Origin of the sequence: Halonotius sp. F2-221B (assembly GCF_046719765.1) — an archaeon.
Taxonomy (GTDB): Archaea; Halobacteriota; Halobacteria; order Halobacteriales; family Haloferacaceae; genus Halonotius.
In genome coordinates, this window is sequence record NZ_JABEBY010000016.1 from 1 (window position 1) to 57,671 (window position 57,671).

The 57,671-nt window shown below is 55.0% G+C and carries 46 protein-coding genes and 1 pseudogene (1 of these 47 running past the window's edge); 26 read left to right on the top strand and 21 right to left on the bottom strand.

Translation table 11 applies throughout. The annotated features are described in order from the left end of the window. Positions 1-610 (bottom strand): annotated as a pseudogene (locus HKK80_RS11915) (ISH6 family transposase); the annotation flags it as partial. Positions 611-686: 76 nt separating this feature from the next. On the opposite strand from HKK80_RS11915, the gene HKK80_RS11920 reads away from it, so the two are divergent. The 5 genes from HKK80_RS11920 to HKK80_RS11940 all read left to right on the top strand — a co-directional run bounded on the left by HKK80_RS11920 (position 687) and on the right by HKK80_RS11940 (position 11,185). Continuing rightward, positions 687-1,922 carry a PD-(D/E)XK nuclease family protein gene (locus HKK80_RS11920; RefSeq protein ID WP_411799821.1) on the top strand — a complete coding sequence of 412 codons (1,236 nt, stop codon included), beginning with the start codon at positions 687-689 and terminating at the stop codon, positions 1,920-1,922. A 120-nt stretch (positions 1,923-2,042) separates the two neighbouring features. Further along, a complete protein-coding gene (locus tag HKK80_RS11925; protein ID WP_411799822.1) occupies positions 2,043-5,237 on the top strand; it encodes an AAA family ATPase in 3,195 nt (1,064 codons plus the stop codon). Positions 5,238-5,243: 6 nt separating this feature from the next. Further along, positions 5,244-6,638 carry a hypothetical protein gene (locus HKK80_RS11930; RefSeq protein ID WP_411799823.1) on the top strand — a complete coding sequence of 465 codons (1,395 nt, stop codon included), beginning with the start codon at positions 5,244-5,246 and terminating at the stop codon, positions 6,636-6,638. Positions 6,639-7,028: 390 nt separating this feature from the next. Beyond that, entirely contained in the window at positions 7,029-8,642 is a 1,614-nt protein-coding gene (locus HKK80_RS11935; protein WP_411799824.1) for a ribonuclease H-like domain-containing protein, read from the top strand. Between the two features lie 50 nt (positions 8,643-8,692). After that, complete coding sequence (locus HKK80_RS11940; RefSeq protein ID WP_411799825.1) at positions 8,693-11,185, top strand: DEAD/DEAH box helicase; 2,493 nt, start codon at positions 8,693-8,695, stop codon at positions 11,183-11,185. Positions 11,186-11,229: 44 nt separating this feature from the next. On the opposite strand, the gene HKK80_RS11945 is transcribed toward HKK80_RS11940, so the two are convergent. Further along, positions 11,230-11,583 carry a hypothetical protein gene (locus HKK80_RS11945; RefSeq protein ID WP_411799826.1) on the bottom strand — a complete coding sequence of 118 codons (354 nt, stop codon included), beginning with the start codon at positions 11,581-11,583 and terminating at the stop codon, positions 11,230-11,232. Positions 11,584-11,644: 61 nt separating this feature from the next. Between HKK80_RS11945 and HKK80_RS11950 the strand changes: the two genes are divergently transcribed. The 3 genes from HKK80_RS11950 to HKK80_RS11960 all read left to right on the top strand — a co-directional run bounded on the left by HKK80_RS11950 (position 11,645) and on the right by HKK80_RS11960 (position 14,157). Then, positions 11,645-12,505: a hypothetical protein gene (locus tag HKK80_RS11950; protein ID WP_411799827.1), complete on the top strand. Its 861-nt coding sequence runs from the start codon at positions 11,645-11,647 to the stop codon at positions 12,503-12,505. Positions 12,506-12,630: 125 nt separating this feature from the next. Then, positions 12,631-13,611, top strand: coding sequence for an HNH endonuclease (locus tag HKK80_RS11955; RefSeq protein ID WP_411799828.1), 981 nt, complete (start codon positions 12,631-12,633; stop codon positions 13,609-13,611). Between the two features lie 135 nt (positions 13,612-13,746). Further along, positions 13,747-14,157, top strand: coding sequence for an iron-sulfur cluster assembly scaffold protein (locus tag HKK80_RS11960; protein ID WP_411799829.1), 411 nt, complete (start codon positions 13,747-13,749; stop codon positions 14,155-14,157). Positions 14,158-14,271: 114 nt separating this feature from the next. Here the strand turns inward: HKK80_RS11960 and HKK80_RS11965 are convergent, their stop codons facing one another. From HKK80_RS11965 to tnpA (HKK80_RS11980), 4 genes are all read right to left on the bottom strand, one after another. Then, the gene (locus tag HKK80_RS11965) at positions 14,272-14,880 is read right to left on the bottom strand and encodes a dual specificity protein phosphatase family protein (RefSeq protein WP_411799830.1); all 609 of its coding nucleotides are present in this window, start codon (positions 14,878-14,880) and stop codon (positions 14,272-14,274) included. Between the two features lie 36 nt (positions 14,881-14,916). Beyond that, positions 14,917-15,825 carry a UV DNA damage repair endonuclease UvsE gene (uvsE, locus tag HKK80_RS11970; protein ID WP_411799831.1) on the bottom strand — a complete coding sequence of 303 codons (909 nt, stop codon included), beginning with the start codon at positions 15,823-15,825 and terminating at the stop codon, positions 14,917-14,919. Between the two features lie 231 nt (positions 15,826-16,056). Further along, positions 16,057-17,214 carry an RNA-guided endonuclease InsQ/TnpB family protein gene (locus HKK80_RS11975; RefSeq protein ID WP_411799832.1) on the bottom strand — a complete coding sequence of 386 codons (1,158 nt, stop codon included), beginning with the start codon at positions 17,212-17,214 and terminating at the stop codon, positions 16,057-16,059. Then, positions 17,211-17,627, bottom strand: coding sequence for an IS200/IS605 family transposase (gene tnpA / locus HKK80_RS11980; RefSeq protein WP_411799883.1), 417 nt, complete (start codon positions 17,625-17,627; stop codon positions 17,211-17,213). The genes HKK80_RS11975 and tnpA (HKK80_RS11980) overlap by 4 nt, the downstream gene beginning before the upstream one ends. 344 nt (positions 17,628-17,971) lie before the next feature. On the opposite strand from tnpA (HKK80_RS11980), the gene HKK80_RS11985 reads away from it, so the two are divergent. Next, the gene (locus HKK80_RS11985; RefSeq protein ID WP_411799833.1) at positions 17,972-18,160 is read left to right on the top strand and encodes a hypothetical protein; all 189 of its coding nucleotides are present in this window, start codon (positions 17,972-17,974) and stop codon (positions 18,158-18,160) included. Between the two features lie 186 nt (positions 18,161-18,346). Here HKK80_RS11985 and HKK80_RS11990 read toward each other — a convergent pair whose 3' ends face one another. Next, the gene (locus HKK80_RS11990) at positions 18,347-19,816 is read right to left on the bottom strand and encodes a lipopolysaccharide biosynthesis protein (RefSeq protein WP_411799834.1); all 1,470 of its coding nucleotides are present in this window, start codon (positions 19,814-19,816) and stop codon (positions 18,347-18,349) included. Positions 19,817-19,900: 84 nt separating this feature from the next. Further along, entirely contained in the window at positions 19,901-20,239 is a 339-nt protein-coding gene (locus HKK80_RS11995) for a hypothetical protein (RefSeq protein ID WP_411799835.1), read from the bottom strand. Between the two features lie 379 nt (positions 20,240-20,618). Between HKK80_RS11995 and HKK80_RS12000 the strand changes: the two genes are divergently transcribed. Then, on the top strand, positions 20,619-21,209 hold the full coding sequence (locus tag HKK80_RS12000; protein WP_411799836.1) for a hypothetical protein: 591 nt from the start codon (positions 20,619-20,621) through the stop codon (positions 21,207-21,209). 100 nt (positions 21,210-21,309) lie between these two features. On the opposite strand, the gene HKK80_RS12005 is transcribed toward HKK80_RS12000, so the two are convergent. After that, positions 21,310-22,614, bottom strand: coding sequence for an RNA-guided endonuclease TnpB family protein (locus HKK80_RS12005; RefSeq protein WP_411799837.1), 1,305 nt, complete (start codon positions 22,612-22,614; stop codon positions 21,310-21,312). A 44-nt stretch (positions 22,615-22,658) separates the two neighbouring features. Between HKK80_RS12005 and tnpA (HKK80_RS12010) the strand changes: the two genes are divergently transcribed. Both tnpA (HKK80_RS12010) and trpB read left to right on the top strand, forming a co-directional pair. Further along, entirely contained in the window at positions 22,659-23,066 is a 408-nt protein-coding gene (gene tnpA / locus HKK80_RS12010) for an IS200/IS605 family transposase (RefSeq protein WP_411799838.1), read from the top strand. Between the two features lie 285 nt (positions 23,067-23,351). Then, a complete protein-coding gene (trpB, locus tag HKK80_RS12015; protein ID WP_411799839.1) occupies positions 23,352-24,503 on the top strand; it encodes a tryptophan synthase subunit beta in 1,152 nt (383 codons plus the stop codon). On the opposite strand, the gene HKK80_RS12020 is transcribed toward trpB, so the two are convergent. Continuing rightward, a complete protein-coding gene (locus tag HKK80_RS12020) occupies positions 24,500-24,820 on the bottom strand; it encodes a protein adenylyltransferase SelO family protein (protein WP_411799840.1) in 321 nt (106 codons plus the stop codon). The genes trpB and HKK80_RS12020 overlap by 4 nt on opposite strands. A 404-nt stretch (positions 24,821-25,224) precedes the next feature. Here HKK80_RS12020 and HKK80_RS12025 point away from each other — a divergent pair, with 404 nt between their 5' ends. The 3 genes from HKK80_RS12025 to HKK80_RS12035 all read left to right on the top strand — a co-directional run bounded on the left by HKK80_RS12025 (position 25,225) and on the right by HKK80_RS12035 (position 29,563). Continuing rightward, a complete protein-coding gene (locus HKK80_RS12025) occupies positions 25,225-26,331 on the top strand; it encodes a tetratricopeptide repeat protein (RefSeq protein WP_411799841.1) in 1,107 nt (368 codons plus the stop codon). After that, positions 26,328-27,221: a hypothetical protein gene (locus HKK80_RS12030; protein ID WP_411799842.1), complete on the top strand. Its 894-nt coding sequence runs from the start codon at positions 26,328-26,330 to the stop codon at positions 27,219-27,221. Before HKK80_RS12025 ends, HKK80_RS12030 begins: the two co-directional genes overlap by 4 nt. Positions 27,222-27,337: 116 nt before the next feature. Beyond that, positions 27,338-29,563: an AAA domain-containing protein gene (locus tag HKK80_RS12035; RefSeq protein ID WP_411799843.1), complete on the top strand. Its 2,226-nt coding sequence runs from the start codon at positions 27,338-27,340 to the stop codon at positions 29,561-29,563. Between the two features lie 158 nt (positions 29,564-29,721). On the opposite strand, the gene HKK80_RS12040 is transcribed toward HKK80_RS12035, so the two are convergent. Beyond that, positions 29,722-31,152: a DUF6498-containing protein gene (locus tag HKK80_RS12040; protein WP_411799844.1), complete on the bottom strand. Its 1,431-nt coding sequence runs from the start codon at positions 31,150-31,152 to the stop codon at positions 29,722-29,724. A 414-nt stretch (positions 31,153-31,566) separates the two neighbouring features. On the opposite strand from HKK80_RS12040, the gene HKK80_RS12045 reads away from it, so the two are divergent. The 4 genes from HKK80_RS12045 to HKK80_RS12060 all read left to right on the top strand — a co-directional run bounded on the left by HKK80_RS12045 (position 31,567) and on the right by HKK80_RS12060 (position 38,379). After that, positions 31,567-31,923: a type IV toxin-antitoxin system AbiEi family antitoxin domain-containing protein gene (locus HKK80_RS12045; protein ID WP_411799845.1), complete on the top strand. Its 357-nt coding sequence runs from the start codon at positions 31,567-31,569 to the stop codon at positions 31,921-31,923. 365 nt (positions 31,924-32,288) lie between these two features. Next, positions 32,289-36,005: a PAS domain S-box protein gene (locus tag HKK80_RS12050; RefSeq protein WP_411799846.1), complete on the top strand. Its 3,717-nt coding sequence runs from the start codon at positions 32,289-32,291 to the stop codon at positions 36,003-36,005. Beyond that, positions 36,002-36,547, top strand: a complete 546-nt coding sequence (locus HKK80_RS12055) for a response regulator (protein WP_411799847.1) — start codon at positions 36,002-36,004, stop codon at positions 36,545-36,547. Before HKK80_RS12050 ends, HKK80_RS12055 begins: the two co-directional genes overlap by 4 nt. 143 nt (positions 36,548-36,690) lie before the next feature. Continuing rightward, on the top strand, positions 36,691-38,379 hold the full coding sequence (locus HKK80_RS12060) for a histidine kinase N-terminal 7TM domain-containing protein (RefSeq protein ID WP_411799848.1): 1,689 nt from the start codon (positions 36,691-36,693) through the stop codon (positions 38,377-38,379). A 353-nt stretch (positions 38,380-38,732) separates the two neighbouring features. On the opposite strand, the gene HKK80_RS12065 is transcribed toward HKK80_RS12060, so the two are convergent. Both HKK80_RS12065 and HKK80_RS12070 read right to left on the bottom strand, forming a co-directional pair. Continuing rightward, complete coding sequence (locus tag HKK80_RS12065; RefSeq protein ID WP_411799849.1) at positions 38,733-39,785, bottom strand: hybrid sensor histidine kinase/response regulator; 1,053 nt, start codon at positions 39,783-39,785, stop codon at positions 38,733-38,735. A 1-nt stretch (position 39,786) separates the two neighbouring features. After that, positions 39,787-40,224: a response regulator gene (locus HKK80_RS12070; protein WP_411799850.1), complete on the bottom strand. Its 438-nt coding sequence runs from the start codon at positions 40,222-40,224 to the stop codon at positions 39,787-39,789. Between the two features lie 174 nt (positions 40,225-40,398). Between HKK80_RS12070 and HKK80_RS12075 the strand changes: the two genes are divergently transcribed. The 6 genes from HKK80_RS12075 (at position 40,399) to HKK80_RS12100 (ending at position 46,702) form a co-directional block, all read left to right on the top strand. Next, positions 40,399-41,166 (top strand): PAS domain S-box protein, encoded by a 768-nt coding sequence (locus HKK80_RS12075; protein ID WP_411799851.1) that lies wholly within the window; start codon positions 40,399-40,401, stop codon positions 41,164-41,166. Further along, positions 41,163-41,609, top strand: a complete 447-nt coding sequence (locus HKK80_RS12080) for an STAS domain-containing protein (RefSeq protein ID WP_411799852.1) — start codon at positions 41,163-41,165, stop codon at positions 41,607-41,609. The genes HKK80_RS12075 and HKK80_RS12080 overlap by 4 nt, the downstream gene beginning before the upstream one ends. Further along, complete coding sequence (locus HKK80_RS12085; protein ID WP_411799853.1) at positions 41,606-42,049, top strand: ATP-binding protein; 444 nt, start codon at positions 41,606-41,608, stop codon at positions 42,047-42,049. The genes HKK80_RS12080 and HKK80_RS12085 overlap by 4 nt, the downstream gene beginning before the upstream one ends. Next, the gene (locus tag HKK80_RS12090) at positions 42,049-43,089 is read left to right on the top strand and encodes a SpoIIE family protein phosphatase (RefSeq protein ID WP_411799854.1); all 1,041 of its coding nucleotides are present in this window, start codon (positions 42,049-42,051) and stop codon (positions 43,087-43,089) included. Before HKK80_RS12085 ends, HKK80_RS12090 begins: the two co-directional genes overlap by 1 nt. A 72-nt stretch (positions 43,090-43,161) precedes the next feature. Continuing rightward, the gene (locus HKK80_RS12095) at positions 43,162-45,453 is read left to right on the top strand and encodes a PAS domain S-box protein (protein ID WP_411799855.1); all 2,292 of its coding nucleotides are present in this window, start codon (positions 43,162-43,164) and stop codon (positions 45,451-45,453) included. 1,081 nt (positions 45,454-46,534) lie between these two features. Continuing rightward, positions 46,535-46,702 carry a hypothetical protein gene (locus HKK80_RS12100; RefSeq protein WP_411799856.1) on the top strand — a complete coding sequence of 56 codons (168 nt, stop codon included), beginning with the start codon at positions 46,535-46,537 and terminating at the stop codon, positions 46,700-46,702. A 636-nt stretch (positions 46,703-47,338) separates the two neighbouring features. On the opposite strand, the gene HKK80_RS12105 is transcribed toward HKK80_RS12100, so the two are convergent. From HKK80_RS12105 to HKK80_RS12140, 8 genes are all read right to left on the bottom strand, one after another. Further along, positions 47,339-47,599: a hypothetical protein gene (locus tag HKK80_RS12105; protein WP_120085914.1), complete on the bottom strand. Its 261-nt coding sequence runs from the start codon at positions 47,597-47,599 to the stop codon at positions 47,339-47,341. Between the two features lie 366 nt (positions 47,600-47,965). Beyond that, positions 47,966-49,342: a hypothetical protein gene (locus HKK80_RS12110; RefSeq protein WP_411799857.1), complete on the bottom strand. Its 1,377-nt coding sequence runs from the start codon at positions 49,340-49,342 to the stop codon at positions 47,966-47,968. Beyond that, positions 49,335-50,312, bottom strand: coding sequence for a signal peptidase I (locus tag HKK80_RS12115; RefSeq protein WP_411799858.1), 978 nt, complete (start codon positions 50,310-50,312; stop codon positions 49,335-49,337). Before HKK80_RS12115 ends, HKK80_RS12110 begins: the two co-directional genes overlap by 8 nt. Next, on the bottom strand, positions 50,309-51,511 hold the full coding sequence (locus tag HKK80_RS12120; RefSeq protein WP_411799859.1) for a hypothetical protein: 1,203 nt from the start codon (positions 51,509-51,511) through the stop codon (positions 50,309-50,311). Before HKK80_RS12120 ends, HKK80_RS12115 begins: the two co-directional genes overlap by 4 nt. Further along, the gene (locus tag HKK80_RS12125) at positions 51,508-52,326 is read right to left on the bottom strand and encodes a hypothetical protein (protein WP_411799860.1); all 819 of its coding nucleotides are present in this window, start codon (positions 52,324-52,326) and stop codon (positions 51,508-51,510) included. Before HKK80_RS12125 ends, HKK80_RS12120 begins: the two co-directional genes overlap by 4 nt. Before the next feature lie 192 nt (positions 52,327-52,518). Further along, positions 52,519-54,000, bottom strand: a complete 1,482-nt coding sequence (locus HKK80_RS12130; RefSeq protein WP_411799861.1) for a VWA domain-containing protein — start codon at positions 53,998-54,000, stop codon at positions 52,519-52,521. 149 nt (positions 54,001-54,149) lie between these two features. Then, complete coding sequence (locus HKK80_RS12135) at positions 54,150-55,862, bottom strand: SipW-dependent-type signal peptide-containing protein (RefSeq protein WP_411799862.1); 1,713 nt, start codon at positions 55,860-55,862, stop codon at positions 54,150-54,152. Positions 55,863-56,054: 192 nt separating this feature from the next. Further along, positions 56,055-56,942 carry a SipW-dependent-type signal peptide-containing protein gene (locus HKK80_RS12140; RefSeq protein WP_411799863.1) on the bottom strand — a complete coding sequence of 296 codons (888 nt, stop codon included), beginning with the start codon at positions 56,940-56,942 and terminating at the stop codon, positions 56,055-56,057. Positions 56,943-57,333: 391 nt separating this feature from the next. Here HKK80_RS12140 and HKK80_RS12145 point away from each other — a divergent pair, with 391 nt between their 5' ends. Then, a protein-coding gene (locus HKK80_RS12145) for a hypothetical protein (RefSeq protein ID WP_411799864.1) crosses the window boundary here: on the top strand, positions 57,334-57,671 show its 5' portion. Its footprint extends 205 nt past the window's final position; the window shows 338 of its 543 coding nt (coding positions 1-338); the start codon lies at positions 57,334-57,336; its stop codon lies off the right edge, out of view.

Consider the following 57,671-nt stretch of genomic DNA (forward strand, 5'->3'; position numbering starts at 1 on the left):
CTTGAATCGAGTGGTACGACCGGTCGTCGTCTTGGCTGTAGCACTTTGTGCCGTCAGGAATGACAGCATCAGCCTCTGTATCAGCGACACAGTCTGGAAGAAACTGCTTGAGCTTACCGCCGTATTTTCTGACACGGCGGTTGATGGTGGTTGGCGACGGCATCCGTTCGAAGATGCCGTCGCCGTGATCAGCAGTATCACGGTAGCTGAGCGAGGTGGCAAGATCGACACTAGTGGCTGCGATGTCCTGTTGATAGCGGTTCTGCCCGTCGAAGCTGAGAACATCTTCGACGGGCCGGAAGTAACTGGATTCATCGTGGTCAGCAGCAGTATCCTCAACGTAGTGGAGGCTGAACTCGTGATCACCGGCGGTTGTGACAGCTGTGCGGGGATCGGTGCCACGGCGTTGGAAGCGTTGTTCACCGTTGCCGTGTGCGTGTTTCTCGCCACAGAGTGCCTCGACGCTGGCGGCGTCGAGGCTCTCGACAATGCCTTCCAGAAGAACCGATTCGATGTTCTGGTCAGTGATGAACTCGGCAAGTGTGGCCAGCGGTATCGTTTTGCCGTCGTCGATGCTTACGGTCAACCGCACGTCGATTGTGGCGTGCATGGGACACCTCTTGGGGTGGACACCAGAGGCGTCCCTTTCCTCAAGGGAGACAGTTGCTACTGAACTCTAGAGGACTTTGCAACACGACCAATATTTCCTGAATCCACGGAAACCCCACGGGTTCGGATACACACTCATCGAACCATTTCTCACTGAAGTTGGGATGTATGAATTCAACCTGAGCAGCCAGCACATCGAGATTAGCGAAGAAGTCACGATTGCGGATGACGGTACACAACGACGAATCGATCTCATACTCGCTGGCGGGAGCGCATTATCTGAACACCCACGCTGGGCAGTATTCATGGAACTGAAAGTTGGAGCTGAGGAAGGCAATGATCAAACAACGACGTATGCCAACGCGGATGAGTGGAACTTCAGCTGGTTTGAATCGAGTGAGCTGAATGTAGATCGGTTAGAAGAAAAGCACTATGAGTATCTCAAACGAGAGGATGCTGAGGGCCCTGGATCCAATAGGTTTGAGAGTCTCAACTGGCGGGATCTTGTTGAGCGGTTTGAGTCTGAGGTTCAGGATTCGCTGTATGATTACCCCAACCGGAGCGTTATTCAGTTCACGGACTTCATTCAGTCGCTAAAGGAGACAGAGGGCATGGACTCAGATATCGATACGGACGAACTCAACGAACGGTTGAACCTGTATTTTGAACACGACAGGCTGATTCGGCAAATCGAGAAGGCGAATAGTCAATTCGAGAGTGACTTTGAGACCGTAAGTACGTATCTGATAAGTAACTGGGAGAGCGAACTCCGAGAGAAATTCGACTTCGAGGATTCAGACTGGAAGACCTCACCATCTAGCACCGCGAAGTGGCAATCGGTTTTCCCGACGTATTGGGATCAAGACCCACTCAATCAGTCAAGTACGATCAAACTCTTTTTTCGCCATTCACCAACAACAGAGTCGCTCCGAAATCAGCAACTGACATTCAGGCTTCGGCTCCCCCCAGCGAGAAACGTCCATACGGAGCCTCACAACGACGGCCAATCGTTCAACGATATGTTCGCCGAGAAGTGCACGGGTAAGTACAACGATGAGATTCACGAAGCAGTCAATCCTATCGGTGTTGATGAGATCAAACTCGGAGCTGCTTCTGCCCTTGTTAAGAAGACCTACCCACTTGATCCGCACAATTTGACCGGGTCGTATTTTGAACAACTTGAGCGGGCAGTTGAGGAATTCTGCTGCTCCAGTGATCTAGTTGTAGTTTTCAATAATGTATTTGAAGAAGCCTACGAGCAAGTATTTGATAAAGAGCCAAATGGTGAACACGTCAGCCCATTAGCCGATTGAATCTAAAATATAGGTGTAGAATCGACAATAATTATGGGGATCTAGGGAATTACTGGCTCAAACGTCATATTTCTCTTGTCACCACCTCAATTTTTACTATAGGCCTTACTGGCCTGCTATATGGCCCCCGACGACTCATTGCCTCCATCACAACGTGATATTATAGAAGCTTGGAAGACTGCGGTGTCAAAGCATGCTGGTGGTGATACATTTTCGATCGGTGCGGTAGACAGGCGTGAGAATATTAAAAACCGAACAGAAGAATTCCTTAGCAACCCAGATCCTGGGAAGTTCACCGAGATGTGGAAAACGGGATACAGCGCAGGTCAGGCAGTGGCACCAACCCCTATCCCAGAAAAATGGGCTGAGAAGGGCCGTTCAATAGAATCTCTAGCAGAACTAATTGATAGTATTGTAACAAGTGACACATACCAACAGGAGTGGGAAGACGAACTCTCAGCCCCTGGGTCAACGCGTGAGTTTTTCGGGTGGCACCACGCTGACACCCAGCCTATTGTCACTGCAGATACGCGGAGTGCGCTGAGTTTCTTCGGTGTTCCACAGAAGGAGATATCGAGGGATGATACGTTTGCAGATCAGCAAGAGGCATACGGGGATTTTCGATCACTATACGAAGAAACAGTTGGACATCCAACTGCAGGAACGTCTTGGGAAGTGCCGATCAACGTAGAAATATATGCCCTGTGTATCTGTGTCAATAATGCCGAAGACAGGCTTGAGAATGAAACGCAGGAGGATTTCAAGCGATTATACCAGCGCATTGTTGAAGCCAAGGAGGCATCCGAGAGTGAAGACAGTGACACCAACGCAGAAGCCACCGGTGAGACAAGTGAATTTTGGCACGATATAAGATCAGAACAAGAATCGGCTGAGGCGTTTCTCAATAATCCTTCTCAAGAACAATTTAACGATTGGCTCGAAACATTCCCGTGGTTTGTCAGCCGGTGGGCCGATGAAAAAACAGAAGGAATTTTTGCAGAGATGGATGGTGAAGCGATTGGTGCCACATTTGAAGAAGCAAAAGAAACAGGCTCAATAGCACCTGTTCTTGAGTTACCTGGATTTGGTATGGCAGCCGCAAGTCTGGCCCTCGCCGCGATCCAGCCAAATATATTTATTCCACTGAACAATCGTGCGACGAAAACACTAGATCATCTCGGATATAACCCGCCAAAGCCGAACACGACCTCGGAGAGTCGATATCAGGATTTCAACGCTATTGTTGATGAGTTTGTCGATCGGTATGACCTTCGGCAGTACCTCAGTAACGTTCCTGACTGGGCCACTGACTACCAAGTGGCGAGATATGCTTTCTACCAGCACAATAGCGAATCCATTGATCTAGCTGAACTGTTATCGATTGATGTCCAAGAAGAGACAAATGAAGGTGATGAGCAAACAGATCTTTCTGCGAAAGTCCCTGACGCCGATTTCTACTGGGTCAATCAAAACCGTAACGTAGAGCTTGAAGGGCAGTTTCTTCGGTCGCAGGATCAGAAGTGGCAACGCGATGTAACAGTACTTGAACAGGGCGACATTGTCTTTCACTATACTGACCAGGCGATCCGTGCATGTTCAGTTGTCACAGACGAGGCGTATCAGACGGAAATGGATGGGGGAGAATACTATCGTGTTGAGTTGAATACGACGCATCTTGAGGAACCGTTACCGCTCACAGAAATTCGTGATACCCTCCAAGATCCGGAGGTAAGACATGAGCAACAGAGATATCCGCTTGATAAAAATGGAAACGTCATCCAAGCGTACCTCTGTCATTTGACTTCAGAAGCAGGCACATACCTTCTTGAGACCGGACACGTTGAAATTCCAAAAGTTGACTACGAAAAACAGTACTTCTGGGTGAATTCAAAGGCAACCCATTGGCACGAAGAAGGCGGTGAGGTATTTTATTCGAGCGACGGTCGCAAGAATGCAGAAGCATATAACACGGCTCAACCGGGCGATCAGGTACTAGTATACGAAATCTCTCCAGAGAAGCAGATCGTTGGGCAAGCATCAGTAACGCAAAGCATAGACGAAGAGTCTGCGAGCGGATCTGAAACAGCCGAAGCGGGGGTTCGGTTCCAATGGGACAGGTCATTAGATGGGCCAACATGGAGTGAGGTCAAAGCTGATCAAGCACTCGAAGACAGTCGCATTGTTGAGACAAACAAGAGCTTTGTATTGACCGAACTGAGCGAAGAGCACTACAAGCGGATAGTGGAACTCAGTCAAATCTCACGGTTTGAGGATTACACTGAGGAGTTGGCGGTTTCAGCATCCAATATTACTGTTGAACAACAGCAACTCCATTTCCCAGATGACCAGTGGAATCGTATCCAAACGAGAATTGAGCAAGCACTAGCAAACGGTAATCATGTACTCCTGTTTGGGCCGCCTGGAACTGGAAAGACAAAGTTGGCCAGACAGGTGTGTGAAGCAACCGTTGGGGCCGAAAATCACGAGTTGGTGACAGCGTCAGCGGACTGGTCGACATTCGATACAGTCGGTGGCTATCAGACAACCGCGAAAAATACGTTGACGTTTGAACCAGGAGTCGTACTGGATCGATTCCAAAAAGATACAGATCAGTCACCAGCTAACGAGTGGCTCATCATTGATGAACTCAACCGCGCGGATATTGACAAGGCATTCGGGTCATTATTTTCGGCACTGACCGGCGAGAGCGTAACACTCCCGTTTGATGGATCAGACGGCGATCCGATTGAGATCCTCGATGCATCCCGCCGCCAAGCAGAGGTGACGGATAATCGGTTTTTCATCCCAGAAGACTGGCGGATGTTAGCGACAATGAACACACTCGATAAGACCTCGTTGTACGAAATGAGCTATGCATTCATGCGCCGGTGGGCATTTATTCCCGTCGGGATTCCAGATCTCCCTCCCAAGGAGGACGGTGATGGTGCGAAATTGGAGTCACTCGTCGCGAAATATGTTGGCGTCTGGGCAGCAGATGGAGCACTCCCTGAAGTTGAAGCACATTATGAACCCATAGGGAGAATCTGGCGTGCAGTAAATGAAGAACGAGCCATTGGCCCGGCCATTGTCGAAGATATCTATGAACATGTTGCCGGGACAGAGTCACGTGAGAAAGCGGATTACGTCTCACCGATTATCATGTATATATTTCCACAATTAGAGGGGCTGCGTCGTGACGAGTTAGAGCGGTTGATTGGGGAATTAGCAGAGATCGTTGGTGACGAAACAGCAGAATTGTGGACTGTTGCGGAAGATTTCTTCCAGGTTGATTTGCAGCGCACAAGCGGGGAGTGAACATCGATGTCAAAAGCCAGTGAGGAAGCGTTGTTGGAAGCAATCGCAGATGATTTTCACACCTATCTACGGAAGGGTATTCAGTTCGATGAGGTGATTGGATCTGCCCACTCCGAGCTTGATATTGCAAATATTGACACGTTACTTCGAATCCATTTCGTTTTGACCAATGCCGCCGATGACGCGACCGCTGTCGGTGTATTGGACTTCATGCGAGAATTGGAAGACCGGATCAGACACATGAAAACCACCACGTCACCGGCTTCGTTTCAGTATCGTGGTGAGATACGTGGCCAAGTTGACTGGCAGGGGACGGTTAAAACACGAGCCCGTGCAGGACGGCTTGATGAGCCAATTTTTGTCTGTAATCAACCTGAAGAGAATTACAACATTGACGAGAATCTCGTATTGAAACGGCTCTTGACCGTGATTCATGAGATTGTGATGGACGATCTGGAATATGCACTCGCCAATCCAGAGGGATACGGCTGGCTAGATGACTGGGTAACCCCCCAAAGAAGCGAGAAATCAATAGACGCAGAATCCGCAGCAGAGATGCTTGATCGTATCTACGAACAGAATATCTATCTCCAGCGAATCAACACCGCAGAAGCTGAAATCACGGATCGAATGATCGAATCAGTAAAGCGATCGCGCTCACGGTTCTATCGCGATGCTGCCCTACTTCTTGACCGTTATCGACAATTGATGAATCACGAACTAGACAGTGAGGAGGCCAAGAACATTCTCAATAACACGCTCATTGCGCCAGACAAAGCCGAGGTGCTGTTTGAATTATATTGGGTGTTCCAAGTGCTCAACAGCTACAGCAATGTCCAGTACCGCGTGTTAACCGACGCTCATCATAACCCTTCTACAATCGCCACCTGGGAGGAGGCCAATTCCAAGTTTGTGTTGTCTCACGACGCAACTGGAGAGGATCTAACATTTAGCGATTCTGTTGACAATGCAGAGATTACACCAGACGGCTACCTGTATCGCATGAATGAGGTGCTTTCGAAGTGGCAATCGCTTTCGGAAGACATCCTTGGCCGTGGGGGAAGCGATGCTCTCTGGGGCGGTCGTCCAGATCTAGTCTTAGAACAGTTTGAACAGACCCACGATGAAGAGTGGCGACTCTCACAAGTATTCCTTGGCGAGGTTAAATACACTCAACATGTCGATTATGTTGCCACAGGACTGCGTGAATTGCTGGAGTACATGGCATTTGTAAAACGCAAAACGACCGGTGAATATGTTGAGTCCCCAGGCAACATTCTTGATTCAGTTTCGGTCAAAGGTGCATTATTCGTTGATGAACTCTCGCAGGAGACAATATCTCCGGACAAAGAAGATATTCGAATTGTGCAGTATCCCGATTCACCAGACAAAGTGATGTGAGTTCAAATCTCGTTAATTAGGGCAGAATCAGACGGGGTCAGAATACCCACTACGGTTATCCCTCCAGATCAGCGAGATCGGTTTGACCTTCCGTAATTAAGATCGCCTCATTCGTATCGGGTAAATCACGAGCCAGAGTGGCTGGCGCATCAGCAGTAATTTCAGGGAGCGAGGTTCGCATATGTTGTCGTACCGCAGTGTTCAGGCCAGTCACGTCGTGCAGGTATCGATCAGTCAGTCAGGCTGCTGACTGACCAAACTTTTCAATAAATCACGACCAAAATTACCTTACGAGATGCCACTTCTGTTCAGTAATTGTACGATCACTCTCCCGCAGCCACCAGACATGGCCTCAAACCTTGATATACCGGTAGCCCCGTTGTAATCGTAATGAGCGACGAGCTGCCCTCCGCCCGTTGTTCTGACTATACCACGGGAAGGCGAGCCCTCACTGATGGCGGTGTGAAGACACCAGATGTTCCGGAGTTGCCACCGCCAGATGAAACCCCGACCCGTCTGCTGTCGGTTTCCGGGCAAGTACTGAATCGAACGCATATTGAGACGGTTCAGGCAATGATTGAGGATGTTGCACCTGATGTGATCATCGCAAGCCAGCCACAGGCAGAAATTGTCAAACCCAGTCTTGACCGGAAAGTTGATCTCGATGTTCTCCAAGCTGGGTCGGGAATGCGGCCGGATGTTGCTACCTCTGGCGAGAAAGAGTATGTTATAGTAGCCCTCCCGATGGGGGGAGAGCCACTCAACGAAGACCAGATTTCGCGCCAACAAGATGTTCCTCGCGACAGCGGTGACACACCATCCCGTCGTTGTGTTGTCACCCAGGACGTTTCGATGTCGGTTGACCCATACGAGCGATCGGCAACCCTCAGTGGAGTCGACACGTATCGTGATAGAATCCCCGAGAGCTGGTGGAACAACCAGACACTTCATCTATCGACAGCATTGCGATCCGGCTTTACCACAACATACCACACATCGGATGGGGCGACTACGCGATTCGTTGGAATCGGCACGTCGGAGGCAGATCTTGGCGTTGGAACAACTCCAGAGACCACGCCAGCGACACTTATCGAGTGCTACTCGAACGGGGCCATCGATGTCGCAGACGTTGACCCGAAGTCGTTTGGCCTTCGTGGTGTGCATGGAATCGGATCCAACCGAATCAAAGCCCTGCGGGAGGCTGGTATTACCTCGGTTGAAGATTTGGTCGAGATGCCCCTCCGATCGCTCGCCGAGGTGCCTGGCTTCGGTCGAAGTTCGGCGGCGACCGTACAGACAGCAGCAGAAGCTCGGGCGACAGAGACTGTCGTCCCGACCGGTGATGATTCACTCCCCAATCAGGAGCCGGTGTTTATTGACATCGAAACAGATGGCTTGAATCCATCCACAGCGTGGCTGATCGGGGTTCTCAATGGAGGCCCCAAGGCGGGGAATTATATGAGCTTTCGTGAACAGGCGGTTGATGATGGCGCACATCTCAAAGCCTTCATGGCGTGGCTCACCGGGGCTGCAGCCGGTCGCCCAGTCGTCGCGTGGAATGGGTATCACTTCGACTTTCCCGTGATCACCGAGCAACTGCGGGAACATCATCCCGATCTCGTAGACAAATGGACTGACCGGTATCACTTCGATGCGTATTACTGGGCCACACAACAGAACGGCGGTAATGTAGCACTCCCTGGCCGAACTAACAAGCTTGAAGCTGTGGCCGAAGCCCTCGGCTGGGAGCCGACAACCAATGGCATCGATGGATCGACTGTTGCACAACTCTATAGCGCCTACCGACGCCACATCAAAAGTGATCGCCAGACCCAGGCAGATATTCAGCCAGATTGGGCGCGGCTTGAACAGTATTGTGAGGATGATGTCCGAGCACTCGCAACAATCTACGAGCAGCTTCAGACGGCAGCACGCGCAAAGTCAGCAACCAAGACACCAACCGGCGAGAACAGTTCTCAAGGCTCATTAGCGGATTTCTCTTGAACAAAACAACGATGCACCCATTCGATACCGACTCTCAGATTAGCAATACAGTGCCCATCACTGACGGTGGGACAACACGCCGTCAAATCCTGTCTGACGAGCAACTCCAAGAGTCGTTCCCTGACTGGCGAAGCCAGATCTGTCACAGCGAGCGACTCACAGCACAAGCAGCCGATACCGTTGCTCCAGACACGGTGCTGGAGGAGCCACTTCCATCACGGCTTGAGTATGATCTCTACTCACATCAGGCTGAGGCACTCGAATTGCTGGCAGACGATGAGAATGTCGTTATTACAACATCAACTTCCTCTGGAAAAACACTGGTTTACCAACTGCAAATTGCACGCAATCACCTCGAAGATCCTGATGCCACCGCACTGTGTCTGTTTCCGACGAAAGCACTCACCACCGATCAAGAAAAGGCCCTCAATGACGGACTTCGTGGGACACTGGATCTTGAAACAACAGTTGGCGTGTATGATGGTGACACCAAAGATGAGCGCAAACGAACCGTTCGTGAAAGTGCGAACGTCATTCTCACCAATCCAGCTGGATTGAACGTCTATCTACCACGGCACAACAAAGATCGTGGCTGGCACCGCTTCTATAGTAATCTCGAACTCGTCGTCATCGATGAAGGCCACGAGTACAGCGGCGTCATGGGCACGCATGTCGCGTGGATCCTCCGGCGTTTGCGACGTGTGCTGGCTCATTACGACGCTGATCCGCAGTTCGTGATGACAACAGCGACGATTGGCAATCCGGCCGCCCATGCCGGGACATTGACTGGTGCCGATTTCGAGGTTATCGATGAGGATGGCTCTCCACGCGGAAATCGGGATATCGTGTTGTGGGAGCCACCGCTCGATGAGGAAACCCTTGAGGAGTATGATGATGGGAGCGGCGACCTCATGGAAGGCTTCGAACAGGCTCGTCGGTCGAGTGCCCGCGAGGCTGCCTCAGTGACCGCCCACCTCGCAATCAACGACATGCAGACTCTCCAGTTTACAACAGCCCGACAGGGTACAGAGATCGGCGCAAAACAGGCGGTGGGGGCGGCCCGCGATCATCCACGCGAACGCTACATAGACGTTGAGCCCTATCACGCCGGGCTCGGAAAACGAAAGCGACGGGCAGTCGAAAATCAACTGAAAAGCACCGATCTCGATGCCGTTATCTCGACAAACGCGCTGGAGTTGGGGATCGATATCGGCTCGGTTGATGCAACAGTGACCGATTCCTATCCTGGGACAAAACAATCGTTCTGGCAGCAAATCGGGCGCGCTGGTCGTGGAACAAGTGACGCACTGTCAGTACTGGTTGGTGGGAAAGACGCTATGGACGCATACATTCTCGATAATCCCGGGTATCTCTTCGATGATGATACCATCGAGAATGCAGTTGTTTCGATCGACAACGACCGAGTGTTCGCGGATCATCTGTTGGCCGCGGCCACCGAACGACCGCTTACAGCTGCGGATGCTCCATATCTCGGCGGCGAAGAGCGCTTTCGAGAAATGACGGCGATGTGGCAAGACGCTGGCCTCCTTGAACAAGTGGGAGATCTCGATGCAGGCGGCGTCACATACAGTGGCGACCGTCGGCCGCAGAGTCGAATTTCTCTGTATGGAACCACAGGAACCGACTATGAGGTCATTTGCACCAATGGTGAGATCGATCACGATCCAGTCGCCAAAGAGCGCGCCTACCGCGATTACCACCCAGGCGCACTGTTCCTCCATGCGGGCCAACAATACGAAGTCACCGAGGTTGATCACGGCCAGCCACATCCACGCATCACTGTTGAAGAAGTGTCGACGACGCGCTACACGCAAACGTTGTCCGAAAAGCACATTCACGACCTCGAAGTCAACGATCATACCGCCTTGACCGACGGGTATGATGTCTACTTCGGGACTGGAACCGTTCGGATTACATACGGGAGCTACATGGTTCGGGACTTTCAGACCGGGGAACTCGTCGAGGGGCCGCTTCCGACCGAGACACCACCACTTGATTTGCGAACTGAGCTCCTGTGGGTTGCGTTGCCCGAAGACCACCTCCAGACAACAATCGATGCACTCGATCAGCCACTGTTAGAGCCGACCAATCGAGCTGGGAATGACCGGAATGTTCCGAGCGAGCAGGCACGATACACGTACGCCGGGGGAATCCATGCCGCTGAACATGGAATTATTCAGTTGGCTCCGTTAGAGCTGATGGTAGATAACAACGATATCGGTGGCCTGTCGATGCTGTCACATCCACACGAAACCATTGCGGGGCCGACGTGGTTCGTCCATGATGGAATCGATGGAGGGATTGGCTTCTCGAAGGCGATTTACGAGCACATTGAGACGCTCACCGAACGGACTGCTGCACATATCTCAGAGTGTGACTGTGGCCGTCGGCGTGGGTGTCCGCTATGCGTAATGAGTGAAGACTGTGGCAATAATAACGATCCGCTGGATACAACCACCGGCGCGATGATCCTTGAGGATTTGCTGACAGCACTTCAATCCGAAGACACAGCCGATATGTAATTGTGAATCAGCCGAGAATGTGTCAGTTGAAGTCGCGGCGGTTGTCAAAGATCGTCAGCGATTGACCGGAGTTCGCTCTTCGTCGGTCTGCTTCCGATCTCAACTCCACGATCGCCGACCCAAAACCGAAACTGCTGATGATCGACATCGAAGTGAAGTCCACACGAGACATCGGCATCTGCCTGATTGTACCTTGATTCGCTCACGTTCGAACCGTCTTGGAGTGTCTCAAGGAGATACTCGGCAACTTGCGGGCGTTGTTTCATTGCCAGGATGTGGTCGGTGGCTACGTGTTTTAGCACCGCTCCGCCTGTGCCGTATCCCTCTCCTACAAAGTAGAACTCTCCGTCGAAATCGTGCGATTGGACAGTGATGCTGAGGGCATATGTATCAGCCATACGCTATCGATGTCGCTCTATGGGACAAAGATTACGCCAGCGGTCGCTGTAGAAGTATCCAATGACAACAGACCGTCGACCCGACACGGTCGAATTGGAGGAGGTTGACCGGCAGTTAGCAGCTGCTGATAACAACAATACGGACGCAATAGTACAAGCGGTAGCAACGTACGAAGCACGGTTAGCAGCAGCAGATGAGGCTGGAGACTCTGACCGGTACCGAGGGATCTCCCAAGCGTATCGAGAACAGCTCATCACCGCATTGGATGCAGCTACACAGTCCAATGGGTGGGCGTTTCTCAACGACATTCTCAATGCATACCATCCAGAGACGGGAGATGAACTCCCACACATTACGACAATTTTACAGAATGTCACCAGCCGGTACATTATGCGTACTCGTCTTGCAGACAGCGTTGAGGCAATTCCAGTCGACGCGTTAGAATTCTTCAGTTCGATTCTTCATAGCCTCGATGGAGAGGGGTATGAGTTCATCGTCGAAGGAATGCACCCATACGGGTGGGGAATTGGACACCCCGACCACCCGGTTGCCGAAGATATCCACGACCACGCCTCAACAGATATCTTCGTTGTGAACCCGATGCTCGAACACGCCTTCTATGCCGACCAGCATTTGGCAATGGATTTGCTCGAAGAAATTGTGCGTGATGACTCGATTCAGGTGACCCTTTCGCACCCTACGGGACAGATCTCGGAGGCACGGTCTCTGCTGGATGCACCTGCGGGAGCAGTCAGCGATTTCGATCCAACCATACCACGCTACTGGGAGTGGCAGAAGGAACTTGACTACGAGTTTGAGTTGGAGGACGATGTAGAGCAACGGATCCGTCAAATTGTAACGGAGAACGGACTTGACAGTGATTTGCCCGACGACTGGGAAGTTTGCGACTTGACTCTCTGAGAAGCGAAGCAAGAATTGATCAAGTCGGAGGTCACTCACAGGTAAGTCAAAATCAAAGTCTGCCTGAATTTTAGAAGTGACTGTTCAGAGAAAGAATCATCACCACAGTGACTCATTGCGAGAGCATGCCTCCAGATCGCCTGCGTAGCATCGTGCCAATGTTTGGTGGCGGTTCCCAGTACGTCGAAACCCTAGACGCCATCTTAGCCGTCGTCGATAACTATCAGCCAACCACCGACGAACTCGTGGGCTGGCACCGTGGCACATTCCAGAACGTCTCCAGCCAGGAGTCGATTATGCGGCGTGTAAGATACCTCGAAAACGTTGGCTTTCTTCACAAACCCGACGACAACTGGCAGCTTGATGCTCTCGGTCGAGAGTACGTCGATAACCAAGACACCGCAACTCTCCTCCGAATCATGTGTGACCGAAATGTCGGCCTTCGAAGCTTACTGTATGCTCTCTCTGCAGCCCCGATGACACTCGCCGAGATCAGTACCCAACAACTCAATACCCACCCCGAGTTGGGCTGGAACCCAGAGCAGACCGATATGGCAAAACAGCGAGTGAATTGGCTCCGAAGCATGGGCCTCATCGAACAATCCGGCGACCAATATGCTCTCACCGGTGAGGGACGACAATTCGTCGTCGACGCCGTCGAACAGTGGGCAGGAACGTACGATCCTGACCCAGAAGCTGACTATCAGGTTGGCACCTATGAGACAACGACTCAGGCCCGGGTTGTTGATCCGGAGTTTCGTGCTACTGTTCTCACACGGCACGATCACGAGTGCCCGATCTCGGGAGTTGATCATCCCGAACTATTGGATGTCGCCCATGTCTTGTCGTGGAGCGAGTACCCTGAACACCGAGCGGACATGGCGAACGTGTTGCCACTGAGCAAAACCCACCACGCTGCCTTCGACCGCAACCTCTTCACACTCGACGAGGAGTATCATCTCCGTGTCAGCCCGGAATTTGAGACTGACAGCCAGCTGCTCCAGCAAACGATCATTGAGCAGGCTGGTGAACAAATTCAATTAGGCGAGGAGCGTATCGATCCGGAATATCTCACCCAACACAACTCGACTCTCGCCTGGGTATGAGTGTGACTCAAATACAGCCACCGTGAGAAATTGAGCCGGAAGAGATTCTACCCTCCCTTCCACGGTGACAGTTGAAATGAAATGCATGGCGGTGCCCACCAGTCATTTTTGTTTCTGTGAGCACTGATAGACAGCATGGACAAGAAGTTCGTTCAGGAATTGCTCGGTGATCACTCCCGAAACCCACGGAATTATGGCGAGTTGCCGGAACCCGATATTGAGGCTGAGATGACGAACCCACAGTGTGTCGGCCCAACTCACCCTGAGGGAGACCGGGTCAGAATTCAGGCAACGCTTAGCGACGACGAATCCACCGTTGAGACCGTTCGTTTCACCGGTGACGGATGTACCCTCTCACAGGCTGCTGCTTCGTTAATATCTTCGGAGATGATCGGTGCCTCCGTTGTGGAGACCACAGAGTGGGATGCGGAATACATTGAGGAGCGTGTTGGGATGGAGTTGACACCCTCCCGGCTGCAGTGTGCTGAGTTGATCCTCACAGCGTTTCGCCAAGCCCTCGACGAGCAACCCAACTCATCCAAGTGATCGATGGTGGTGTGGGAACACACATAGCCGATACGTACTGGAATCTACTCGACTAGGACACGCTAGTACCCACCCATTCGAGGGACACTCGACGAACGACCCACAGAATGGAGCTCACGTTGACTCTGTTGATAGCAACTCTTCAGTAATATCACCGTCTCGGGATCGGAGTGGCGTACTATCAGCGAGGCTCTGCAACTGTCGGCGTGCTTCGGTGCGGTTCTCGACGTTGACAAGATATGCGTAGGCGTTGAGTTTGAGTTTCGGATGTGGGCGTGCTCGCGGGCGGGTTTCGTTGATCTCTTCGACGGCAGCCGCAAACGAGCAGTCCTCTTCGGCGGCCAGCGCAGTCGCTATCACGGTCGAACTCCGAGAGATGCCAGCCGCACAGTTCACGATGACTGTGCCGTCAGCTCGGATGTGTTCGCGTGTTGTCTCAACGGCAGCGGAAAACTTCTCTTGGCCGTTAACGTACCCATCTTTCAGCGGATAATGATCGGTCGTCGCCCACGTTTCGTTTTTGTTGACGCTCACGACGTACTCGGGATCGAGATCCATCGCTGAGAGGTGATTCGATTCAATAGCACCACCGTTGGCAATCCAGAGCTTACGGTCGCCAATCTTCGCCGCCAACGCCTGTGGGAACTTTTCGGGATCAACATCCCGGGGAACCGTCCGAACACGTTGCGTTGTGTCCCCCGTCGAATCGTCGTCGGTGGTCATAGTTGTGTAACCGAGTGTCCCGCCATACTCGCTGCGCTAAGATGAGCGTTGTGAGTCCGATCTAAACTGGAGGAGTGCACGCTCTTTGCCGTCGGCTTCAATCATAACGTCAGCCTGTTGATGCAGCCACTGAGGAAGATCAGCAACGTATTCAGCATGCTCTTGAGGGCGTGCGGTGCTATCACGAAGTGATTGTGGTTCTGAGTAGTGAACCGCAGGGCGCACACCGTCCCAAGTATCTGCGGCAGCATCGAAGCCCTCGCTGTAACTCAACCCGCGATCAGTGAAGCTGTGGTGGTGGTAATCGAAGACAACAGGGACATCAACACGTTCGCTCACCATGTCTGCAAGTTCACTAACACTCCACAGCCCGGTTTTGTCATCGTTTTCGACGGTGAGCCGCGCCCGTGCACCCTCTGAGAGTGACTCCACAGCCTCGCAAAATCGATCAGCCGTCGCCGCTTTATCACCGTACGTCGCACCAATATGGACATTAATCCCGTAGTACGGTGAGCGAGCAACGCCGAGTAGGTCAAGCCAGTCTGCGTGGTACTCAATCGCTGTGAGCGACCGCTCGACGGTTTCCTCAGACTCGCTTGCAAGTTTACACCAATAGTCCGGATGGAAGGTCAGTCGCATTTCAGCGTCCGCAATGAGATCCCCACATTGCTCAGCAACCGCTTTGATCGCATCATAGTCTGGGAGTTCCTCCAATTCAAACTGGGAGTTCCACGGGACGAGTGTTGAAGTGCATCGATAAAACTGGATGTCGTGGTCTCGATTCCACTGAAGAATCGTCAGGAGATCGCTGAAATTCTGGAGGGTGAGCTCTGACGCATAGGCGAGACCCTTCGATTCCCAGGTCGCCTTTCGCATATCGCGGTTACACCGGACTGGATCATCTCGCTGCCGCAACGTCCGGTTCATACACGGATAGCCAAGCACAAGATATCCAAGTCACGGGAAGGGATAGCGGTTTTGACCGTGTGCGTATCCTATCGTCAGTTCGTCAACGGCGGGGTGGAAGACCAACGGAAACACGGACAGCACTGAAAGATTGGGCTGACTATCTCACTCGTAGCCAGCGCGCTTGCAACGCAGGCTTCGACCCTACCCTCTTCACACTCGAAGAAAAGTATCATCTCCGAGTTAACCCAGGATGTGAACTACCCCTGCCTACTTCGCTCGCCTGACGGCTCGCTTCGTTGAGGCAGGGGCTTCCAAGTCGGCTCGCAAGCGTACCGTTGCAGAGGCTTGGTCAGCACCGCCCGGTTCGAGCGCAGGTTCACAGACTGCGCCGAGACTGGATAGTGGGCACGCGATGTCCTTACCCAGTCCTTTCTTTGCGATGTTCGTCGCACCGTTCTTATCCGCATTGTCGTCCAACCCGCACTCATGGCACAGGTGTTGGCCCTGTCCCTTGCGGGTCGTCGCTTCCTGTTCGCCACACCGCCAGCACGTCTGACTCGTCATATACTCGTTCACGGATCTCACCACAATCCCCGCGAACGTCGCCTTATACTCGATGTAGTTCTTCAGCGTATGGTGTGGCATCGAGTGGAGCCGACGATTCATCTCCGCACCGAGATCTTGGTTCTGGATACCTTCGAGATTCCCGACCACAATGAGCGCGTTGCGCTCTTTGGCTTCCTCCACGATAGCGCGAGAAATCTTGTGGAGACGGTCGTTCACTCGACGGTACTCCTTCGCCTTGACCGACTGGAGCGTGTCGTAGGCTCCCTTCTCTTGCAGACGAGTGCGAAGGTCGTGATGGTGACGGCGGATACGGCGAATCTCTCGACCGTAGAACTCGGTGTTACGAGAGGGCAACGCCACCGACGTTGCCACCCATCGAACACCGAAGTCCACGCCAATAACGCCGTCGTACTCCTCGCCGACTTCCACCTCTTGCCGAACCGTCAGGTGCGCGTAGTAGTCGCCGTCCTCTCGAACGATTTTCGAGTCCTTCACGTCGGCCTCGTCAGGAATCTCGTCGTGCGGTTGAATCGGGACGTTCACGCCACCCCAAACCTGTGAGACGGGGAGTTTCAGCCACCAGTCCGTCAGGTTGGTGTCGTGCTGTTCCACGTCAACGCCTACGTCGAACACGTCGTTGCGGATGAACCACGGATAGTCGTGGTCGTCGCGCAGGTTGTCGGTGTCCACGTAAGCGTCGGCACATTGTTTCGTGGCCGAGTAGAGGTCGGCGTTTTCGTCACCACGAATGTATTGCTGGAACGCTTCGTACTCGTGGTTGATGGCGTCGAGTTTCGACTGCGTAAGATCGTCGGTGAGGATTTTCGCCACGACCGTCTTCTCGGCAGTCTGTTTCATTCGTCGTCACGCTCCCGCTGGTTCTCAACGTATTCTTTCAGTACGTCCAGCGATACTTGTCCTGTGCTGATGAGACAGTACGAGTCTGCCCAGAACGAGTCGCCCCACAGTTTGTCCTCGATGTGGTCGCCGTACTCGTTGCGGATGCGTCGAGCCGACGCGCCTTTGAGGACGTTGATGAATTTGGAAAGGTCGGTTGTGGGGGTGGCTTTGAACAGGAGGTGAACGTGGTCGCGGTCGGCTTCGAGGTTTTTGATTTCGACGCCGTAGTTGTCAGCGAACCCGCTCACGACCTCGCGGAAGAAATCTCGGAGTTCTTCGTTGAACACCTCGCGTCGGTATTTCACGACGAGGACGAGGTGGTAGTGCAGGGAGTATGTCGAGTGCGCTCCCGTATCGAGGTCGTATTCCATTGGGTTCACTTCCACTATCGGGCCACCGTAACATAATTCTTATGTTAGGGTGTGCGATTTAGTGGATAGCCTAATCTCGCGTCGGCTGTATCCCCGCCCTACTGCGCTACTCGGTCGCTTCGCTCCCTGCGTTGCTCCTTGAGGACGGGGACTTAGCCTCGCAAAAGTTAAAATCGACAGCCCGTTGCTCCAGCGTGCCATTATATACAGTTATAACTTAGAAAACGATTCATGCAACCAATGTTGAACAATAATGAAAAATAAATGTTAAGAGCATCGAGATCAAATTGGAAAGTAGGCCAATGGCAAAACACGATTACGATTTCCCTTCAGATTGGGACAAAATGACCGACGAGGAGAAATCCCGCTGGTACACACAAGAACGCTGTCGGCGACAGGCGATGCGACAAGATACTCCTGCAGGACGTGCGCTCAGGAGACAGGCTGAACGGGCCGAACAGTACAAAGAGTCCGAAGAGACCCAATCACCACAGGACACAGAGAGTCAGACAGCTGAAGGCTACGCCGCTTAGCATAAAAGCGACGCCGCATTTTTCCGGTGCTCACGAATACCTTGGCTACCGACATTCACGTTTTTGACAGCTATTACTGCTGATTGTGAACTATTACTCCGATGACTGTGTATAACCATACAGAGTCTTGCTGTGACCAAATCGAGTTGTCAATTCCACCGGCTCGAATAGACTCAGGCGGTACGCTCAGTACGGCAATCTGTTCGTCGAAAGCTCGTATGTCCGCCGAAAGACGGCCCGCGCTGGTGCTGACACAACCCACAGCGGCACCCCAAACCCAATGCATGCGGCTGCAATCCCCACAGCTGCGGCCACAACTGGCCCGCCGCCAGCCTGCAATACAGCCCAGACTGTCGCATACACCACCGCTGATTCAACGACCAGAGCCCCAACAAAATGCATCCCGACGCTGGTATCGATCAGCGTCGAATCAAGCACCTGGCGGCTGTAATAGACGACATACCCGCCGATAACGAGGTTCATCACCACGTAGCCAGCGGCCCCAGCTAAGGCCCCATAGCGGGCACCAAGTACCACCGTTAGCGGGACGCTGACAATCAGGCCAAAGAGTTTCGTTCGAAAGCTCAATCCCGGGTGGCCCATCCCTTCAAGAACGTGTGAGGACAGCGTCCAAAATCCACGGAAAATGTTGATTCCACCGACAATGATCACCGTCGTGGAAAATTGCACTGGTGCAGACGAAAACGCCAACTCCGCGATGAGATCATCTGTCGAGAGCAGATACCCAAACACAACAAAGGAGATGCCACTCCCGCCGGTGACGACGGTATCGAGATACTGGCTGACATCGACACCAGCGGCGTCATCGCCGCTCACCTTCGTCAACAGTGGGTTCGCTAAGTGCCACGCGATCGTCGCCCCGAAATCACCGAATCGATCGGCCGCCTCATAGATCCCGACAGCCAGCGGAGTTGAGACGATACCCAACACGTACACAGGCATATTGTAGGAGACCCGATCGAGGATCTGGTCTGGGATACTCCATTTGGCATACGCCCACGCACGGGATAGTTCACGCCGATCGGGGAGCGTTGGGATCACCTGAAGCCCAACCGCAACCAGCCCAAACACGGTGAGGCGGACAGCAATCATGACCATCATTAGCTCTGTGACTGTGGCTATCGACTGGCTCAAAACGAGCAGCACCCCCAGTTCCACACTACTCTTGACGCTGTTGATCCACGTGACAGCACTGGGATACCCAACTGCACTGGTAAGACTCTCGACGATCATAACAACCGCTGTCGTCACCGCAAACACCCCTGAAATACGAAGCAACGTCTGATCAAATACCGTCGCACTGGCGAGATAACCACTGATTGTGACTGCCAGCCCACCGAGCACTGAGAGATAGGCAATCGCAAAGATCACAGCAACACCGAGATACGCCCCCACAGATTCACCGGGTTCGGTACCGATTTTATGCAAGCTCTGTGTGATGCCTCGAATCGGCCGCAACACCAGTGCGATCGTCAACACGGTGAAAAAATACTGGCCGGTCACCGACGGCGACGTAACAAAGGCATAGATGAGCCCGCTTAGCGTGTACAGCGTGGTTGTCACCAGCGCGCCACCAGTCGTCTGAATTGAGGAGGTGAGCAAGTCCACCTCATTGCCGTCACGCTGGGTGACCATCCACTATACACTGGGTCGTCAGCTCCATAATGGTGTTCGTCGGACGACCACCCAAAACGGCGGTGTCCGCCAATCGGTCAGAAGTTATAGTGCCAATGGCATCGCCAACACGCCGAGGATAACTGCCAGAACAACGACCAACAGCACAACTCCGAGTGCAAGGCCCCAGAGGATTTTCGCTCCCTTTCGGCCACCCAGCTCCACAGCGGCAATCCCAAAGATCCCAAGCAGAATGACCGTCCAGATTTCGAGGGTTGTATGCTCACCCGAATTCCCATTACTAGCTTTCATGTAGAAATACCCCGGCACGAGCAATCCAACTGGGATCGTAAGCAGGCCAACGATACCAGCGGCCAACCACTCAAGAATCGAATAGTGATCGGTTAAACTCGATGTCCCTGCGGAACTGTGTTGTGTCGCCATACAGGCACTTGCAACCAAGAGATGAAAAGCTGAGGAGCCGGGTTGCAGCTTCAGAAACACGCATTCATGATTTATCCCACTTAGACCCGCAAAATCTGATAGAGCCAGTATCATTCCCCACACTCCATACTTCACGTACCATCCCTCTCGCTGGCTCGTTAGGGTGTCACACGCCTCGGTCGCATTGTGACCGCGACCGTGGTTCGTTCACCACTCGGGCCTATTCGGTAGCGAACCTAATTGTACTTTGTGTAGTTTTAGACGCCTATATGATAACAAAAACTAAATTTATCCGATCAAACAGATATATAGATCAATAACTAAAGTAATTATTTAAGTTTTTACAAGAATTATATGCCACTGGCCAGACGGTATTGGTGTGTCCCCAACGTCACTTGCCCTTTCACACGAACTCATACCGGTGTCCTGTCTAGCATTAGCACTTCTAACAGCCTTCATTGCTGACCAACGGTATCTAAGAATCTCTGTGTTCCGACTGCCAGTGAGGTTGAGCACCCAGCTCATTAGTGATCTCAAAACACGTAACGTGTGGTCGATCTATTGGGTCGTATTATTCCTGTGGGGGAGCTTCGTGACCTTCCTCCATTTCGGCGGGTATGAATTCCAGTGGTACGCTCGATTTGGCTGGTGGGATCTGATGACCCACTTCATCAGTGGAATCGGTGTTGCAGGGATTCTCCTTGTCGGACTCAGAAACGTTGTTTCACCGCAGGTATCTCTCTCATGGATGTTTGTTGCGTTGTTAAGTATTGGAGCTGGGTTTGAGGTCTATGAGTACCTCTTTCGATCTTTCTGGCACTCTTGGACGCCTGCCTATTACGCCCAAGATACGGCAGAAGATCTCTTGATGGCCTGCAGTGGAGCCGTGTTGATACAGTATGCGTATCAGACAGCCAGCATGAGCTATTCCGAAAGTCCCGTTGCGGTCACCGGTAAGTCGGCTGAGTAGCCTAACAGTGGAGAGGCAACTGTTGCAGCGGCAGAAACACAGCACCTCGGAAATAAGTAAACAACCTCGGGCGCGGTGGCCCGAGGCTTTCGTAGTTCCCTCAGCCGTGCGCTAGCACTCCCTGTTCCGCGAGGGAACGGGATGAGGGTGGGCGGCTTACGCGCCCCGACCCAGACAGACGCACCAACCGTATTTGCGGCTGGGTTTTGTGAGTCTGGTAATTCGATTCGTTACCGTCGAGTTTTGCCTTCTCGCGCCACGCGATGTTCACTGACGCGTTCCGGTCGGCGTGGTCTTGCACTACGTCACACTCGTCGTTCGAACACCGGAACCGCCGACCCTGCCGATATCCACACTCGCCACAACACGAACACGTCTGCGAGTTGTGGTAGGCATCCACCGTATCCGTGGGAATCTCTCGCCACGTCGCCTTGTACGAGACGAATGTCTCGAACTTGTGGAACGGGAGTTTGTGCATTCGGCGGTTCATATACGTCCCGTACTGCATTTCCTCGCGGATACCGCTCATATCCTCGAAGACAATAACCGGGTTCGAGAACTGCTCTGCGAACTCCACGACAGCACGAGACAAGCGGTGTAACACCCACTCGGTGAATCGTTCTTCCTTGTCACCGATTTTCCGGTGGATGCTCGTCTTGCCGTGTTCCTGACAGCGTTTCGTGATCGTGTGGTAGCGTTGGCGTTCCTGCTTCACTCGTCCGTAGTCGAGGACGAGCGTGCCCTTCGTCCGCATCGTCTCACGGTCGAGGGCGGTGAGAGCGACGTTACGCTCGTTTATATCCACGCCGACGAGCGTGTCGCTGGTGTCGGGGTCGGGCACGTCGAACTCGCGTGTGACCGTGACGTGTAGGTAGTACACACCATCGCGGTACAAGAGTTCAGCCTGTCCCACATCCACCTCCTCCGACGCGATGACCTCTCGAAGTTCGTTCATCGCGTCCGGTTCGCCGCGCAGGTGGCCCTTCACCTTCTTGTAGGGTTTCGGACTGATGCGGAACTGGACGCGATTCGTGTCGTCGTCCACGGTGAGGCGATAGCCTTCCGTGTGCGCCATCACGAGCGGGTACGCACCAGATTTGTCCGTATTCGGCGGCGTCGGCTTGCCGTCATCAGGGTCATCTTGTTCGCGCCACCAGTCAAGGAGTGACTGGTAGGAGTCCCACGTTTGGAGGGCTTTGCCGACTACCGCACACTTGTTGTTCCGCAAGAAGTCGTCGCGGTCAACCTCCTGCTGTATCTCGGTGCGCGTGTATCCCTGCTGTTTGAGTCGGATGGTATCGTTGAAGATCTCGCGTGACGCGAGGCGGGCGTCGTGAAGCCACGACCGCTCACCAGACGCTATGTAAAGACGCGTCTGAATCGTCTTCGTGGCTTCTTCACCCATATGTTGACAATCGTTCCATATTGTCATAAATGTAGGGATTAAGGATGGAGGAGTACCGTAGTCATGCACATTCGGTTAGTTCTTGCAAGTATCACTTCGTGTGGTGTCCCAAGTACCACCACCCTGTTCTCGATGTAGTGGAGGACGATGTGCGAGAGTTGTTTGGGGAGACTGCCGACCACTTCGGTCACGAAATTCTGGCGTTGGAGATTGCGGACGACCACGTACACCTGTTCGTGCAAACAGACCCGAAGCACAGTCCAGCGGATATTGCTCGGCAGTTCAAGTCTTACTCTGGCAAGCATTTGCTGGAGCGGCATCCCGAGATTCGGGAGGCGTATTTCTGGGGTGGCGGATTTTGGAAGGTTGGCTACTACGTGGGTACGACGGGAGCAGTGTCGGAGGAAGTGGTTGAACGGTATATCGAAGAGACAGAACATGTCCCGGAGTGACGCGCTTCACCCCCGCCCACGGTGGGGCGGGGAACTCGCGCTGCTTTTCGTTTAGATTTAGCAGGGTAGTGTTGGTTAGTCTGAAAGTATCGACGGCACTTAGTACAAGGAAAAATACTACGTTAGAATGGCGTGGATCAAGTGTACGGGATTTAGACGGCGTTTAAAATAGCACCCCGAGTATTCTTCACAATCGCAACTCGAAACTCTAGACCGCTTTGCGACGCGATCTATGTTTTACCGCCGCCCCAACGCCTATGCTGTGAGCCACTCCATCTACGCTGCATGCCAGGTGAATTTGAGGACTACGGCGGTCGACACGTTCCGGAGGCACTCGAAGAACCACTCGCCCAGTTGGCTGATGCATTCGAGGAGATCGTCCCAACCGAGGAGTTTCAAGCTGAGTTTCGGCAGTATCTTGAGCACTTCGGGGGCCGCCCCACACCGGTGTTTTACGCCGAGACACTATCCGAGATTTACGGCGCAGATATCTATTTCAAACACGAAGATCTGCTGCACGGCGGTGCACACAAACTCAACAATACCCTTGGACAGGCCCTGTTAGCGAAGCGGGCTGGGAAAGAACGGCTGATCGCCGAAACTGGGGCGGGCCAACACGGGACGGCGACAGCCATGGTCGGTGCCCTGCTTGATCTCCCGGTGAAGGTGTACATGGGCGAAGAGGATATCCAACGCCAGGAGATGAACGTCTTCCGGATGCGCCTGATGGGTGCAGAAGTCGAACCCGTCACTCGTGGGAATGCCAAACTCGCAGAGGCCGTTGATGCCGCCTTGGAGGACTTTGCCCAAAATATGGACGACACCCATTATCTCGTGGGGAGTGCTGTTGGACCGGATCCATTCCCGCGAATGGTACGAGAGTTCCAGTCGGTCATCGGCCATGAGGCTCGCGAGCAGATCCAAGAACTCCACGGTGAGTTACCCGACGCCTGTGTCGCCTGTGTTGGTGGTGGCTCCAATGCGATTGGGCTCTTCCATGCGTTCAAAGACGATGACGTGATGTTCTACGGAGCTGAGCCAGGCGGTACCGGTGAGAGTCACTCCGCTCCGCTGTCGAAATCAAAACAAGAGGAACCACAGGTCTTCCAAGGGATGTTGACGCAGGTGATCGACGAAGACACAGAAAACCACTCAGTATCGGCCGGGCTGGATTACCCGGCTGTGGGGCCAGAACACGCCGCCTTACAGTCGCTCGGACGTGCCGAGTACCACGCAATCAGCGATGAGGAAGCCCTCGCAGCGTTCAAAGAGTTGAGTCAAGCTGAAGGTATCATTCCAGCCTTAGAGCCGAGCCACGCCATCGCGCTGGCGAAGAAGTTGGCCAAAGAGGACAAACACGACACGCTGTTGGTGAATCTCTGTGGTCGTGGAGACAAGGATATGCAAACAGCCGCCGAGCACTTCGATCTGTCTTAAGAAGCGATCACTGACCAATTCTCACGTCGGGAATGAACGTCACTAACTTCGAAGCCGGCGATTGGCTGGATCTTCAATGGCAATCGTGGCTGAGTCTCAATCCAGTTGATGGTGACCTCGGAGAGATCATCGAACACATCCAGCCTAGCTTTGATCTCATCGAAGGAAGTCGAGGAGCCTTCACAAAGCGGTTGCAGCGATTCGGCGAATCTGGCGAGATTCCAGTTGAGGATTTGTCGTTGGTTGCCGAATGCGTACCGCCCATGCTCATCGACTGAGCTAAAGACGGCATCCTCATCATAGTAGTTCAGAGACAAAAGCGTGTAATGTCGTCGAAGACGCTATCAGCAAAGAAGATCCACGCCGCTGTGGCTCCACGTATTCGTTCGGACTCATCGTGAGTCCGTAATGGAAAAGCTACTATCGACCCGAATCGGCTCACTCGGCATTGGCAAGCTTTCGGTTCCAGAGGAGTGACCTCAAACACTGCTGTTGCAGCTTCAGAAACACGCATTCATGATTTATGCCACTTACACCCGGAAGATCTGATAGAGCCAGTATCATTCCCCACACTCCATACCTCACGTACCATCCATTCCGCTGGCTCGTTAGGGTGTCACACACTGCGGTCGCATTGTGACCGCAACCGTGGCACAGCCTCTCACCGTGCATGCGGTGAAATCCTTACTGCTTTTTCACTGGCCTACATGGCTATTCAGTAATGGGTGACTGTCGCTACTGCGAGCAAACTTTCTCAGAAGAGGGTACACTCCGCGAACATCTCTATGAGACTCACGGTAGAGAGGAACTGAGTCGAATTGACCGGAAGCGTGTTGAGCAATACGTCGACGAACACGGGTTAGATGAGAGCGATATCAACGCAGACACGGACGGCAGCCAGTCCAATCAACGTGAGCACCAAACAGTCGATACATCAAACGGTGGGGATCAAGCTGATCGCTGGGAACGCAGCGATGTTGAAGCACTCTCGACGGACGACATCGTGGACAAACTTACAAACCACGGCATCAAGACAAATGAGATGGCGTTTCGGAACCGAGCAAAGAATCTCAACTCGGCGACGACACTCTCTGAGCAGTGGGAAGCCGACTATGAGGTTGCGGCCACAGGCTCCGATCAGGACTTTATCTGGATGGCAGCACAAGAACTCTGGAAGCGGTGGGCCTCCGAGGTGCCGAATAAAGAACGGATCTATGACTTCGTACAAGAGGGACGCGATCTCCGAGAGAACGGAGACCGTGCTGAGGCCTGCGACCGGTGGCTAACTGCCTGGGAATACATCCTTGCTGTCATCCCCGATGACAGTACAACTATCGAAGCAGCAGACCAAACAACACCGACATTTCTCTCGCTTGAGGCGTTTATTCGATCGCTTGACAGTGATCTTGCAACCGTCGCTGAGGACGATCCCACCTATTACGAGCACCGACTCGACTTTTGTGGAGAAGTCTGTGAATCGTTTCCGGACGCAGACGACGAGTTGCTGCTTGATTTTCGCCACTTCGTCGCCGATTCGCTCAACGAGTTAAACAGAACCGCTGACAGCAGAACCGAGTTTGAGCTGCTCATCGAGGAGTACCCAGAGGATCCATGGGCATACAAGAAACTCGCGGATAGCTACTGGCTTGGAGAGTCCGACGAGCTATCGGTCGAAACAGTAGAGCGAACTGCAGACCTCTACCGAGCAGCATTAGACATCGACAAGCCTCTCGAAGGAGCCTCATTGGTAGCTAACCGTCTCGAAGAAATAGAACGGAGGCTAACCGGCGCAAAGAGAGCCGACCACCACGGAGCTGAAAAGTCATGAAACTTCGATACTACGCTGACGCATCAAATTATGACGATCATGAGCAAATCATCGACTTCCTGTACACGATTTCCGACAAGTACGGGATCGCAGTCGAGATTGAACGAGTGAACAACCGGTATGGCTCGATCCAGGTCTTCCCGGGCGATATACGTGAGAACTCACCGGAAGACGTGTATGATCGTGATTTTCACTACAATCGGACGCTCGGCTCGAATATCGATGACTCGCCGTCAGAGGCGTTCAAATCCGGTGGCCGACACGTCGACATCGATGGGCACGTCGGCATTATCGACGACGGGCTCGTCTGGGCGACAACCAATCGTGGTGATTCGATCGGCTACGGGCCGGATGTTGATGCGACGGATACCACACTCGGATTTCTCAATCAGGTTGCCAATCATGGGCTGGAAGCGATCGAGAGGAAGTATATGGACGAAGACGAACGGGAGCGAACCGTACTCAAGCAGTTCCTTGCAGCAGATGTAATTGACGGCACTGTTCATCGAGATGTCAACGTGGGAACCTCACAACTTCCCGACTCGCCTGCACACGGTCAGGACAGTTCGGTCGGCAAGATGATCACCCGGACAGCTGAGGCCATCATCGAGACTGACGAGAGTGACTGGATCATTCAGACGGCAAAGACCTTCGAGGCATCGACGTTCGATACTGCGCTCGGTCAGGTTCTTGTCTGCGATCGGCTCTACCGTCTTGATACAGACGAGAATACAGCCACGACTCCCGCAATTGTGTTTAACACGGTTCCCTGGGAGTTAGATATCGATGCTGTTCCGGCAACAGTAGATAAGTTGAGTAGGATGGCAGAGGAAACAGATGTTCGTGTGTTTGTGGGTCGAGATATGGATTTCACAGAGATTGCCCCGTGATTGAGAAGATTAAGCCATCGTGCTATCGTTGTGGAGTGCCCATCGAACTGGTATGATACCCGAGGATTCTCTAGTTCAGACTTTTATAATCGTAGTTGGATATCAGAACAACCGGAATGTCCCTGCTATTCGAGCACGCGATTGAAGAATTCTCACTGTCGTCGGCGACACTCGTTGACCCCCAGCCGGAACATCTAGAACCAACCGACCAATCCGTTCCCGTTCGACCGGTTGCGGAATTTGCAGGGCACCACGACTCACTCAGCCACCCGACAAAGGAGTGGATCTGCATTCCACTGCATGGTACTGATAGCGCAGCCCCAACCGACGAATACATCGGCTATCTCGACCACGACCTCCGTGGTGAGTTGTTCTACGTCAAGCAGAACGGAAGCGAAGAGACAATCGCTGCTGACGAATTTGCACAGACCAAGTTAGCCAAGCGGATTCGATTCTGGCATTCTGATTACCTTCCCGAGACCTTCCCCCCGGGATACGACAGCCCGATTAACGACACAGAGCCGCCACGAAACCCCGTCGAGTCGACGACGCTGCTCGATGGCTTTGAGGCCTATATCGAAGCCGAACGCACGGCGACCCAGCAGCGCAACCGTGAACACGCTGAAAACGTGGCACCACGATCACAGTGGGCCCAAAATGAAGCTGCCATTCCCGCACTTCATTGCGTCGAAGAAACGAATGGTGAATACGAGTTTCGCGTCGATCTACCTGATGAACTCAAAGATCGTCGAGACGATGATTGGGCCTACATCGTCGAAAACGAATTTGATATTCACGAGGACAATGACGTGCTGCTCCACGCCAATTGGACAGACACACCAGATAGCTTTCCGATCGTCGGGACAGTCCAGCGGATTCGTGGTCGGTCACTCTGGCTGTCTTTCGATTGGGCCGATATCGATCGGCCGGCCACAATTCGAACGCCTCTCACGCAAGGTCGAGAGTGTGGATTATCGGGACTACTCAACCCTGTCCCCTTCGACCGGGAACAGGAGGCTGTCGAAGAGCTCAGAGACACACCGACCGAAGCGATTCTCACTGGCAACACAGAACTCACGTTCGCCAATAGCGCAGCGGCTCAGAGTACGCCATTCGATAGCGAATTGAATCAAGAACAACAGGCAGCCGTCAAATACGCGCTGTTGGCCGATGACTTGTTCTGTATTCATGGCCCACCTGGGACGGGAAAAACACGAACGCTCATCGAGATAATCCGCCGCGCAGTCGAAACTGGCGATGACGTGTTGGTTTGTGCAGACTCGAATCAGGCCGTCGATAACCTCGTTGCGGGCAGCTCAACGGACGGTGATATTGACCAGACATCCTTGCACGCCCACAGTCAGCATGGTGAAGCAGAGTTCGTGCTGGATCGTATCAACGCTGATCGGTCAGCACGACCGCTGATTAGAGAGAATTATACCGATGTCGAGGCCACTCCGGAGATCGTCGCAGCGACAAACAGCAGTGCCGCACGCCTACACCGATCATTCGACCTCGTGGTGATTGATGAGGCGACCCAGGCTACCTGTACAGCCTCATGTATTCCCCTCTCAAAGGCTGACCGAGTCGTATTAGCAGGCGACCACAAGCAGTTGCCACCATTCAGTTCGACTGAGGAGCCGCCAGACTCCAGTTACGGCCTTTCGTTGTTCGAACATCTGTACGCCTCCGGTGGCGTCTACGAGGGCGTCGGTGTCCAACTCAAAACCCAGTACCGCATGCATCGGGATATCGCCTATTTCCCCAACCGAGAGTTCTACGGCCGTAGCCTTCGGAATGGCCGTCGCGTCGAACCGCTTGCCGACCGCACAGCGATTGAGGCGTATAATGTCGGCGGCTCAGTCGATGTCGTTGATCACTCCCGGGCGAATCCAACTGAGGCGAAGGTGGTCGTTTACCTCGTCACCCAACTACTGGCTGAGACAGCTATCGAACCAGCCGATATCGGTGTGATCACTCCCTATGCGGCACAGGTTCGGACGATTACACAGTCGTTAGCGGATGCGGTTCCGGAGGCCACAGCAATCTCCGTCGATACGATCGATGCCTACCAAGGCAGTGAGAAACCAATCATCATCCTCTCGCTGGTCAGGAGTAACGCCACCGGTGAGATCGGCTTTCTCGGTCGAACACCTGATGGCCCCCGCCGATTGAATGTCGCATTGACCCGTGGACAGCGGTACACAGCTGTTGTTGGCGACTTCCATACACTTGCCTACGATCATGAGAGCACTCAGACCGAAGTCTATCAAGAACTTCGGCAGCAGTTCGAAGCACGTGGGCTCATGAACAATGTTGATCCAGAGTTACTTCCGAGCTAAGAGTACAGCCGACTTGTGTATCAAATCGCTAACGAAACCAAACCCAAACGACTGAAACCGGCGAATTTGGGCGACTCATCGACACCGACGTACTTGGGGTCACACATTAGATATCGGTTTGTTATGACAAGTTGCGATATTTCCCTCTCCAGATTTGCTTAGCTGGGATATGACTCCGCCCAGATTTTGTGTAGGAGAGGGATAGCGAACGGTAATCCGAAGGCAGTATAGACAACCACTTCTCCCACGCTTATCGACGGTGCCACGATAAGAACACCCACTGTAACGAGTATGCCGCCGATACAACTTCCAAACAAGACTATCGGCCACCGTTTGAGTGGTTCAAAGGCTGTCGATGCAATAGGGAACTCAAATGATTCGGTAAATTTATTTGGGTCGCTCACAGGCCCGATCGTCCGTTCCGCTGCGTTTTCACCAACCCCTACCGTGGCTACAATGGTTCGCGTGCCGAGCAACCGATCAGGAAGCCGATCCGTAACGAGTTCAACTCCACGAAGTACGTCAGTAGAGGTCTCCCATTGAGCCTCCTCGACAAGTCGGTCGTACGCAATGAGACGATCTCCATACCGATGATACTCCAACAAGCCATACCTCAGATAGAATATCAGGACTTCAGCGAGCAGAAACCCAATATACGATCCAAATACCGCGAGCGTGATGCCGACAGCCATTACTGAGGAGAGGTCACTGCCCACAAATCCGAGTAGCACAATCCAGAGAATAATAAACGGCAGCGCAACAAACGGCGCGAGATTCACGATAACGTTCAAAACCCCGGTGAAGAGAACGCCACGGCTGTCAGTTGACACCCGTACGTCAGGCTCCTCTTTGGGCAGAACCACGTCAGTTGATTCAGTGTCCTGAGAGACTGGCCCTGAAAGCCATGCCGTGAGGCGGCTCCCACTGTCTGTCGAGGCCTGATAGCCAGACCACTCAACGACTATCTTACCGCCGATCAGAATCACGACTGCGAACTCCGTCCCACCGGCTGAAGTAAACACGCTTACAAATAGCAACAAAATGATGAATGCCATCTCTCTGGCAGGAGCTTCAACCACTGAGTACGGGGAGACCGTTTTGTACTCCCCTCGAAAGTAAGTGCGCCACATGTCGATCAGTCGGGCGACGACAAGAACCGCCAAGCTCCCGATGACTTCACGCTCGGAGATCACTCCCGTGATATCGACAATTTTGGACAGAAGGAGACCGAATGCAAGCGAGGACTGCACCCCAAAGCCCACCACTGCGGTCATAAATGGGATATTCCGCGGATATACTGGTGGCAATAGTTCCAGGATCTTGGTGCTGCCACGCTTTGCTTCTAAATCGCTTGAGATGCTGATTAGTGTATTGTCCGCATCATCACGAGTTTGCGGTGCTCGTTGTGCAAACAGGGCTTTTGCAGCCGCGAAAAGCATTGAAAAGAACAATTCTAAGACGTATAAAACGATGAGTGTCTCCGAGTCCCACCCAAACATCAGAACCCCAACAATGGGCAATAAATTTGCAAGAAGTGTTGGAACGAACCCAACTGGATATGGTTTGGAACCATCGGCTGTGGAGGGCATACTGATACACCATATTGTGGGCAACAAAATATTTCGAACATCGTCAACACCACCGCCTATCGAACTTTGGATTCTCCTTGTATTCTCCAAAGTTCGATTTAGCAGTTAACATGGCACAATCACGGGGGGTCAGTAACTAACCTGTCCGGATTCTATCAGGCTGTTCTGTGCGAGATATAGAGCTTTCAGCATGGTTCGGTGGGTTCTTACAGACTTCTCGGTGACTGCGACTGACAGCGTCAGTGAAGATTAAAAATTGATAGCGTCTTGATGAGAGTCATAGTGGCGAGCGAATCGCCCATGGGAAGTATCTCATTGTGCCTCTCTGCGGGCGAAGACAGCGTCTATACCGACCACGAATTCGTGATCGCATCGGCACTCGTAGAGCCGATATATATCGGCTACTAGAGTGCAATGAATCATCATGGACTGACTGAGCAAATCCCCCAAACGGTGTATATCGTAACTCCAGGGCGGGCCCGGGAACGTGAAATCCACCGCGTCACGTATCAACCGGTATCCGTCACCGAGCAGAAATTCTTCGGATATCAACCAACTGCGGTTGGCTCGAATCAGATCACCGTTTCGAGTATCGAAAAGACGCTGGTCGATTGTGCCGACCAACCGGAGTTCTGTGGTGGCATCGGCGAGCTCACGAAGGCGTTGCAAAACGCTGTCGACAGTCGCTGTTCGAGGGAGTGCGTCGTCGAGTATCTACGGCGGGTTGGCAACAGTACTGCAACGAAACGGATCGTCTATCTTGCCGATTAGCTGGATATCAAACTCTCTCAGTATTCGACTCTCACCGAGGAATTCACAACTGGCTATCCACTGCTCGATCCGACGAGGGAAGCAACGGGCACCCACGATAGTACGTATCAACTCAGCCTGAACGTGAGTCCCGAATCGTTCCTCCCGGACAACTACTCGTGATGAGCCCAAGGAGTAATTGAGCATCAACAAATCTGACCACCAGTCTTAATATCTTAACAGAATTACAGTATGCAATGCAAGTAGGGGCACGTCATCAATCAGTGTGGGATTCTTCCCCTCAGTTATTCGTTATCGGCGGAAGCACAGCGGGCCAAGAGGCACTCACGACCCAGTTCGAACAGAGTCGGTACGACGTTGCGTGTGTGGAGGCCGACCGGGTTGCGGATCAGATGCAGTCGAGCTTGCCCGCTGGAATCGTGTTTCTTGAGCAACGACCCAACAGTGATGTCATCGACCATTTACCATCAGAGACTACCGATATCCCACGGATTGTCGTCGGCCCAAGTATTGATTCACCGGAGCTCTACGACGCCGGTGTCACCGACATTATTCCGTTCGGTATCGAGAGTCAGACTGCCGCAATCGCCGAGCAAATCGAGCGGGTTCTCGACCGCGCCCACAACTGCATCTTCACACAAGACCTCCTCAATCAAACCAACCACGGCATCGTGGTTCACCACCCAGAGACGGGTGAGATAATCACCTGTAACGACCAGTTCTATCGAATGTTGGGCTACGATCCTGCCACGACGACGTTATCACTATCCGATCTGGTCGGACACAACGAGGAGTTCACCGAAGAACGAGCCGTCGAGATGGTTCACCGAGCAGCGAGTGGCGTGTCACAGACGTTCGCCTGGCCCGACCCGACGAACGACGGCAACGAACTTTGGGTTGAGGTGAAGATTCAGGCAGCCCAACTTTATGGCTCCAAATATGTCGTCTCCTCTGTACGGGATATTAGTGGGCGGAAAGCGAAACAGCAGCAACTTGAGGCCAATCAGGCTGCACTGGAACGCCTCCAAAAGATCACGGCCGATCCGTCGGCTGATCTCACCGCTCAAGTCAAAGACTTGCTTCAATTCGGTGCAGACCTACTCGGCACCGAAATCGGTTTCCTCTCGCGGATCAACGAGAAAACCAATCACTTCGAGATCGCCGAGGCAGTCGGTGATCACCCACTTATTCAATCCGGCAGCGCGGCTGACCTCAGCGAAACCTACTGTCGGCGAACGATTCGTCCAGATACTGGCTCGCCGCTCGTCTACGATGATGCGGCCAACGAAGGGATGGCAGACGACCCCGCTTACGAGAAATTCGATCTTGGCTGTTACATGGGCGCAAAAGTGACTGTCGATGACGAACTGTACGGCACGATCTGTTTTGCGGATAGCGAGCCGCGAACGGAGCCGTTCAGCGACATGGAGCAGACGATCCTCGACTACATGTCACAGTGGCTCCAGCAGGAACTCGAACGCCGCGAGTATCTTGAGGAGGTTGAGGCGGCCAGAGAACGTAATGACCGATTGCTCGAACGAATCGATGATGCGTTTTTCGCCGTTGATGAAAACTGGCACGTCCAATATGTGAATGACGGCGGTGGCGACGTACTCAGGCAAGCAATGGAGACCGACTACGGCGATGACGAACTGATCGGGAAACACCTCTGGGATGGGATTCCGGACGCCGTCGAGACGACGTTCTACGAGGAATACCACAGAGCCCTCAGCGAGCAGGTCAGCGTCACGTTCGAAGAGCGATACGACCCACTGGACGTGTGGTTTGAGGTGCGGGCCTACCCGGACGAACAGGGCCTTTCGATCTTCTTCACCGATATCACCGAGCGAAAACAGCGCGAGCAGGAACGCTATATTCTCGAGCGGGCAATGAAGGAGGCATCGCTGCCGCTGACGCTGTCCGATCCGGGGCGGGCTGACAATCCGCTGGTGTTCGTCAACGATGCCTTCGAGGAAACCACCGGCTACGAGGCCGACGAGATACTCGGTCAGAACTGTCGGTTTCTACAGGGCCCAGAAACAGACCCCGAGACTGTCGCCGCGCTGCGCGAACATATCGAGGCCGAGAAGTCATATACGACCGAAATCAAGAACTACCGGCAGGATGGATCGACGTTCTGGAACCAACTCGATATCACACCGATCTACGACGAGGATGGGACGCTGTTGCGGTATCTGGGCAGTCAGTCCGATATCACTGAAGCCTACCGTAACCGTGAGATCCGTCGGCAACTCCTGTCGACAACACAGGAGTTGATGAACGCCAATACAGGAGCTGAAATCGCCGACATCGTTGCCGATGCAGCCGTCGATATCCTCGACCACGAACTCACGGTCGTCTATCGAGCCGATGAGTTCAGCCCCGAGACACTCACGCCGACCTCGTGGTCTGACCGCATCGAGGCTGTCTTTGATGGGCCATTACCACCCACAGACGGCGGTGCCTTACTGGAGGCATATGACACCGGTGAGCCAATTATTATTGACGACGTGAGTGCGTACTACGGCCACTCAGCTGCGGCCTTCGACCCCGTCGAGTCACTCCTGTTCATCCCCCTCGGCGAGTATGGGGTGCTCGGAGTGGGGGGCTACGACCCACACGTCTTCGACGAGGTAGATATTGAGCGCGCACAATTATTGACGGTCAACGCAACCAGCGCGTTCTCGCGGATGGATCGTCGCCAAGAACTCGAACAGTACGAGACGCTGTTCGAAACTGTGCAGGAAAAACGGTATGCCGTCAACAGCGAGGGCTACATCGAGCTGGTGAGTGAACCACTGGCCACCGCCGTTGGCAAGACACCCGCTAAGCTTGAGGGTGAGCATATCTCGACGATTCTCACTGAAGACACCGAGAGAGAACGGAGGGACGTGGAACTCCATATCAGGGAAACAGCCCAGCGTTCCGTCTCTTCGTACGAAGGACATTTGCGTAGCACAACAGGTGCTAACATACCCGTCGAAATCGATGTCTCGTTGTTGCCATACGACGAAGGATTCAGAGGGGCCGTCGGGGCCGTTCGAGACATCTCCGAACGACGGCAACGGGAAGCCGAGTTACGAGTGTTCCAGAAGGCCATTACCGAGGCCGGGATCGGACTGACGATGTACGACGAAACCGGACGGTTCGAATACCTCAATGACCATTACGCACAGGTAGTCGGTCGAACCCGCGAGACGCTACTGGACGCGTCGATCTGGGAGACGGTGAGTGAGCGGTCAGCCGAGGCGTTCGATACCTACTGGAACTCCTTTGCGGTGAACGAAACTCGCACCGAAGAGACCAAACATATCCGTGCCGATGGTTCCACTGTCGTCGTTGAGAGTACCACCACGGCCGTCGAGATTGATGGCAGCAGACACCACCTCATGCTCGTCCAAGAGATCACCGGACAACGTGAACGCCGCCAACAGTCTCAAGTGTTGCACCGGGTGTTGCGGCATAACCTCCGGAACGACCTGACCGTCGTTCTCGGCCGAACCAATATTCTGCTTGAGGAACTCACCGGACAGGCTGCCACCCACGCCGAAATCATCGAAAAAAACGCGAGTAAGCTGCTGGGAACGGTTGAGGCTGCCAGTGATGCCCGAGAGGTGATCAACCAAGACATCGTCCGCAAGCCCGTAGACGCAGTCTCGATGCTACAGGGGGAACTCGACGCTGTCGAGAACTCGTTCGATGGGGAGATTACGATCGACTTGCCAGACGAGCGATTCGTCCTTGCCGATACGCCACTGCGACGCGGATTCTATCATCTGCTCACGAACGCCGTCGAACACAACGATGCAACTAATCCACAGCTGTCGGTTCGTATCACGGACGCTGACGACCGGGTAGGCTGGGTTGCTATCGAGATAGAAGACAACGGACCGGGCATCCCACCAGAGGAACTTGATGTGCTCACAGCGGGCGAAGAAACGGATCTCAACCACGGCAGCGGGGTCGGGCTCTGGGTTGTCAACTGGGTGGTAACGCGATACGGTGGTGAATTGTCATTCGAAACACCGCCAGAGGGCGGGAGTCTCGTTCGTATCATGCTTCCAGCAGCAGAGAAACCATGAGTGAGTCCACTGATAAGCCGGTGGTGCTTGTCATCGATGATGAGATCGATGTCGTTCAAATAATCGAGTTGTGGCTGACCGATTCCTACGAGGTTCGGACGGCTACGTCCGGCGATGACGGACTGGATGCGTTGGACAACACTGTCGATGTGGTGTTGCTTGATCGTCGCATGCCCGGCATCTCCGGCGATGACGTTCTAACGGCAATAAGAGACTGCGAAACGGAGCATCAGGTCGGGCTCGTTACAGCCACCAATCCCGATTTTGATATCCTTGATCTCGATTTCGATACCTTCGTCATGAAGCCGCTCGATGAAACCACCGTTATAGCCACGGTCGAGCGGTTACTGGCTCGGAGAGCGTATGATACACCTGTTCAGGATCGCTATACAACCGCTGAGACACTCGCTCTATTAGAACAAACAAAGACAGAGGCTGAATTAGCCACGAGTAAGGCGTATCGAGAGCTCCGCGAACGACTCGAAACGCTCGATGAAACGGAACTGACCGAGGCAGACGAACTAGCTCGTGAGGATCTATAGGGGCCCATTGCTCCTTCAGACCAACTTCCTACACAATCCTATTAATAAAATAATCAATTTGCAGGCTTCGTTGTGTAACTCTCGTTTGTAACCCAACTATCCCAATCTTATAGTTGGGCCCTGATACTCTCTGTGTTAGACTAATGCTGGGACAAGTTGGAACGGCGATCATCGTTGCCTCCTTTGCGGCTTGTTTCGGCGCGCTATATTTGTTGCAGTACCTGTATCAGCAACGGGACAAATCAGGCGCGGACTGGTTCATGGGGAATATCACATCGGTTGCCGTGTTCTGTCTCGCCTACGGCGGTGGGTTGCTCGTCTTCGAGCCAACGCTCCGAGTCGTCCTCGAAGCGATCACCATCATCTGTGTGGGGTTCATGGGGCCGTTCTTTCTCGCCTTCGGTCTCGATTATACCGGTCGCGGCGGCCTCATCCGCACGCCGCTATTTGGGATTGTTGGTGGCGTTCCACTCGTGACGGCCGGACTCGCTGCGACAAATCCGCTCCATCACCTCGTCTGGACAGGCTTCCAGTTCGAGCCAGTCTTCGGGCTGGCAACGGTCACCTACACGATTCAACCATGGGGCGTCTTCGCCATGCTGTTTTCGATTGGCACGGCGGCTGTCGGTTCGCTGCTGTTGATTGGAGCGATACTGAGCTATGGGCCGCTGTATCGACGCGAGGCCACAGCGGTCATCCTGAGTACCGCACCGCCCTCGGTCGGGGTTCTCATCTGGTTGTTTGCTCTCGGGCCACTCCCACAGCTGCATCTCACGGCTCCACTGATGGTGATTCACGTTGCCCTCGATGCCTACGCGTTCGTCGGGACGCACATGTTCGAGACGAACCCGGCGACACAACGAATGGCCGAACGGACGGGCCTGGACTCCCTGTCCGATCCGGTCTTCATCCTCGATGTCGAACAGCAGATCGTCCGCGTCAACGACCGCGCGGCGGACGTGTTTCCGAGTACGACCGCAAACAGGCTCCCGCTTGCACTCGATTCAGTCCTTGGCGTCGGATTAGAGACGCTTCGTGATACCGGAGAACTCACCGTTGGATCAGACCAGGGTGGAACATTTGCCGTGTCGTATACGGAACTAACTGATCCAAGCGACGCTCCCGTTGGGAGTATGCTCGTGTTGTATGATGTGACTGCAGATCGGCAACGTGAACAGCAATTGGCAGTCCTGAACCGTGTGATGCGACACAATCTCCGGAACGAAACGACGGTTATCAGTGGTTTCGCGGAACACCTTGCAGCCGAAGTTGACGATCCCACGCTTGCGGCCTATGCGAAGAATATCGAAGGTGCGAGTGATCGGCTACTTTCGATTGGCGACAACGTCCAGAGGTTTGAGAGCGTTCAAGACCGGGATCGACAACCGACGAGTTTTGCCGTTGCTGCAGCCGTGGAGGACGTGACGGAAACCTGCACCGAAACCCATGACAACGCGCAGATTACATCGTCAGTCACGCCACCGGAGATGGAGTTACACACAGATCCAGTGTTACTCTCGGTTGTCCTTACCGAACTTGTCGAGAACGCGATTGCTCATGCAAACGCAGATGAGCCAACAGCGGAGATTCGCGTCTCAAAACCACCAGAGTCCGACGGCGATGCTGTTTTCGAGATCCGTGATAGTAATGACCCAATCCCGGAGCAAGAGACCAAGACACTGCTTGCAGGCGATGAAACGCCGCTGCAACACGGGCAAGGGATTGGGTTGTGGATCGTCTACTGGTGTCTCCAGAAGCTTCGTGGGCGGATCGAGTTTGAATACGACGATGGCAACAGTGTGTCAGTAACGCTTCCAAACATTCCCGAGTGAGAGTGTATTCCGGGTGCAGATTTGTCTCTCCGTCAGACTAGCAGACTGTCTGTACTGCACATGCGGTCTGATCATCGCGTCATGGCGGGCGTTTTGATATTGTTGAGTGTGACCAGCAGGATGATCTCTCATACGGTTTGCTGTAGGAAGTTACCGTTCGACCGCCGCCCGGTGGGTGGTCGAGGCGGTAACCGTCTACAGTAAACAGTATCAGGAGTGGCGATACCAGCCCCGCGAACACAATCTGTCCGGCACGCATGCTGACCATGCGCGTTGTATCTTGACTGCACCCCTGATAGAAACTCCAAGAGTGCTGTTCCACTACTTCGGGACACGCCTCACGAATACCTTCTTCACGCCTCACGCCGAACACCGGTAAACTCGAAGCGCGCGCCGCCACGCTCGCTGTCGGTGATGGCGACATCCCAGCCGTGGGCGGTCGCGATCTCTTCGACGATATTGAGCCCGAACCCGGTGCCGTCAGGATTGGTCGTGTAGCCGGCTTCGAAGATCTCCTCGCGGTTGTCAGGATCGATTCCCGGGCCGTCGTCGGCGACATAGAACCCATCCGAAAGCGCGCCGATGGTGATCGCCACGTCGTCGCCGACGTGTTCGATGCTGTTGCGCAACAGATTTTCCAAGAGCTGCTGGAGGCGGCCTTCATCGGCATGGACAACCAACCCATCGTCAACCGATAACTCCGCGCCGGCGGTTTCGACGTTTGCCCAGCAGTTGGTAGCCAGAACCTCAAGGTCGACCGGTTCAGTCTCTTCGACGGCCTGACCCTCCCGAGCAAGCGTAAGCACGTCGTCGATGATCGCCTCCATCCGATCGAGGTTCTTGGCGACGATCGGTGCGTGTTCCTCGTCGTCGATCAGCTCGACCCGGCCCTGGGCGACGCCGAGAGGGTTCCGCAGGTCGTGGCTGACGACGTGTGCAAACCGTTCGAGGCGTTCGTTCTGCCTGCGGAGCTTCTGCTCTTGGCGGTGGCGTTCCAGCGCATACCGGATCGTCCGATGGAGCACATCCCCGTCGACATCGTCCTTAACGAGATAGTCTTGGGCTCCACGTTCGATCGCTTCCACGGCGGTCGCGTCATCCTTCAATCCGGTGAGTACGATCACCGGCAACGGCGACAGCGTGTCGGCGTCGTCGACGGCTTCGAGATACCGCTCTAAGGTATCCAGCCCCGTACTTCCTGGAAGCCCTAAATCGAGCAAGACCAGCTCAAAGTCAGCGGATGTGAGTGTCTCGATCCCGGCGTCGAGTGATTCGACATGTGTCACCGTCGCCGGTGGGAAGGTGTCACCGCCATCAGTGGTCAGGTGGTGTTCGAACAGCGTCGCATCCCCCGGGTTGTCCTCGATGAGGAGAATCCGAAGTGTATCGCTGACGCCGATCGACATCTTATTTCTCCGGGAACTTCACGACCTGGAACCAGAAGTTCTCAAGCCGGTTGACGATCTCGACAAAGCCGTCGAAATCGACGGGTTTGGTCAGATACGCGTTGGCATTGAGCTCGTAGGATCTGACGATATCCTCCTCGGATTCCGAGCTTGTCAGCACGACAACTGGAATCCGCCGCAGCTCGTCGTCAGCGCGGAGCTCTTCGAGCACCTCCTGGCCGTCCTTCCGGGGCATATTGAGATCCAACAGAATCAGATCCGGTCGGGGGGCATCCTCGTACTCGCCGTCTTGACGCAGAAATTCCAACGCGTCGACGCCGTCTGTCGTCACATGCAGGTTGTTGGCGAGCTTCCCCTGTTCGAGTGCCTTGCGTGTCAACACGACATCTCCGGGGTTATCCTCGGCCAACAGAATCTCGACTGGTTTATCAATATTCACGCCATACCACCCTGGGTGCGCGTCGCTCGACATGTCCGTTGCATTGTGCATGCTACGCGACCGACTGGTTTAGAAGTATGTGTTGGGCCGCCGCGGCCTGCAACATTATCGACGGCGACCACAACTGACAGGCAGAGCCCCAACCACTAATGGTACTGCTGCTAATATGACCGTATGGACGACGACCTCATTGCGACGGGCCTCGACGAGCTGGAAGATATCTTCTATATTTTCACCCCGGAGGGCGATTTTGTGGAGTGGAACGAACAGCTGCCAGCGGTCTCAGGGTATGCCGGCGAGGAGCTGGACTCGATGGAGCCAACCGAGCTGTTTTCCGGCGGGGATCAGGACGCCATCGAGGACGCTGTCGACACCGTCATTGATCGCAGGATCCGGACGGCTGTGCAGGCGAATCTCGAAACGAAGGGCGGCCACGAGATCGCCTACGAGCTGTCGATGTCGCCGCTGGAACCCGACGATGAGTTGGAGGCTATCGTCGGTATCGGGCGGGATATCACCGACCGGCTGGAGCAGGAACGCCGGCTGCAGGATATGGCCCAAGAGATCCAGGAACTCTCCATGCCGGTCGTCGAGATCTGGGATGGGGTGATCCTCACGACGGTCGTCGGTTCGCTGGATACCCAAAAAGCCGAGCTGCTGACCGAGGATCTGCTTGATCAGATCGTCTCGACGGAGGCCGCCATCGCGTTGATCGACATCACCGAGGTCGCCGCCCTCGATACCGCGACCGCCCAACACCTTATTGATACGATCAACGCTGTCAATCTCCTCGGCGCGAACGTCGTGATCACGGGGATCAGCCCGGAGATCGCCCAGACGCTCGTCCAACTCGGCGTCCGGCTCGACGATGTCGAAACCCAGTCGTCGCTGATGGAAGGCCTCCGGGTCGCCCTCGCCTGGCAGGGGGTCGAGTTCGAATGACCGCGACCGACAGTGCCGCCGTAACCGAGGTCTTCGATGTGTTGATAGCGACGTTCCCCGGTCGCCCAACCGATCAGGCCGTCGATGAGCTCCAACAGGATGTGTTGGATCGGATGGAGACGGCCGACCCCCGTGGTGTCGTCCTCGACATCTCGGCTGTGACAACGCTGGATTCGTTTTTCGCTCGGGTGATCTCCGAGACCGCCAGCATGGTCGAACTGATGGGCGGTGCGGCCATCGTCGTCGGCATGCGCCCGAGTGTGGCGATCACCGCGGCCGAACTCGGCTTCGGGCTGGAGTCTGTCGAGACCGCTCGCAGCACCGACCACGCGCTGTCGATGCTGGGCATCAGCGTCGAGGCGACCGACGACAACACGAGTGAGCCAGACGACGGCGTTACCGACCGATTCAGCTCCGCGTCGTCGCCCGGAGGCAGGCAATGAGTGAGCGGGCGGATGCCGCCGCTATCGACGCCGAAGCGACGGTGCTCCGCTCGGGAACGATCCGCGTGCGGTCGGAAGACGATATTCTGCGGGCCAGACAGGAGGCCAGGGGGATTGCCGAGGAGATCGGGTTTTCGACAACCGATGTGACCCGGATCGTCACCGGCGTCTCAGAACTCACGCGCAACATGCATCTCTACGCCGAGGACGGCATCATGGAGTGGCGTGAGATCGAGGCTGACCGGGACAGCGGGCTCGAACTCGTTTTTGACGATGACGGCCCCGGGATTGACGACATCGAGGGGGTACTGCGAGCCGAACACTCGACGTCAGGCGGGATGGGACGCGGCATTCAGGGCACACAAAAGCTCATGGATGCCTTCGAGATCGTCTCAAACCCTGATGACGGGACGACGATCACGGTTCGGAAGTGGCGATAATGTCCGAGCCGACACGCGAACAGACGGAGCGATACGATATCCAGCAGGACGGCGACGATATTATCGTCAAACAGGCCGCCGAATCGATGGCTGCGGATCTCGGGTTCGAGGAGTCGGCGACCGCCGAGATCGGCATCGTCGCCGTCGAACTTGCCTCGAATGTTCTTAAACACGCCGACAGCGGTGAGATCGCACTCAGCCATCTCACCGACGGCGACCGTAAGGGGGTTCGGATCGAGTCTTTCGATGTCGGCCCCGGGATCGCCAACGTGGATGCGGCCTTCGAGGATGGCGCGTCAACAGCCGGGAGTCTGGGCGGCGGCTTAGGGGCTGTCAACCGACTCATGCACCGGCTGACCGTCACGGCCCCCGGCGAGCCGGATTTCGGAACCAAGGTCGTCGCCGATCGGTGGAAGCGAAAGCCAGCGTCGGCGACGAGCCCCTGTCCGCTTTCGTTTGGTGCCGCGTCACGGCCCGCAGCCAACGAGACCGTCAACGGTGACAGCTTCGTCATCAAACGGTGGGACGAGCAGGCCCTCGTCGGGGTGATTGATGGACTCGGCCACGGGGCCGACGCCCACGAGGCTTCCATGGCAGCGACGGAGTACGTCGAAACTCATTACGACAGCCGGATGGAAGCGATATTTGACGGCACCGAACGCGCCTGTCGCGGCACCCGTGGCGTCGTCATGGCACTGGCTCGCTTTGACTGGGACGCCGAGAGTGTGACGTTTGCCACGGTTGGCAACATCAACTACAAACTCACCGACGACACCGATCTCACCGTTGTCCCACGCCGTGGCGTCGTCGGGAGCAACGGCCCCGATCCGAAGGTTACACACAGCGAGTGGCGGCCGGGCGATCGGCTGGTGTTGTTTTCTGACGGCGTCGACTCCCACTGGGAGCTGCCACCGGCCCGATCGATGGCAGATGAGTCGGCGACGGTCACAGCCCGACGGCTGCTTGATCAGCACAGCAAACCCCACGATGACGCGACCGTGCTGGTGGTCAGCGGGCGGGTCGACGATCAATCTGACTGATCTCACGCGCCAGCACCCCTGGCCGACCGCGGCCCCACAGTTTATCCTCGTGGTCGGCGTAACTCAGTGTCAATGGCTCAGCTTATTCCGTCGCTCTGCGACGATCTGGGGGTTGGAATATCGGTACACGATCCCGACACGGGCGTTATTCAAAGCGTCAACGATCGGGTCGAAGTCCTGACCGGGCATTCGGCCGCGGAGCTGCGCGGTACCACGATGGAGACATACGCGGCCGCCGGTGCGACGGCGAGGCCGGATGCGTTCCACCAACAGATTCAGGCGACAACTGACGGGCAGCCCCGACAGTTTGAATGGGCGATTGAAACCCCGAGCGGTCAGGTGTCAGAGATCCGTGTTCGGCTTTCGACCACTACCCTCGATGGCGAGCAGTACGTGTTGTCCGAGCTACAGGACATCACCTCTGAGCAGAATCGGATCGACCGGCTCAAAACGCAGGAGTCGGTGCTACGGCGATTTCACGAGCTTGCCTCGCAATCGGCACCGTTTGACGAACGGATGGCGTCGCTGCTAGAGTTCGGTCGCACGGTCATGGGTGTCGAGCAGGGATTTGTGACCAGTATCGACGGCGACACCCAACGGATCACGATCGGCGTTGGCCCCAACGACCAACTCCAAGACGGTGCGACCGCGCCGTTTGCGGAATCCTACTGCCGGTATACCGTCGAGCCCGACCGCGAACAGCCGATGACGGTCGTCAATGCTGCCGAGGACGGCTGGGAGAACGATCCCGCCTACGATCGGTTTGGGCTGGGCTGTTATGCGGGCTCGAAGCTCGTTGTCGATGGCGAAACGGTCGGGACGATTTGTTTTGCCGACCGCGACCCCACAGACACACCGTTTACTGAACTCCAAGAAACGTTCATCGAACTGCTCAGTGAGTGGGCGAGTACTGAGCTTCAACGGGCCGACCGCGAGCGGGAGCTACGACGGAAGGATCGCGCGATCGAGGCGGCACCGATCGGCATTACGATTACCGATCCGGAGCAAAGCGACAACCCGATGATCTACGTCAACGACCACTACGAGTCGATGACGGGATACAGTGAAGACGACTCACTCGGCCGGAACTGTCGGTTTCTCCAGGGTGACGCGACCCGTGAGGAACCGATCGCCGAGATGCGACAGGCCATCGACAACGCCGAGGCGGTGACCGTCGAGCTTCGGAACTACCGACAGGACGGCGAGGAGTTCTGGAACCAAGTCTCGATCGCACCTGTGACCGACGACGAAGGAGAGCTGACGAACTTCGTCGGGTTCCAACAGGACATCACCGAGGACAAACAGCAACAACTGGAACTCGAACGGACAAGCGAATTCCTCGAACAGACCCAACAGGTGGCCAACATCGGTGGCTGGGAGTATGACCTGCGCTCGGAGACGCTCCAGTGGACCGATGAGGTCTATCATATCCACGGAAAGCCAGAGACGTATGATCCGACCGTGGCGGCGGCGATCGAACAGTTTCACCCAGATGACAGGGAGTCACTCCGCTCGGCCTTTGCGGAGCTCACAACCGACGGAACGCCGTTCGATCTTGAGGTGCGTATCGTGCGAGACGACGGCGCGATGCGGTGGGTTCGAACCCGAGGCACCCCGCGGTACGACGGCGACGAACTCGTGGCCGTAGCCGGAACGCAACAGGACATCACCGAGCGAAAGGAGTTCGAGGAGGAGCTCAAACGCTCAAACGAGCGGTTACAGGAGTTTGCGTACATTCTCTCCCATGATCTCCAAGAGCCACTGCGGATGGTATCGAGTTACGTCTGTCTGCTGGAGGAGGAACTCGAAGAGCATCTTAATGACGAAACCAGGCAGTATATCGATTTCGCCGTCGACGGGGCCGAGCGAATGCGTGGGATGATCGATGGACTTCTCCTCTACTCCCGGGTTGAAACCGAAGGCAGCGAACACACAGAGACCGATGTCAACACTGTCCTTTCAGCTGTCGAGGCGGATCTCGAACTCAAACTTGCGGAGACGGACTCGGAACTCCACGTTGACAGCCTCCCGACGATCGAGGCCGATGAGGATCAGTTGGTGCAACTGTTTGAGAATCTGATTAAAAATGCGATCGAACACGGCGGCGAGGAGACGACGGTCAACGTGACCAGCACGTCGGTTCCCGAAGGGGTTCAGTTCGCTGTCAGCGACGACGGTCCCGGAATTCCAGCCGACCAGCAGGATGAGATCTTCGGCCTCTTTGATAAGGGCGGCGACAGCGATGGCACGGGGATCGGGTTGGCGATCTGTGAGCGGATCGTCGCCCGCCACGACGGCGAGATCAGCGTCGAGTCGACACCCGGCGAGGGAGCCACTTTCTACGTCACGCTGCCCGACAGCTAATTGTTGCTGTAGGGCGTTGGGTCGTCTCTTACATGCCGTCTGATGTGCTTATTTACGGAGCGACATGGTGTGTCAGTGGAGGAAGCCACAGAAGAGGTCTGGTGGCTGATGGGCTCGTGTTCGCCCACTCGAAGCGGGGGCGAACACGTCGTAATCTCGCAGAAAGTTGAATGAGAGATACGCGCTGTCTTGCATGCCAATCAGTACCAATGTCACTACTCTGATCGTGGTCTCGCTCAGCTGAGAGTAGCCCCGATTATTTACTGTATTGAGGCGGTAGATATCTCAACTTTGGACTCGTCTTGTAGAATCCTAAGTTAAGGATCCACAACCTGTCGATCATTTATAAACAAACGATCCAACAAGGCCGAAGAATATAGATTCCAAAGTTCATGCGAATGTGTGGCTGAAACCAGAACAGATCGAATCACGCCGGGCAGCGTGTTACTCGGTTGAAGCTGACTACCACCAACACCGCAACGAAAGAATCGTCGCGTTATTGGCCGACGCTGGACTGCGAGTAGGCGAGCTTGTTGATATGGATGTGGCGATGCTGCCCGACGACCACGGCGACGGACAAAGAGAATCTAAGTAGCGGGTGGAGCTACGTATTCCCATGTCAATTCCCTCGCTCCCGGCCGGATATGACGTAACCAAACGAGTCGGGAGTGGTCGGTCTGATTGTCACATTACGGTCGGCTTCGACCGAGAAGATACTCACATACCACGATTCCTTGTCCTCCTGCACTACCAAGTGAGTACTGACCCGCTCCAGTGGGATGCAATAGCGCGCATGGATCACAACGAGACAGCGGCACTCGGTCACGACATCTATCAAGAAGGGTTGCATGTCGATATCGCTCGGCGACACAAGAGTACTGTCCACGTCGAGATCTCCGACAACGCGCTGCCGTCAATCAGAGGCATCGTGATCCGAGGCTGTACTGACTATCTCGAAGAGAATACTCAGTACTTCATCGATGTATTCGAGGGAGATCGATCAGCAGCGAACCCGCCAAAGTGGCCCGATGGAGGAAAGTCACCACACACGCTTATGAGTACGAAACACGTGAATACAGGTATGAGTAAGGAACAGTCCCGCGAAGACTCCTCGGAAGAGATTATCAGCATGGACGAGTTGACGGAGATCCTCGCCGAGGCCGAAGGGGTAACTCCCGAAGAAATCGAGCAGGGTGCCGAGGAACTCGATCTGGCACCACCCGAAGAGGCGACTGTTCTCAACGAGTAACGGCGTTATGCAGTTCTATTCTATCGTCGATGGCGAGCAGTGACCGTCGATCACCGCGTCGGCTCAGTGACAAACCTCCTAACTATTGACTTCGGCGAATTACCACAGTAACACCGACACGGCGAAAGAATGGTTCTCCCACCCGTAGCCTGTCATCGAATCACTCACGACGTGCCGATAGCTCGGTAATTGGGTCAGCCCAGCTGCTTTGTAGGGTTTTGGACTGACTGGTCGAAATACTACCAGATAAGAATGATATTTGTTCTGGTATGCAAGATGCGAGGCGCGTATATTCCGTCATGAATAGGAGTACTAAATTTATAACAATTGTCCGTTATTTACAGATATATTTATATACTATTAGACTAATTTTTAGTAATGAATTCACACACAACCAAATGTCGTAAATGCGGCTGGAATTATAATACTACTGTAAATCGACGTTGTCCACGGTGTAAAACTCCACTACACCCACCATCAGATAGGGCATTTGTAGGTTGAGATAAGTGAGCAACTAAACAGCTTTATTCGTCACTTGGCAATCTCTCAATGATTGAATAACACATATTTCTGGCTCAGACTGAGCAATTACGGCAGTATCAGGCAGAGTCCTCTCGGAATAAGCCTTGGCAGATGTCAATCAGCGATGGAAACAGGATCCTCGGTGACTTTCCACGTGATACTACCAGATTTTCCCCACCGTTCGATAGTGAGTCCAAACTCCCCATCACGGATCGCTCCGATATTTGTACCAACTTCTTTCGCTGATAGCCCAATATCCTGACCGATAACACGTGATTTGAAATACATTTGAGCATCCACTTCACGGCGAAAGTACGAGAGAATACGTTGTTGCTTGTCTGTGAGAGTGGTACTCACGGTAGATGAGCTACTCATCGGTGCTCTCCCATGTAGCTATGATCGTACTTGATAGATCTGGGTGGTCGTGGTTCGCTTGGCTCATTGTGTCATAGTTGTTGTGTCATTGATATAGTTGGATACTTTTTTCATAATAGTAACAACAGCCAAATTCCGATGAATATTCATATAATATGATTGTTAGGTGGTGACTGGTTTTGGAGCATGCGTGATACTAATTTGTACTGCATACTATCTATCAACCCATTTTGATAATCCGATTGATCACACCACTAAAGAATATAAACAGAACTACGTAAACAAGGATCACAAGCACGTTCCGGCGAATCGCATGTGGTCTCATGCCAGGGAGTAGGAGATTTGGTGGCCATATTGAGGGAGACATTATTCGGAACCGGTGGATTCGTCTGACGAGTCGCTAGATCCACCGCCCCGGTTTGATCGGGTATTTGAGTTCTGAGTCGAATCAGGTTTGTTGCTACCAGAGTCTACCCCTGAAGACGACCCAACGGACTTCACACTACTCCCAGTGGAGTCGCCGTTTGATCCACCGTCGGAATCTTTTGGCTGTCCGGAGGTTTGGGTGTGTGAATCTGCCGTACCACTGGCTGGTGAGCTATCATGCCGTTGTGTATCAGATTCGGAGGAGGCGGGTGGGGACTTACTTGGTGTCGTCGCCTGCTCTGGGGTCTCTATTGTAGAAGATTGTGAATCTCCTCCCGTCGATGTGTCATCCGATTTGGGAGGTGCTGATTCCTCCGACGTTCCAGAGTGTGGTGCTCCACCGTCGGAAGTCGGATTCGTACCTGAGGGCGATTCGGATGTATCATCTTCCTCAGGTGATTCGTTCGGTTGGGAGTCTGAATCGCTCTCAGTAGGCGATCCTTTTGAACTGTCGGCTTCTAAGTCGTTCGGCTCTTCGGACTGTGGAGTCGTACTGTCCGAAGGCGAATGTGAGTCCTCATTTGGATCTGGCCCATCCGTATCGTCTTCAGCGGGTGGATGATCTGATTGGGATCCTGATTCTTTTTTTGTAGACGACTCCTCTGATTCTTCAGACTGCGGTGCCTTCCCACCGGGAGCAGGTTGCTCATCTAACGCTGTATCAGATGTGTCGTCCTTTGGAGGGGGATTGTCTGATTTCGATTTTGAGTCTTCATCAGGAGACGAATCTTCTGATTCGGCCGGTGGTGAGTGATCTGATTTTTCCGATTGTGAAGTCTCATCGTTGGATCCAGTGTTGGATTCACCATTTGAAGTTGGATTAGACGCGTCGTCTTCCGCTGGTGAATTAGCTGGTTGCGACTCTAGACGTTCTTTTGTAGTCGAGTTTTCTGATCGATCGGATGCCGAGTCCTCTGGTTCTTCCGACTGTGGAACTTCCTCATCGGGAGCCAAACTTCCATTTGAAGGCACTTCAGATGCGTTATTTTCCGGGAGACCGTCCGGTACCGGTGATAGGTTCTCATCAGTATCCGGTACCAATGAACCGTTTTCCGTTTGGTTTTGTGCTGTCTCGTTGTTGGTGGCGTTTCGTGCTGTCTCGTTGTTGATGGCGTTTCGTGCTGTCTCGTTGCTAGTAACATTTGTCTCTATGGTATGCAGGGTGTGATCCTGTGAAACCATCTCAATGGCCGGTACATCGGCATTAAAACCGATGGAAACCGATTCTTTATCCGATAGGAATGCGGCTGATCCGCTTCCGGTCATCGCCGCGACGAAGACAAAGAGGGCACTGAGAACGACGGGTAGTTTACTCATCGCTTCCCTCCGACATCTCACCCTCGCCACCGTCAGGCAGCGGGAGGGCCGGTGGCAAACGTGGCTCGTCGGATTTGTTCGCTTGCCATGCCGAGATGGTCATCGCCCCCGTAAACAGGAGCCCAAGAAGCCCCGCAGTGAAAACGCCGACCGAGAGTGGGGTCGGTGCGGCGGCGGTAGTGACCTCACGGTAGATGTTCCAGCCCGCATATACGAGCAAGACTGTCATCGCAAGTAGTGTGAGTTTCAGATCCACGATTGCGAGTTGCCCGGTGTCGGATGAGGACGGGTTATCGAAGTCCGAGCTCTCAGTGGCTTGGCTACTAGTGGGGGTAGACTGTGTTGCAGGATCGGTATCAACCCCATTCTCCACGTCATCTGTGGTCTGCCACTCACGATCCCCATCGCTCTCGTCGCCAGCGGTCTCTGTTGGATTGCCGGCCGATACTGACTGGTGTGCTGTGTCTGATGCAGTGGTGGGATCCTGGCGAGCCCACTTGCGGAGCTCACTCACGCCGAGTAGCACCAGCGGAATCACCACAAGCAGGACGTAGCCGACAGGCGAATTCGCCCACAGGATCACATATCCGACAAACGGGATCGTGATGATGGTGCGTCCGATAACGGATTCAAAGGCAACGAGCCCCGAATCAACGTTCTCATTGGCATCACCTTTGGTCTGGTAGCCACCGTCCCGTTCGTCGATCACACGGTGTGTTGTCGGCACCTGGTCGCCGGTATCATACGTGATGATGTCACCGACACCCACGCTGGCAGTTGCATCGACGATCACCACATCACCGGGCGAAAGTGTTGGCTCCATACTTCCTGACAGGACGACGTAGCTCTCGTCGGCCCCAACCACCTCGGGGAGGGCAAACACGACAAACGGCGAGACAGCCGCGATCAGCACGAGCGTCACCACAAGACTCCGCGCTTTCGGCAACGATGACCGCGAGAGCGGGATCATCGGCCACCTCGGGCGGCTCCGGGCGCACCATTACCGTTCCCGTTTCCGTTCCCGTTCCCGTTCCCATTCCAACCGCTGTCGCCAGTAGTCGAATGTGAGGGATCAGTACACCCCTCGCAGTCTGCCTTCGAATCGGCCGTACAGACACAGACTCTGACGTGGCTAATCGCGGTTCCCTCTGGTGCGTACACGATACCGTTGGTGTCGCTGCCGGGGAGAGACAGTGTGTCCGTCGAGAGGCTATCGGTGCGGTCGTACTGCTCGTATCCGCGACCACCTTTGACTTTGACCGTGCAAATCGGCGGGGGGTTTCCACCGGTAAAGCTCACAAGCCGGAACGCAATCCCGACCGTTTCGCTACCGCCATCCTTGTCTGCGGTGTCGTAGATCTCCACCCCGTAGTCTGGATCGCCATCGTTGAAAGCGTATACGCCGGGGGTAGCGAAACTCTCGCGTAGTCCCGACTGCGTATCGTTTTCAAACTCAAGTTTCCCAAGCTTGTTGCAGCATGGACATGGGTCAGCGGCAGGACATGGATCTGCGTCCACCTCAGCGAAGGGATTCTGCGGGGATGCGTTTCGGCACTGGAGGGCTGCAAACCACAGCGGTAATGCAACCGTCTCAGTTCCGATATAGCCGTCGAGTTCGTACTCGATGAGGAGACAGACAGTGTCGACCAAGCAGTCGTCGCCTGCCGTCGACGGATCACCGTCGACCCGGAATCCCCCGCGGAGATCCTCAGCAACCTCACGCAGTGATCCAGCAGTGACTCGCTGGAGGCGGCTTCCGGAGTGACAGTCAGCGTACGACACCACAACGTGAATCGACTCCGCTACTGCAGTCGATTGTGGAACCGGGCAGTCTGTCGCAAGCCACAACGCCGCCGGGTTGTTGACCGCATCGCCACGTTGCGGCAACGCGAACGTGAGACGCATGCTCCCGGAGGCAGCAGTTGGGCTGAGCGACCCGATTGGCAGCCGCACACGTGGGCCATCGATTATCCCCTGTCCGTCAGGCTCGCCAGCACCCGGGCCGGTCAGCAGTTCATACTCCGCCCGCAGGTCGACTGTGCCGGCCGTGATCAAGGCGTCATACCGCTCTGTATCGCGGAGCATTGCAGCGGTACCGGTTCCCATCAGCGCGCCGGCCCCACCCGTGGCGGCTACCGCCGCCAGGATCCGGCGTCGAGTCACGGTCATTGTGACCCTCCAGCGGTGAACGGGCTGTCTTCCCCACACGGACCGCCACCGAAGGAGAAATCGAATCCCAGTGAGTCCCCTTGGGCTTCGTTGCCGGTGGTGGCCGGTACCGCCCAGCGAAGCGCGACACACCGCAAGCTTCCCGGATCAAGACAGTCGAATGCGAGAAGCCCTGCATCAGCACCAACGTCAGTCGTCGGCGAGAAGGCGTCAGCGACGGGGGCGGGCGCGACAAGTGGTGATTCAAGACTCTCATCAAACTCCTTTTGACCGTTACAGCTGCCAAACGGGGAGCCGTCGCGCCATATCTCAACGGTCGCAAGCTCGTCAAGTTCACCGTCGTTCGGTGTCGTATCACCGTCGACCTGTTCGGGGCCGTTGATGCCATTCTCAGAATCGTCTGTCACCTCTGCACGGAGCCACACGTCAAGCGGCTCGGCAGGATCTGCAACCACTTCGAGACCGACAACGACAACCCCGGTGTCACCCGGAAGGACGTTTTGCACGGCAATAACCGGGCCGGAAGCGTCAGTCACGAACGTCGCTTCTTCTGTGTACCCAGGGCCCCCATCGGGATCCAAGGTTGTTTCGAGGTCGTCGTCGGTGTCGGCATGGTTTTCGACAAACGTGCCGTTGTATCGCTCATACCACGCGATTCTGAGGCGTTGGTCATCGGTATCATCATCGGGTGCGGCGTACGTGTACTGTGAGAACTGCGGCGGGTTCCAGGGCGTTTTCCCGACGGCGACGATCCCACCGACTGTGAGCGTCCCGCCACCGATACCCGTCAACAGTTTCCGGCGTGTTAATGTCATTGTCAGTTGTCCCGGATACGCCGGGTCGTTGGTGGATCGGACGTACCGATCCGTTGGTCGGATGAGTGTAGGTCAATAGCGGAGATAGGTATGAGCCGATGTCATCCAGGTACGGCGTTCGTACCGGACGGCAGGCGGCCACTACCACGCTCACCGAATCAGGCTACCCCATCGGGGCGATGTGCTGTGCTGTTAGTTTCCGGCCGGTGTGCCGTTCGAGGCCGTGTTGTTAGCGCCGAACGGCGTCTCGTTGTGCCGTGACTGCTCGACCTCGAACCCAAAGTCGAAGCCGACTGAATCAGTCTGGACCTCATTACCAACATCGAACGGTAACGTCCATTCGAAGCCGATACACTGGGTGGTCGCACCGGGGTACGGCTGGGTGCCCTCCTCCTGGCGGTTTCCGTCGAGGAGCACGCCCTCCGAGAGCTGGGCGAACACTTCGGCCATCGTCCCCTCCGCGATCTTCTGTTCGCCGTCGAGGACAATCTGGGCGATCTCCGCGTAGACGGTGTCCAGATCCGCACCGTCAGGAGCGACGAAGGCGTCGTCGGGCGAGGTGGCAATGCTCTCGAGGAATGCCTCGTTGGCACCAGACCCGAGCGCAATGGTAAAGACGCGGATACCCTGGCCCTTGGCACTGTTCGCCGCAGCCGTGGCCGCGCTGGCGCTGTTGGGCGAACCGTCCGACAGCAGGATCATGACCTTCGACGCGCCGGCGGTTGCGTTCGTCCCGGTAAGCAGTTCGGTCTCCGCGGTCGAGATGCCGGCCGACATATTCGTCGACCCCGAGTCGTCGTAGGTGTCGATAGCGTCCTTGACGGCCTGGTAGTTCGTCGTCAGCTCTTGGTCTAGGGACGCGGAGGTCGCGAACGATATCGCCGCCGCCTCGTCGGGAACCGAAAGGTTGTCGACGAAGTCCTTCCCTGCGGTCTTGAGCTGGGCAAGTTCGCTCTCCGTGATGGATCCTGACGTGTCACTCACGAGTGCGACTTCCAGTTCGTTCTGTTGGCCCGTGCCGGTCGGCTCGAAGACGTTGTCGCAGTCCTCGTCGTACCAGACGCAGACCTCGATCGCGTCAGCGAGTTCGCCGATGCCGTCGGTGTCCTCGCCCTCGGCGTCGATCTCGGGTTCGGTCTGGCCGTTCTCGACGTTCTCGGTGATGTCGCCCATCATCCGAAGGTAGCCGGGGTTGTCGCAGATGTGGATGCTCACCGTGACTTCCCCGGAGTCGCCGGGCTTCACGTCCGAGAGGGTGAACATCGGGATCCCGTCGCCGTTGACGAGGAACTCGTCGGCTGCAGGGCTGCAGAAGTCGAATGCTTCGCCCTGGACAAGATCTTCCCATTCCTGCATATCCGCTGGCGATGGTGCTTGTGCAAGGAGGTACCGGCCGGTCGACTCGCCGTCGTCGGTGATCTCTTCGACGTTCGGGTAGCCCATAGCCTCGACCGCATCGAGTCGGCCTGGGCCACCGAGGTACGTTGCTTTGTAGTCAAGCTTCAGATCGAGGGTGCCAGCTTGGAGACTATTGTTCATGAATTCCTCCTCGTCGGAGAAAAACGCGCTCGTGCCAAGCCCGGCACCAGCGGAAGCGATACCGACTGCGCCGATACCCCCGAGGATGCTGCGTCGGGAGAGGCTGTTCAGTGTGGGGTCGTTATGTTCTGTCATTTGCTGTTTATTTCGGTATTTCGTCGTTGTCTGCGGTCGTGTGTGACCGTTGCCGGTGCCTGTTTCGTGCTCCCTGCCTCGGTGACGGGAGAAAACCCACCGGAGGAGTCGAACCCCCGTTCGCCGTCGTGGGCTGTCGCACGAATCGATCAAGCGACTTGTGGCCCGGCACCATCGTTGTGCCGTTCCTGTTCGGTGTAGAACCCTAAGTCGAAGCCGAGGGTGTCGCCTTGGATCTCGTTGCCGATCTCGAAGGGGAGCTCCCACGAGAGCGCGACACAGTGCATCACGCCAGCGTTGCGGAACGCCTCGCGGTCGGGGTCGTCAGCAGGATCAGTCAACTCCTCGTACAGCGTCGCGCGGTTGCCGTCGAGCGGGATGCCGTTGCCGTCCGCTAACTCGGCGAGGACGTTCGCAAGCGTGTCCTCCATGATCACCTTCTCCTGGGTGGCCTGCGCCGCGAGGTTGCCGAACACCGTCGGGATGTCCAGCGGGTCATCAATGTCGTTGAAGAACGCCGGGTCGTCGCCCGATCCGCCGGCTGGGCCGGCCATCGCCGCTAAGGTGCTGGCGCTGCCGTCGACGTTGATCGTGTAGACGCTGGTTTCGGGGGAGGAAGGCGAGGGGCTGATCGCTCCACCGGGGCCGGCACGCGCGCTGGCCGCGGCGTCCTCAGGCGAGGAGAACTGGGTGCTCCCGGTGCCGTTGAACGACTCGCCGTCCGAAAGGACGATGGTCTGCTTTTCCGCGCCGGGGCGGCCGTTAGCATCGAGTTCAGTCTGCGCATCGTCGACACCCTCACCGAGGTAGGTACCAGTCGCGATCCCATTCGTGGAAAACGGATCCGGATCGCCGTCACCGTCGGAGGGATCCGAGGGGGCACTACCGGTCACAACGTTCGCAAGCTTCTGGCGAAGCCCTGTGAGTGCCCCGTCGACAACCGAGAGGTCGGTCGTCAGTTCTTGGAGAATCCCAGTCCGGGGGATATTGTCGTCGCTGCCTTCGCCGTCGAGGTACGCCACGCCCACTTGGGCGTCCGCGCCCGCGTTCTGCAGGAAATCGATGAACTGGCGGGCTCCGAGTTCGACGAGGTCGATCTTTGTCGTCTCGTTGTAAGTGTTCCCATTGAGCTGAATCTCGTCATTGCTGACGAGGCCGCCGTACTCATCGTACAGCATCGAGCCCGAGAAGTCGAGCGTCAGCATAATGTCGACCGACTCCGCGGAGTCGTACACGTTGTCACAGTCCTCGTCGTACCAGAGCCGCGCGTTGATGGCGTCGCCGAGGTCGCCGAGGTTGTCGGGATCGACCGCCATCTCGGGCTCGGTGTGAACGCCGCCGTCTTCGGAGATGTTGTCAGCCTGCATCCAGAGGTAGCCGGGGTTGTCACACAGGTGCAGCGAGAACGTGATCTCGCCGGCGTCGCCCGGCTTCACGTCGGTGAACTGCACGAGGGTGTCCATCTCCTCGTCGGTGACGGGATCGACGCCGAAGTCAGCCTCCGACAGCGGAGGGACGTTGTCGCAGTCCAGTACTGGGATGTTCGCGCCGTTGCTGTCGGCGTCCTCCTCGTCCGGGAAGTCGCTGTACTTGGCGATTTCGCCGTCGATTTCGACCGACTGTTCGCCGTCGCCGTCGTGATCGGGATGGGCACTGACGAAGGTTTGGCCGTCGCCGAAGTCGTAGGTCTGTTGCCAGTCGACCAGCAGGTCAAGCTCACCCGCGACGAGCGAGTTGTCGACGAACTCCTCTTCATCGCTGAAGAACGCGCTCGTGCCGGCACCAGCACCCGCAGACGCGAGTCCAACGACACCGATCCCCGCGAGCACCTTGCGGCGGGAGAGTCTGAGTTTTTCATTCATTATATGTCATCCCCGTGGGGGGAAATCCCGCCGGCGGAATCGAACCGTCGTGGTATACCAACGCGGGATGGGAGTCGATCGGCTGTCCGGGACAATTTCCATCGGACAACAGAGCCTGAACAGCGGGGAGCCAGTCAGCGTCAGCGGGGAAGGCTCCAAAAGAATCCGCTATTCGGTACTTCTACTACGATCTTATTGACCACCAGTTGAGTTGTTCACCGGAGCTGTGTTGTTCACCGGGACTGTGTTGTTGAACGGATCCTCGTTGTGTCGAACCTGTTCGGTCTCGAAGACGAGATCAAACGAGATCGAGTCGCCCTGAATCACGTTGCCGACCTGGAACGGGATCTCAAGGAGGAGACAAAACGAGTACTCGCCCTCGGCCCCGTCGTTGATCGGCAGCAGGTCGCCGTTGTCGTCTTTGATTAGGTAGCCGTTCTCAAGCACCGCGTTTGCCTCGCGTGCGGTTGTGTAGTGAGCGTCACCGTCGACGACACCATCAACATCTACTGGTGGTTCGTAATCGATATCAAGCGCATCAGAGGCGTTGTTGAATACGGGATCGAGTGTGGAGAGTCCAGTCTTGTCGCCACTGGTCTCGTCATAGTCTTGCCACACGGTCGTCAGCAGGAAGTCACCGAGATCGGCATCGTTGTCGGTGTCACCCTCGACGTCCTGCTCGGGCTCGGGGTTGGCACCGCCGGCCTCGGCGAAGTCGTCTGTGCGCACCTGCACGTAGCCGGGGTTGTCGCCGACCTCGATATCGAAGCAGATAACCGCCCAGTCGCCGGGCTTGACATCGTCGACCTGAATGCCGGAAACCACGTCGCCGTCAGCTGTTTCGCTCAGGTCAAGGGCTCCTTGCCCGGTCCAGTAGTCGTCGGCCGCGACGACGTTGGCGGTGACACTCATATCGAGCGTCCCCGCGGTGAGCGTGTTATTTTCGAAGCTCTCTTCATCGCTGAAAAACGCTGAGGTACCGACGCCGGCACCCGCAGACGCGAGGCCGACAACACCGAGACCGGCTACCATTTTGCGGCGTGAGAGGCTGTACAGTTGGGGGTTGTTGTCTTCTGTCATGGGTCTGTTTCCCGGGTAGACCACGTTGAACAATCACAGGATCGTCCGGTCGGCTCGGGACAACTATCCCCACATCACAGGGGGTATTACCTATGTGCTGATTCAACGGTTTGAGGCCCTCTCGGAGGTGTTTTGAACGGATGATTATGCCATTTCGGATTCAAACAGACTGACCATACCAGTTTGCACGGAACGCATACCGCCTCGTTGGGCGGACATACCGGTCATCTCCAGCCACCATACCGACCGGGTGGACTGGTCATACCGATTTGTACAGCTCCCGTACCAGTAGTATCCAGTTGACATACCGGTTTGGTACCCGCACCCTGCTATCTGTACCCAAATAGCAGTGAATTCATATCTATATTACTCACGCGCGTTGCGACGAGCAATGTTCAATCAGGCCATGCTGCCCGAGGTAGAAGTGTACAGCGTGCTCAGTAACGCGCGCCGGCGCGAGGTGCTCACAGAGCTGTGGAAACAGCCGGAGAGTATGTCGTTGCGTGACCTTTCGGAACGAATCGCAGCCGCAGAGTCTGGAGAACGCCCCGCGCCACGCGCGCTCCGCGAAAGCGTCTACAACGCGCTCCATCAGACACACCTTCCGAAATTGGACAGCCTCGGACTGGTGGTGTATGATCCAAACCGGAAGACGGTGCGTGTCTGCTCGCAGGCGGGGCAGCTGAATCGCTATATGGATGTGACAACACGTATCGGCGTCACATGGGG

Excerpts from the sequence above, each read along its gene's own strand:
- HKK80_RS11925 (WP_411799822.1), top strand. The coding sequence starts at position 2,043 with ATGGCCCCCGACGACTCATTGCCTCCATCACAACGTGATATTATAGAA.
- HKK80_RS11930 (WP_411799823.1), top strand. The coding sequence starts at position 5,244 with ATGTCAAAAGCCAGTGAGGAAGCGTTGTTGGAAGCAATCGCAGATGAT.
- HKK80_RS11935 (WP_411799824.1), top strand. The coding sequence starts at position 7,029 with ATGAGCGACGAGCTGCCCTCCGCCCGTTGTTCTGACTATACCACGGGA.
- HKK80_RS11945 (WP_411799826.1), bottom strand. The coding sequence starts at position 11,583 with ATGGCTGATACATATGCCCTCAGCATCACTGTCCAATCGCACGATTTC.
- HKK80_RS11950 (WP_411799827.1), top strand. The coding sequence starts at position 11,645 with ATGACAACAGACCGTCGACCCGACACGGTCGAATTGGAGGAGGTTGAC.
- HKK80_RS11955 (WP_411799828.1), top strand. The coding sequence starts at position 12,631 with ATGCCTCCAGATCGCCTGCGTAGCATCGTGCCAATGTTTGGTGGCGGT.
- HKK80_RS11960 (WP_411799829.1), top strand. The coding sequence starts at position 13,747 with ATGGACAAGAAGTTCGTTCAGGAATTGCTCGGTGATCACTCCCGAAAC.
- HKK80_RS11965 (WP_411799830.1), bottom strand. The coding sequence starts at position 14,880 with ATGACCACCGACGACGATTCGACGGGGGACACAACGCAACGTGTTCGG.
- HKK80_RS11975 (WP_411799832.1), bottom strand. The coding sequence starts at position 17,214 with ATGAAACAGACTGCCGAGAAGACGGTCGTGGCGAAAATCCTCACCGAC.
- tnpA (WP_411799883.1), bottom strand. The coding sequence starts at position 17,627 with ATGGAATACGACCTCGATACGGGAGCGCACTCGACATACTCCCTGCAC.
- HKK80_RS11985 (WP_411799833.1), top strand. The coding sequence starts at position 17,972 with ATGACCGACGAGGAGAAATCCCGCTGGTACACACAAGAACGCTGTCGG.
- HKK80_RS11990 (WP_411799834.1), bottom strand. The coding sequence starts at position 19,816 with ATGGTCACCCAGCGTGACGGCAATGAGGTGGACTTGCTCACCTCCTCA.
- HKK80_RS11995 (WP_411799835.1), bottom strand. The coding sequence starts at position 20,239 with ATGGCGACACAACACAGTTCCGCAGGGACATCGAGTTTAACCGATCAC.
- HKK80_RS12005 (WP_411799837.1), bottom strand. The coding sequence starts at position 22,614 with ATGGGTGAAGAAGCCACGAAGACGATTCAGACGCGTCTTTACATAGCG.
- tnpA (WP_411799838.1), top strand. The coding sequence starts at position 22,659 with ATGGAGGAGTACCGTAGTCATGCACATTCGGTTAGTTCTTGCAAGTAT.
- trpB (WP_411799839.1), top strand. The coding sequence starts at position 23,352 with ATGCCAGGTGAATTTGAGGACTACGGCGGTCGACACGTTCCGGAGGCA.
- HKK80_RS12025 (WP_411799841.1), top strand. The coding sequence starts at position 25,225 with ATGGGTGACTGTCGCTACTGCGAGCAAACTTTCTCAGAAGAGGGTACA.
- HKK80_RS12030 (WP_411799842.1), top strand. The coding sequence starts at position 26,328 with ATGAAACTTCGATACTACGCTGACGCATCAAATTATGACGATCATGAG.
- HKK80_RS12035 (WP_411799843.1), top strand. The coding sequence starts at position 27,338 with ATGTCCCTGCTATTCGAGCACGCGATTGAAGAATTCTCACTGTCGTCG.
- HKK80_RS12040 (WP_411799844.1), bottom strand. The coding sequence starts at position 31,152 with ATGCCCTCCACAGCCGATGGTTCCAAACCATATCCAGTTGGGTTCGTT.
- HKK80_RS12045 (WP_411799845.1), top strand. The coding sequence starts at position 31,567 with ATGAATCATCATGGACTGACTGAGCAAATCCCCCAAACGGTGTATATC.
- HKK80_RS12055 (WP_411799847.1), top strand. The coding sequence starts at position 36,002 with ATGAGTGAGTCCACTGATAAGCCGGTGGTGCTTGTCATCGATGATGAG.
- HKK80_RS12060 (WP_411799848.1), top strand. The coding sequence starts at position 36,691 with ATGCTGGGACAAGTTGGAACGGCGATCATCGTTGCCTCCTTTGCGGCT.
- HKK80_RS12065 (WP_411799849.1), bottom strand. The coding sequence starts at position 39,785 with ATGTCGATCGGCGTCAGCGATACACTTCGGATTCTCCTCATCGAGGAC.
- HKK80_RS12075 (WP_411799851.1), top strand. The coding sequence starts at position 40,399 with ATGGACGACGACCTCATTGCGACGGGCCTCGACGAGCTGGAAGATATC.
- HKK80_RS12080 (WP_411799852.1), top strand. The coding sequence starts at position 41,163 with ATGACCGCGACCGACAGTGCCGCCGTAACCGAGGTCTTCGATGTGTTG.
- HKK80_RS12085 (WP_411799853.1), top strand. The coding sequence starts at position 41,606 with ATGAGTGAGCGGGCGGATGCCGCCGCTATCGACGCCGAAGCGACGGTG.
- HKK80_RS12090 (WP_411799854.1), top strand. The coding sequence starts at position 42,049 with ATGTCCGAGCCGACACGCGAACAGACGGAGCGATACGATATCCAGCAG.
- HKK80_RS12095 (WP_411799855.1), top strand. The coding sequence starts at position 43,162 with ATGGCTCAGCTTATTCCGTCGCTCTGCGACGATCTGGGGGTTGGAATA.
- HKK80_RS12100 (WP_411799856.1), top strand. The coding sequence starts at position 46,535 with ATGAGTAAGGAACAGTCCCGCGAAGACTCCTCGGAAGAGATTATCAGC.
- HKK80_RS12105 (WP_120085914.1), bottom strand. The coding sequence starts at position 47,599 with ATGAGTAGCTCATCTACCGTGAGTACCACTCTCACAGACAAGCAACAA.
- HKK80_RS12110 (WP_411799857.1), bottom strand. The coding sequence starts at position 49,342 with ATGAGTAAACTACCCGTCGTTCTCAGTGCCCTCTTTGTCTTCGTCGCG.
- HKK80_RS12115 (WP_411799858.1), bottom strand. The coding sequence starts at position 50,312 with ATGATCCCGCTCTCGCGGTCATCGTTGCCGAAAGCGCGGAGTCTTGTG.
- HKK80_RS12120 (WP_411799859.1), bottom strand. The coding sequence starts at position 51,511 with ATGACCGTGACTCGACGCCGGATCCTGGCGGCGGTAGCCGCCACGGGT.
- HKK80_RS12125 (WP_411799860.1), bottom strand. The coding sequence starts at position 52,326 with ATGACATTAACACGCCGGAAACTGTTGACGGGTATCGGTGGCGGGACG.
- HKK80_RS12130 (WP_411799861.1), bottom strand. The coding sequence starts at position 54,000 with ATGACAGAACATAACGACCCCACACTGAACAGCCTCTCCCGACGCAGC.
- HKK80_RS12135 (WP_411799862.1), bottom strand. The coding sequence starts at position 55,862 with ATGAATGAAAAACTCAGACTCTCCCGCCGCAAGGTGCTCGCGGGGATC.
- HKK80_RS12140 (WP_411799863.1), bottom strand. The coding sequence starts at position 56,942 with ATGACAGAAGACAACAACCCCCAACTGTACAGCCTCTCACGCCGCAAA.